This is a genomic window from Microbulbifer sp. NBRC 101763 (assembly GCF_040371615.1).
GTDB lineage: Bacteria > Pseudomonadota > Gammaproteobacteria > Pseudomonadales > Cellvibrionaceae > Microbulbifer > Microbulbifer variabilis.
This window is the reverse complement of record NZ_BAABQV010000004.1, coordinates 1-57671: the sequence shown is the minus strand read 5'-3', so window position 1 is coordinate 57671 and position 57671 is coordinate 1. Positions and strand designations below refer to the sequence as shown.

Genomic DNA, 57671 nt, shown 5'->3' with positions numbered 1-57671 from the left:
AATAACAGCACGCCGTGAACCGGCCGGCCCCATTTTGGTCTGCGGCCCATGGATCAATCTTCGTTAGAGTCGCTATCGTCGTCTTGGTGCTTGCGATCTTCTTTAACCGCCTTGTCGATCAGGGCAGACAGCGCCTGGCCACGCACCGAGGTTTCGTCGTAGCGGAAGTGCAAACGGGGAATAGTGCGAATCTGGATCGCGCGCGCGAGCTGCGTACGCAGAAAGCCTGCGGCTTTGTTCAGCACTTCCACGGAAGTATTAATTTTGCTGCGGTCGTCCTCACCCACAAAGGTGACAAATACTTTAGCAACGGTCAGATCGCGGCTGACTTCAACATCGTTGACGTTGACCATACCCAGGCGGGGGTCACGTATCTCGTGCTGAATCAACTGGGCCAGCTCGCGGCGCATGGCATCGGCAACGCGATCTGCGCGGTGGAATTCTCTTGCCATTGTTTACCTATTGAGAATGGCGGTTTAAAGACAGGAAAACCCGCACGGCCAAGCCGCGCGGGTTTCTCTTTCATCCGGTCCGGAACGCTTTACAGTTCGCGGGCTACCTTGACGATATCGTAAACTTCGATCTGGTCGCCAGGTTTCACATCGTTGTAGTCCTTCACCCCGATACCACACTCCATACCGTTGCGCACTTCTTGCACATCGTCCTTGAAACGACGCAGGGATTCCAACTCACCCTGATAGATTACAACGTTGTCACGCAGTACGCGGATCGGCTTGTTACGGTAGACGGTACCCTCGGTCACCATACAACCGGCAATCGCACCAAACTTCGGCGAGCGGAATACGTCGCGCACCTCGGCAATACCAACAATCTCTTCGCGAACTTCCGGGTCCAGCATGCCGGACAGGGCCTGCTTCACTTCATCGAGCAGGTTGTAGATTACGCTGTAGTAGCGAACCTCAACCCCTTCGGTTTCGGCAGTCTTGCGTGCGGCTGCATCGGCACGGGTATTGAAGCCCAATACAATAGCGCCGGAGGTCAGGGCCAGGTTGATATCATTTTCGGCAATACCACCTACACCGCTGGATACAACGTTTACGGAAACTTCTTCGTTGCCGATATCCGCCAGGGCACCCAGGATGGCTTCCAGGGAGCCGCGCACGTCAGCCTTGATAACAACCGGCAGAACCTTGCGCTCGCCAGCTTCCATATCTGCAAACATGTTTTCCAGCTTCGCAGCCTGCTGACGTTGCATACGCTCACTGCGCTCTTTTTCAGCGCGCTGCTCGGCAACTTCACGGGCCTTACGCTCATCCGCGACAACCATGAATTCATCACCGGCATTTGGAGTGGAGTCCAGACCCAGTAGCTCTACCGGGGTAGACGGGCCAGCTTCCTTAACCTGCTTGCCGTGTTCGTTAGTCATGGCGCGCACGCGGCCATAGCTCTGGCCGGCCAGAATAATATCGCCGCGCTTCAGCTCACCATTCTGTACTAACAGGGTGGCAACCACACCGCGACCTTTTTCCAGGCGGGATTCAATTACAACACCGGTGGCCGGCACATTTACCTTGGCCTTCAGCTCGAGCATTTCCGCCTGTAGGGAAACTGCCTCCAGCAAGTCATCAATACCCTGGCCAGTATGCGCGGATACGTTGATGAACTGGGTATCGCCGCCCCAGTCTTCCGGGATTACGTCTTTCGCAGCCAGCTCATTTTTCACACGATCGGGGTCGGCGGCTTCTTTATCGCACTTGTTCACGGCGACAACCAGCGGTACACCAGCAGCACGAGCGTGGTTTACAGCCTCTTCAGTCTGCGGCATTACACCATCATCGGCAGCGACCACCAGGATTACCACATCGGTAGCCTGGGCTCCACGAGCACGCATTGCAGTAAAGGCGGCATGTCCCGGGGTATCCAGGAAGGCGACCTCGCCCTGGCTGGTTTTCACTCGATAGGCACCAATATGCTGGGTAATACCGCCAGCCTCACCGGAAGCCACTTTGGTTTTGCGGATATAGTCGAGCAGAGAAGTTTTGCCGTGGTCAACGTGGCCCATAACAGTCACTACCGGCGCGCGGGTAACCTCTGTGCCCTCCTGAGCCTGGGCTTGCGCTACCAGGCTATCTTCCAGCTCAGTCTCGGAGCGGTATACCACCTTGTGCCCCATCTCTTCAGCGATCAACTGAGCAGTTTCACGGTCCAGGCTCTGGTTGATAGTGACCATCTCACCCATTTTCATCAGGCGCTTGATCAATTCACCGGCCTTCACATTCATCTGCTTGGCGAGTTCGCCAACAGTAATCGTTTCGCCCAACTGAACTTCGTACACCTGCTTCTCCGTAGGCCGTTTAAAGCCGTGAGTTGGCTTCATTTTCACGCTCGCACGGGACAGGGAGCGCGTACTGCGCTTACTGGCTTCGTCTTCTTCAAATACTTCCAAGGCCTGCTCGTACAGCGCTGTTTTGCTGGACTTCTTCGGCCCGGACTTGGAGCGACGCCCGCGGCGTTTACGCGGCTCATCCTCGGATCGATCGGCTTCAGCCGGAGCAGCAGCCTCGAGCTTGCGACGTAAAGAAGGCTTAACTTCTTCAGTTTTCTCAGCTGCTTTCGCGGGCTTCACCTTGGCGGCCTGTGCAGCTTTTTCCTTCTTCTCTTGGGCCGCACGTCGGTCGGCCTCTACCTTGGCTTTTTTCTCTTCGAGTTCGCGCTTCTCCTGCTCCGCCTGCTGCTTGCGACGTTCCATCGCGGCAATACGCATAGCCTCGATATCGTCTACATAGCTTGAACGGATTGGAGCTGCGGGCTCCGCTTTCTGCGCGGGCTTGCTCTCAGCTTTCTGGGTCACATCTGCCTCTTTTGCAGCCTTCTCTTCGGCTGCGGCCTTCGCTTCTGCCTCTGCGGCAGCCTTGGCTTCCGCTTCGGCTTTCAAGCGAGCTTCTTCTTCCTCAGCGGCGCGACGAGCGGCCTCTGCTGCTTCTGCTGCGGCCTTGGCTTCCGCCTCGGCAGCTGCTCTGGCTTCCGCCTCGGCTTGCAGTCGAGCCTCTTCGGCCTCTGCAGCTGAAACGCTTTCCACGGTTTCCGCGGTGTTTGCTCCCGCTTCAAGTTCAGCCTGCGGGCGCTTTACATAAGTACGCTTCTTGCGAACTTCCACGTTCACAGTCTTGCGGCCTGTGCCAGAGCCGGTTTTCAGTGTGGTCGTGGTCTTGCGCTTTAAGGTGATCTTGCGCGGGCTCGCGCCCTGCTCCCCGTGACTACTTTTCAGGAAACTGAGCAGGACCTGCTTCTCCTCATCTGACACCACCGCAGTCGCAGAGGTGTGAGGCAAACCCGCTTCTTTCATCTGCTTGAGCAGACGGTCTTCGGTGGCACCAACCGATTTGGCGAGTTCGCTAACTGTTACTTCGGCCATTCTCTCTCCTAAAAGTCACTTGGTCGGAGGGGGTTACTTATACGTATGTCTTGTGTCGTTATGTTTAAGCCTGTTCGCCGCTGTCATCAGCGAACCAGGGCTCACGCGCCTTCATAATCAGCGCTGCGGCACGTTCTTGGTCGAGACCTTCGATATCGAGTAGGTCATCAACCGCCTGCTCTGCCAGATCCTCCATGGTAGCGATACCACGACTGGCAAGCTGGAAGGCCAGGTGACGCTCCATACCTTCCATGTTGAGCAGATCTTCCTGCGGCTCCGAGGCATCCAGCTTCTCTTCAGAGGCCAGTGCCTGTGTCAGCAGGGAGTCTTTGGCCCGGGCACGCAGCTCTTCGGCGATATCTTCGTCGAAGCCCTCGATCGCGAGCATTTCCTCAATGGGGACATAGGCCACCTCCTCGAGAGAGGTGAAGCCTTCGTCAACCAATACAGCAGCCACATCTTCATCGATATCCAGGCGGTCAATAAACACCTGCATAATGGAGCTGGACTCTGCTTCCTGTTTATTTTGCCACTCGTCTGTGCTCATGACATTGATCTGCCACTGGGTAAGCTCAGAAGCGAGACGAACATTCTGTCCACTGCGACCAATAGCCATAGCGAGGTTTTCCTCGGCCACAGCCACATCCATGGACCCGGTATCTTCATCCACAACAATGGATTCAATTTCCGCAGGCGCCATAGCGTTGATTACGAACTGAGCGGGGTTCTCGTCCCACAGTACGATATCGACACGCTCACCAGACAGCTCGTTGGAAACCGCCTGCACACGCGCACCGCGCATGCCCACACAAGCTCCAACTGGATCGATACGGCCATCATTGGTGTTCACGGCGATCTTGGCGCGCAGGCCGGGATCGCGGGCGGCACCTTTAATTTCAATAACCTGTTCAGAGATTTCCGGTACCTCGATACGGAACAGCTCAATAATCATTTCCGGGCAGGAACGGCTCAACATCAATTGAGGGCCGCGGGCTTCCGGTTGGATCTCCAGCAGGATTGCGCGCACACGATCACCTAGGCGGAAAATCTCGCGTCCAACCAGCTGATCACGAGGCAGGCGCGCTTCAGCGTTATTACCCAAGTCCACAGCAATAAAATCGCGGGTCACTTTTTTAACTGTACCGCTGACCATTTCGCCAACCCGATCGCGGTATTCGTCTACGACCTTGGCACGCTCGGCTTCACGCACCTTCTGCACGATTACCTGCTTGGCAGTCTGCGCGGCGATGCGGCCGAATTCAACATTCTCTACTTGCTCGCGGTAGATATCACCTGCTTTCAGCTCAGTATCTTTCTCGTGAGCTTCTTCCAGGGTGAACTGGGTGCCCAGTTCCGCCAGAGTTTCATCATCAACCACTTCCCAACTGCGGAAAGTTTCATAGTCGCCACTACGGCGATCAATGATCACCTCAATGGTTGAATCCTCGTCGTAGCGTTTCTTCGTGGCCGTTGCCAATGCCGCTTCGATGGCCTGGAAAATAATCTCCTGGTCAACGCCCTTCTCGTTGGATACCGCCTCGGCTACCAGCAAGATCTCTTTGTTCATGCAACTGTGCCTCAAAATCGCCTGAGCTCAGGCTCCTACAGGTTATTTGGTAAATTGGGGAATAATGCTTGCCTTCTCGATGCTGTCGATTGGCAACAGGTATTCATTTTCGCTGTCCACGCGCAAAACTACTTCATCGCCCTCTACGCCGGCCAGCAGGCCTCGCCATTTACGCTGCCCATCCAGCGGCATGCGCAGGCGAACTTCAATCTGGGCACCGGTAAAGCGCTCGTACTGCTCCAGTTTATAAAGAGGACGATCGAGCCCCGGGGAAGAGACCTCTAGTGTGTACTTACCACTGATTGGGTCTTCCACATCCAGTACTGCACTGGACTGACGACTCACTTTCTCGCAATCCTCAACCGAAATACCGTTTTCAGAATCGATATAGATGCGCAGCAGCGCGTTACGACCGTGAGTTTGATATTCAATACCCCACAGTTCGCATCCCAGCGATGCCACCACCGGCGCCAGAAGCTCTTCCAGCAATTCGCGTTTGCTCGCCATTTACGTCACCACATACAAAAAATGGGCCTGCGGCCCACTTCGAAAAATATCCGCAACTTTTCTTGCAGATACGAAAAAGCCCCTGACGGGGCTTTGACCGCACATTTACGCAGCCAGTATGCGTAAATGCAAAATTTGGTAGCGGGGGCAGGATTTGAACCTACGACCTTCGGGTTATGAGCCCGACGAGCTACCAGGCTGCTCCACCCCGCAACAACGAAAGCGCATCAAAGCCTTTATATAAAGGCGAGATTGGTAGCGGGGGCAGGATTTGAACCTACGACCTTCGGGTTATGAGCCCGACGAGCTACCAGGCTGCTCCACCCCGCAACAACAAATGCGCAATCAAAAGTATTTGCTTAAAAGCAAATTTGGTAGCGGGGGCAGGATTTGAACCTACGACCTTCGGGTTATGAGCCCGACGAGCTACCAGGCTGCTCCACCCCGCAACAACTCCAAGAAACAAAGCCTGGTTGACCTTCGTTTCCCTGCGGCGGGACTAACCCAACCACTCAAGAGGCTGCGCATTCTATGTATACAGCCCTGGTGAGTCAAGCTGTAATTGGCATTTGTTTTCGCCTAACGCGTAAAACCCCCTACCTTTTTCTGGCCCAAGCGCCCCCCGAAGATACTTTTATGCTCCGGGTATGCTCCGGGCTTTACTGGCCGCATAGAGATCACTGTAAAACCCCCCTGCGTAGAATCACCTAAAGGGCCACTTAGGGCCATTCGTTGCATATGACAGACAACCCTAAAGGAGGGCGTAGTACGAACGACTATTGCGGCTTTGGGAACAAGTGCGAGTTGAACATCGAGCACTACTTCTTTATCCCTGCAATCTCCACTGTCGTCATTCCCACACCCAAAGCGACAGCTTCACAACAACTAGGTAAACACTCGGGCCAGCAGGTCGGTATCCAGGTACGCAGTGATCTCTACGATTTTCGCATCGCGCATCACCATCGCCCAACAGTAAACCTGCTTGTATTCTACGCCATTTAATGCGTGGCCGGTGCTTTCAAAGCGCAAAAATACCTTCTCTCCCTCTGCTGCAAGGTCGACAAAAGTTGTCTTGAGACCATCCTCCAGGTGATCTAATAGCGGGCCGAAAGCATCATCAATTAAAGCCTGCTTGGAGTGAAAGATCCCCGAAGCGCATGTAGTGCCTATCACTGTCCACAACACGTCCTCAGCGATCAGGTCAAAAAGGGGGCCACTGTCACCCGCCTCCCACGGGCGGAACGCTTCGCGAACCAAGTGCTTGTTGGCTTCAGCGATGTTCATGCTCACAGCCCACTCTTTACCAAACGCTAGCCGGAATATAGCTCACTTCGGAAGCTGCAAATCAGACAAAGCCCGGGAAATGGAAATATCTGCCGTGAGCATACGGCTGGGCCGACCATATAGGAGTAATTACCACTGACATTATTGTCTGGCGCACCTCTATGCCTTACCCCCATGCCAGTCGCTCTGTAATTGGTTGCCTTATCAGGCTTTTTGGCGATGAAAATACCGTTTTTTAACTAGCCGAAAGAGTACTAATCGCAAATGATACTTTTTACTCCCCACAACCACCTGCAAATACATTCGTCTCAACCAACAGGTTGTCGATATCACTTTCGATTACAGTCAACGCGGTGGTGTTCAGATAACCAAGTGCCTCCCAAAGTACCTCCACCGCAAGCTCTGCAGATTAAACCGCATAGAAATAGGCTACCTGCCTGGCCGAGAATCGGCTTCCATGCCCTATTTCTTTCTCGCTCGCAACCTACTCCCGTAGGCACGTATTTCACTATTTCGCACAGGCCTTCGGTCAGTGACGGGTAAGCTGGTGCACTATGGCTCGCCGCACCGGCGGAAAATGTTCGCTAACACGCAATACCGCCTTGCGCAGTAGTTTGGCCGGCAAGTGATCATTGGTGAACAGATCAACCACCCGATTTGTACCCGAGTAAATAGGCTGAGATTCAAGGCGATGTTGAATCTGGTAACGAGACAGCGCTCGAGCTAACTTCGCAGGCTGATACAAACGAGCCACAGTTTCTAATTGGCGACTCAGCGAGTCCGTGCCAGCAAGTCCCAGGTTAAAACCATGTGCTGTCACCGGATGCATCCCCACAGCTGCATCCCCGACCAAAGCAAAGCGCTCCGCATAAAATTGATGCGCATAAACCCCCACCAGCGGATACTTGTGGCGCTTACCACAAGGCTCCACTGAGCCAAGTATTGCAGTGCTCTCACGCTGCACATGAGCAGCAAACTCAGCATCACTTAGCTGCATAATTTCTTCGGCCCGGCTGGCCGAAATTGTCACAACTGCAGAGGAAGTCTTGGGCTCAGATAATGGCAGAAGCGCTAGCGTGGAACCGTAACGAAAACATTCCCGTGCAATCCCCTGATGAACGCGCTCCGTCCGCACCCGGCCTACAACTGCCACACGGCCAAAATCCCGCATGTCAGCCCCAATCCCAGCCATGCGCCGCACCTCAGAGAAACGACTATCAGCCGCTATTAATAACGCAACAGCGAGATCGTCAGCCCCCTCAATATTCAAGACTCGGCAGTTATCTTCCAAGTGCATACCGGTAACGGCACTGTTGCAACGCAACTGAATATTCGCTTCCTCGCCAGCAACCTCATACAGCGTGCGGCGTATTGCTGAATTGGGTACAATAAACCCTAAGGGACCTCGCCCACGGCTATCAAAATTCAGGCTGGAAGTCGAGTTGCCATCTACCACCGTTGCTGCTTGTAAGACACCGACTTCATCATCCCGCAGGCGTTGCCAGACCCCGAGGCTCTCTAAAATTCTGACCGATTTATGGGTTAGGGCTATTTCTCGTCCATCATCATCAGGATTCCCCAAGGTCTCCTCGCCCTGGCGCTCCAAAAGCGTTACTCTAATGTCGCGCCGGGCCAACATCACAGCCAGGGCGAGTCCTGCGGGACCAGCCCCTACGATAGCAATATCTGTTTGCAACATTCCAACCCCCTAGAGCAAGCCCTTTTCCACAACAATTTTGATATCCGGCAACACTGAAAAGAAGTACCGATTTTACTTCTGGCGAAATGCCCAGCACCGGCCAAAGTGACGCAGACTGTAAAGTGGAAATACCGTTGAAATACTGATACAGATCAGGATCAAGGGGCTATTTAGGGGGTGATTGAAAAATCATTAGTGGTATCGGGCATCCCGCCCATCTTTATCATAGCTGTTTCTTCAGCTGAGCATTTCAATTATTGAAGGGAACTCTAGAATGGAACTAGAAATTAATATAGTCGACGCCTTCACCGAAACTCAATTTGGCGGCAATGCTGCAGCAGTCATAATTACAAAAAGCTGGCTTAGCGAAATGCAAATGCAAGCTATTGCGACAGAAAATAACCTTTCTGAAACCGCATTCCTGCTCAAACAATCTGAAAGTGAATACCAGATTCGCTGGTTCTCCCCAATAACCGAAGTGGATTTCTGTGGTCATGCAACCCTGGCCTCCGCCTTTGTGGTCTTCTCAAAACACCCCCAACTGGATACCCTAAATTTTTCTGCGCAAGCAATAGGGAAAATGCAAATTACCCAAAACAGGGAGGGCGAAATCTTTATGGACTTCCCCAACAGAAATCCGGAACGTGTAGAGCATACCCCAGAAGATTTGATCGATGGATTATCCAGCCCTCCCAAACAAGTTCTGCGCAACCAGCAAGCCTACTTTGCCATCTATGACAGCGAAGATACTATTTATCAACTGGAACAAGATGCAGAAAAATTAAAAAAGCTTGCACCTTATGATGTAGTAGTTACGGCTCGATCGAAGGAATTTGATTTTATTTCAAGATACTTCTGGCCATCCAATGGCGGGGCTGAAGATCCGGTAACTGGCTCTATTCACGCGGGGCTTGCTCCCTACTGGGCCGCTAAGCTGGATAAATCGCGACTCACAGCCTTCCAAGCCTCAAAAAGAGGGGGGGTGCTCAACTGCCAAATCAAGGGAGACAGGGTTATTGTCTCCGGCAAGGCGATTCAGTACCTAAAGGGAGTTATTCAAATTTAATATATTTATTTCACTTCTAAATATTTTGAAAATATAGGTATACCCTCAATAGGACTAAAAGATAATAAACCCAATCTATCTACTTATAGAAATAACGGTTCACAATCAACTGTTAAGGAGCAGCTATGAATAAATCAGGATCCTGCCTCTGCGGAGATATCCATTTCGAAGTCGACGGTGACTTTGAAAATTTTTTTCTTTGCCACTGCAACCACTGTCGTAAGGACACGGGCTCTGCCCACGCAGCCAGCCTGTTTTCAACATCGGCTAAATTAAACTGGATCTCTGGGAAACAACAGGTAAAAGTATTCAAGCTGCCAGCCACACGCCATGTAAAAAGTTTCTGTAATAATTGTGGCTCGGCACTACCCTTTGAAGATAAAGAAGGTGGTTATCTGGCAGTGCCTGCTGGCAGCCTGGACTGTAAGGTTTCCATAGAACCCACCGCACATATTTTTATGGCCAGTAAAGCGGACTGGGACCAGAATCTGGACAAGGCGCTCAAGTTCGACGCCTTCCCCCAAATGGATAATATTGAGAATAATTAGTGACAGCTGCCTGACAGGAGCGGCGCTCGCTAGTCGCTAGCCAGCGTCGCTATACTGAATATCCAGGTGCTTACCCCGGATGCCCATCTACACGAGGCTGAAAAAGAACCGGGGTGTAATACAGTAAGAAGAGAGAATAGCCTACAATCCAAGCAATAATCGCTGCAAGAAAACCGCTGGGAGCTGGGGCCCAGAAGATACGAGCCAACGCGGACAATGCCAGTGCAGCAAATGCCAAGGGCATCAAGCGCGGTGCTTTCAACATACGCCCTGTGTGACCAAGGCTGACTCGACTGGTCATAGCCAGAATCAAACCGCCAATACCACCTACCGCAAATGCATGTAATGCGGGACTCTGCCAACCGGGCGCTAAACCGCTCCAGGAGAGCGCTGCAAGAAAGCACCCCAATACCACCAGCCAGTAACTCAAATGTAGTGACCAAACCATAGGCTCACTCCAAATCTTAGTCGGGTGCCAGCGCAGTACGCGCACCAGTTGTAACACACCAAGCACCAGTGCTAACAAGGCCCAAACCATACGGGGTAGATCAATCACTACGCTCAACAGAAGCAGCACAGCAGCTATGTGGGTACCCCACTCGATAACCGGTAGCTTATCGCGCTGACTTAGCTGAAAGCGCCTTGCAGTAAAGAAGGGAATCACCCGGCCACCAATCACCAGAATAATTGCTGTAACCAGTAACAGAGCCACGAGAGCTACCCTGCTCTGCGCGCTGGGAAGTAACCAATGACAGGCTGAAAGCCCGGCAAAAGCCAACATAGCAGGCAATACAAACAGATTGCGCCATTGCCGGGTGCGTAATACCCGTGCACCGAGTAAAAAGGCTGCCAATAGGAAAAATGTCACTTCAGCACAAACCGGCATCCACAGTGGTACTGCCGCTATGAGATAGCCCAAGCGAGCCAATAGCCACAGCCCCGCCAGGCCCATTAACTGCCCCCCTTTAGGTGAGGGAATTCCGGTCCATGTCTGCATGGCTGTGCCGAGGAAGCCAACTATCACCGCCGCAGCAAATCCAAATAACATCTCATGGGAATGCCAGGCTACGCCGGCACGTAAAGCTGGAAGCTGCCAGCCAGAAAGCTGCATTTGCCAGATTAGCAGGGCAATCATGCTCCAGAGTGCCCCACCCCAGAAAAATGGGCGGAACGGCATCCGCCAGAAGGGCGCTATGGATTCCGCGCTAACGCGGTCAACGATGGGTATCACAATCTGTTCTCCTTACCTAAAGGGAGGCTATTTCTCCCGAGACAATTAACCCAGCGATCGCAAGGGCTATCCAACCTAAAGGGCTCTCTCGGAGTGATTCACCTTGCTGTTGGCCAGGAACCAAATTCCTGATTTCGCTTTTTCCCATAAAAGCTATGGGGAATAAGCCACCGCAAGACAAATTAACACCTGAGATTCCATTCCGAGGATTAAATGAGAGGATTATTTTTACCTAATTAACAGGATTAGTTAATAGGAAAATGCCGGGGATTTTCAGCCTATAACCACACAAAAAAATAGGTTTTTCATCAAACCGAATAGTCACAAAAAAAATGAAGTGAGTAAAACCACATAAAATACAGCATTAAATAAAACTTAGCGCCTCAAATAAGTTGAAGTTGCACTTTAACCTATTTGGGGTTCTCCCGAAGCTAAAAAAAAGCAAGCCTCTTTCATTATTAGCGTTCAGCCAGAGAAAAACCTCAGTGAAGAAAGAGTCATCGAAGATATGCGGGACAAAGCCTGGTATCTGTCCAGCCTTGTGCCCACACAGACAGATCAGCCTGAGGCGACAGGCCCTCTTTTTGCAGGCTTGCCTTTTACGAACAAAATGCAGACAAGAAGTGCAGCCAAGGCAAGGTATGCATTGACACTGAAGGCCCGGTCAATACCTTCTGCAAGACTTGGAGCCAGGGCCACAATTGTTGTGTTCATCGCCAACCCGATAGCACCACCAATAATTTGGAACATAAATATGAGCGCTGCAGCAAGGCTGGAACGGCTAGACCCTACAGCGGTGACTGCCGCCGTGGTAATTGTGGGGAAAAATAAGCCTAACCCCATTCCGAGGAAAATCATACCGGGCACCAGATGCAAATATCGACTTTGCTCGAGTAAGCCGGACAATAGAAACATTCCCAAGCCCAGAAAAATAGCGGCTGCAGACAGAATTACTTTGGCTCCCATAATCTCAAATAATCTGCCAGCGATATAGGAAACAATTCCGTAAGTCACCATCACCGGTAACAGGCCAACCCCGGACCAGACTGCGGAGAAACCAAGCTCTTTAATTAAAAACTGGGGAATATACAACAACATAGAAACAAAAATTACGGAAAGCAGTAGAGTAGTCATTCCCACTGTAAAAAATCGCCAGTTAGTCGCTACATCCGCTGGTATTAGCGGATCGCTCCTGGTGTTTGATTCAATCCAGGCAAAAGTTGTAAAGAGCAAAACTGAGACCACAAATAGGCCAATTATCAACGGGTTTCTAATACCAGCATCAGTAACAAAATCTAGTGCCAATAACAAAGTCAATAAACATAGCGATAGGGAAACTATACCCCCATAATCCACCCTGCCTTCAATACCCTCTGGCCGGTCATCTTCTATTACCCGCCAACTGACAAGCATTGCAATCAGTGCAATCGGGAAGTTGATAAAGAAGATCCAACGCCAACTGAGAAAGTCAGTAAAGAACCCGCCAAGTAGAGGCCCAACTGAATTAGCAAACCCACATACGGTCATAATCAGGCCACCTGCCTGCCCCGCCCGATCCTCCGGCATCAATTGATAAGTCATACCCAGGATTGCCGGCCACATCAAAGCACCTCCCACCCCCATTAAGGCTCGGCTTCCCAGCAACATCCAGTCATCGACTGCCAGCCCACCCAAAACAGAGAAAAATATAAAAATGCTGGTACCGATAAAGAAGAGCCTGCGACGGCCAAACATATCCGCTAATCGTCCACCAGTGACAATTAGCACTCCAAAAACTAATGCATAGCCGTTTATCACCCACTGGACAGTAGAAATATCGGAATTGAAATGCTTCTCTATAGCGGGAATTGCCACAGAGAAGGCAGTAAAGTCATTGGCGATCAGGAAAATAGCAAAAGTTAGCGCCGTAAGGCCAATAATTTGTTGTCGGGATAACGGTGTTTTAGGGACAGACATCAGTTATTCATCTTACAGCGCACTTTTTGCATTGGATATTAACCCTTTTAGTCTGGACCAAAAAGAAAAGCACTGCTTAACATCACCTAAGCTTCTTCCCCCCTCTGTTTCAGCAAGTGTTTCTGTCATCTAATAGGTCAACTAAAATCCTACTATTAACAATGCACCCTAAAAATTAAACATATTAAAAACAATCTTTTTTCACCTACGATTATTGGAAGGGAACGCCAGTTCTCTTTAGTTAAGGAAGTAGTGGGCATGCTTAAACGTAAATTTGTATAAGAGGTATTTAATTATTTACGTACTGATCCAAAACCATTCCTGGAATACATTACCAATAATGTGCACTGGATTATTAGAGGCGCCCACGATATGGCCAGGAAGTACACATCCAAGAGACAACAGAGCATTTAAAGAGATTGGCGAGGTACTTCAGGAGGAAAGGCGACGATGAAGGTAAAACGGACACTAATTGATGGACGTTACGCTGCAACTGAAATGAAGAACACCTGCACCACTTTAAATGGCAGGCGCTACAATAATACCTACTGCTGAATTGTAAAAGTTAAAATAATCTTATTACCGAAGGTACTGTTTATGTTGACTCGGCACTATTATAGAAAATTTGAGTGAAAATTTATAACTGGCAGCATTTTTACTGCTGAACTTACTTCCCAGCGTATCCCAAATGAAGCCGATGACCCTTCCAAAAAACCCGGCAATAAAACTATTGCCGGGCTCGCTGATTGAGTAAAGCCGCTATTTAAACTGCCTCTTATTGTTAGTTCTGGTAGTCAATCGTCATATCAAAGTTGCCTTCCACACACTTTGCATAGTCGCCTTCATTGAGCGCAGAATAGGCTGTTTGATAGTTCACTAATTGACAGGAGAAGCTCTCATTACTGGGGTTATACGCTGACCATCCCCAATTTTTATCCCAGTAGATATTCAGGGATGCCGCACCACCAGTCTGGAACTGGCCCATATTGGCACATCCTAGCTCTTCATCCGCCGGAATATCCACTCCCAAGTACTCGGTAAAGCTCCGGTAATAATCCATACGGTATTGCGAGCGGTAGTCTTCACTGCCTTTACTACATTCGATAGCGCCATTAACGATATTAGTCGTAACTCCAAAACCTGGAGTTAGATTATTGGCCAGATCAATACTGTTTGGCTCCCAGGTGCCATCAACAACATGCAACATGCTCGGTTTGGGTGGCTGCGGGTATACAAAGAAGAATATGGCACTCGCCAAGTTCAGCCAGGTATCTGCTACCAGCTCTGGGTTCTCCAGCAAAGTGTAAATGTCGCCATACATTGCCTGAGAGAACGGGCCATAATTATAATTCCAGCTCAGCTGTTTGGCGCCTCGGCCAAAGTAACTCTTGTACCCACCATCGGCATTGATTGCACAGGGCCATACCTCTGCAGCCCAGCTACTACCAGAATCACAGGCACCGTACCCTCCGGAAGTTTCCTCTGTCCAACCAATTTCTCGAATCCAGTACAAGCCCTGACGCCATTCCGGTTCATCCCAGGCAGCCGCATGCGCACCGGTTTCCTGGCCAAAATGAGCAAACATAACCGACAGTACCTTGCGGCAAATGGCATCTGAATCGCGGCCATCGGTATATTCCCCACAAAACGCTGGAAACTTAGCCACCGCTCGCAGAAAGTTGGTATAGGTATACTCATCGGCCCGAACAGGGAATAGGTAATCCCAGGTATCCTCGGAAATAATACTCTCTACGCGCAGCACATTTTCCGGATTGGTATTACGACCTGGTTGAACCGCTTCTACAATCGCGTTATTACGGGTTTCAACTGTATCTTTCACTTCTTGCAGGAGTGAATTATTGGCAAGGGTATTTTCTGCCGCTTCCAATTCATTCTGGCCCATCACATGGCCCGCTGCAGGTGCACAACCCGCCTGGCTGATGGTAACCTCATCAACATCACTAGCAGCAGAGGTGTCGGTTGCGGTCAACTGGAAAGTATAGGTTGTATCACTGTAAACCTCAGATAGCACAGCCTGGGTAGAACTACCTACATAGCTGGACAGTTTTACAGGGGGGCCACTGGTCTGGCTCCAGATATAGCTCATACTGCCGCCGCCAGTGGATTGAGAACCATCCAGAGTGAGGGTTCCGCTACAACCAATGCTATTTTCAGAAGTAGAGATAATTGCTGTTACTGAACCATCGGAACCGTCATTCTCTTCGGGCCCACCAGTGTCATCCCCAGCCGCTAAATTCTGTATCGTTAGCTGCGCTTCTTCAGTGCTTTCTCCATCGCTGACAATCAGGCTAAAGACATAACTGATATCATAAGCCGCGGCCGGTAAAGTCACTGAAGTTACAGCGCCGGTGGCGGTAGAAATACTTGCCTCTGGCGAACTGGGGGAAAGCTGGGCCCAGCTATAGCTCAGTGTGTCGTCTCCTCCAGAAGCAGTTGCACTAAGCTGGACTGTGCCACCACCAATGATCTGGGACTGGGAGGATGAAACACTCAGGGAAATAGGAGTGGAGTCAGTGCCCTCACTATTATCGCTACCGGTATCACCACCATTGCCGTTGCTGCCAGTACAGCCATCAGTTTCTTTTAAAATCCAAGGGGAGTCCCAGGTGTTTTGCGCGATCAGAGCATCAGAGGGAAGCTGATCTCCATTTGCCCACCATTGGGCAACAAAAATATCACCGGCATAGCAAACCTCACTTCCCTTTCGGTAATTCTGTCCGGGCTGATAAGTCGCTATTGAGCTGGAGCCATCGCCGGAATCCGGGTTGCCACCATCTGTACCATCGTTATCCGAGGCATCGTCACTATTGGAATCATCACTTTCACCACCGGTATCATTATCATCGCTGTTACTGCCCGAGCTATTACAGGCTCCCGCCCCCTCCAGAATCCAGGGAGAATCCCAGGTATTTTGCGCTGTCAGGGCATCGGAGGGTTTCTGATCAGGTGTAGCCCACCACTGCGCTTTAAACAGGTCTCCGGCATAACAAACCTGGCTACCACCGCGATAATGCTCACCGGCAACATAGTCATCGGCTGGCTGAGAGGCCGCCGCACCCTGAGCGCCAATCATCAGTGCCGAAGCTATAGCTGTGCGAATAAAAAGAGGGGTCATAGAGTCTCCGGTTATCTTTTTTAGGGCTTTATTACAAACACCGCAGTACTCGATAGGGACACCCAGCAGAGATCATATGTTATTGCAGTAAAAAATCTTATAAGAGTTTTCGTGAATAATGTGTAACGGCAAATGGATTTGGATAGCTAAAAGTGTGAAACCGCCTTGTTCTTTCCTAGAGAGGCTAAATACAATGAAGCCACACCTAAATTACCAGTATTAGATTTTTATACATCACTGAGAGTGAGGACACCCTACCCCATTTTACTCTTACCCGTTCTACTCTTATTAGTTCAGAAAATTGAACTCTTAATATTTTCACAAAAACTTAAAATTTTTCTGCGCTCTGCCGATAACACCCCACACAAGCACAGCTGATTCGATAAGGAAGGCAAGAATTGGTTCCCGATTCGCAATACAGCTTTACCTGAAGCAACCACCAGCAAAAAACAATGTTCTACTATAAGCACTTTAAATAAAACATAAACCCAGAGAGGGCAGATCCAGCAGAGTCACATCAATCATCAAAAGACATTAAAATGAAATTACATTTTTTATTTATTTTTTCTTTTGAAAAAAGAGAACAGCAAAATCCAACCTGGAAAAGTCAAAAATAAAAACTTACACATTTCTTCCTTATTTATAAATCGTGATCAAAAAACCATAAGACATAACCCAAGCACGATATACTTTTTTCTATACAAGAAAATGCACCACTTTACAGATGAAAACCCGCTCTTCATATCCAAACACTATCGGCCCACATTAACACCTGTCTAAGTCAAGCTTTCTATCTAATAAACCCATACTTACATAAGAGAAGGAGAGCCTAGCACGGCCCTCATCATGTGATGCTTGTCCAATAAATAACTGCCACCAACTATAATTCTGCAAATTGTTGTAGCCTGCCTTGCCGCTTTTCCTCAGAGAAATCACAACTGGTTAAACGAAACATCAGGGAATAATCAGATAAGCAACGAGTATCATGAATATCGCCTGGGAGGAATGCACTACAATCACCTGGATGCATAGTATAAGAACCCCGACTTACAAGCTGCTCTTCGCCTTTTACAGTTCTCACCAGTCCATAAGTGGACATTTCAACCTCTCCATGCTGAAGTGCATAAAAAACCCAGCCATTGCCATGATTATGTGGATTACGATATAAACCTTGAGTCTCCACATGTGCCAATAATATAAAGCCAAGTTCTGAGTCCCTATATAGCTCAGTCGTTGCCTCTCGATTTTGGTGTAACTTTGCAAGCCATCCCTCGGAATTTGAGGAGCTTGCCAACTTAGCCAGTACTGCTCGACAGTGAACCACGGTATCCGAGTTCAAACCCGTCCAGTATTTACGTAATTCTGCAATATGGCGCTCCAAAGAATTACTTACCATAACTTATCTCCAGTCAAATTTAGGTTTAGCTGGTGAGATCTATCGGAAAATAGATTCCGGTAACGTAAATCTGCAATCGATATTTTGTATATTGCGTACTCTCACCAAACAGGGATAAGTTACAACTTCAAGCTCACTTTAGGTCAATAGGTAAATTACTCATAATTCTGCCAGAAGCCTTAACCCAAAAAACAACCCAACAGGTATCCTAGTAGCTGTTGAGAGGGCAAATATAAAGTAATGACTAATCCACAGATTCATAAATTACGACTGACCAGGATAGATACCGTCTGAGCAATAAAGGCTATGACAAGAAACAGTAAAGCCAGCAGGTACACTTGATTAAGGCCGGAAACTACCAGCCCTGAATCAAAAGAACTCAAATATGACAAGTGTGAGGTTTTTGCAAAAACCACACTCATCAACGACGCCCCTGTAAGTAGCCCTAGATTTCTCGATAGATTTAGGAGGCCTGAAATACTGCCTTTTACTTTTCTACTAGCACCGTTCATTGTAAAAGTATTGTTAGAAGACAAGTAGATCCCGTACCCTATGGCCATTGCTATTGAGCAGACTAAATAGCCAGCTACACCATAGACCTGTTGCAAATTAGCCATCCCCAGAGAACCCAGTACCAGGAAGAACAAACCAATAATCACTATGCTTCGCGATCTGAATCGGTCAACCAAACGTCCAGCAATATTTGAACAAACGGCAACGACGAAAGACCCCGTAGACATCACCAGGCCTGTCTGAGAGAAACTCAATCCTAATGCCAAAGTCAGGTAAAATGGCCCAACAACCAGAGAACTCATTACCGAAGCAGCTACCAAAAGATTAGTAGCTAGGTTCGTATACAAAACATAACCGCCCAGCGCGGGCCCAGGATCGCTGCCTCTGCTCAGGTATAAACCCAGTACACCGATGGCAGACAATAAAAAAGTCAATATGTTGATAATTCCATAATTATCATTCAGGGGCTTTATCGACAGGGTATAAAAAAGAATTGCTGAAAAGATACAGAATGCGGCAAGAATATTACGTGGATGACGAGCTTGTTCGAGAGCTATGTACCTGGCATCCTCGGGAAGATATTTCTGAGCCAGCCAGTATACGATGACACCCAGGGGCACTTTGACCAGAAAGATTGCTTGCCAGCTGGAAACTTCCAGTAGTAGTCCACCCAATACGGGCCCCGAGCCAGTGCCCACCGCCGAGATACTTCCCAGAAGACCCACTACCGTGCCCACCCGAGCTCTGGAATAGACGTCACTGGCAATTGCCATAGAAACAGCGGTAAACATTGCCGCTCCGATACCTTGCAATGCTCGGAAGAGAACCAATACCCAGATATTTGGCGATAGAGCACAGAGTAAAGTCGATACACTAAAAAGCAGCATGCCGTGAACAAAAATTTTCTTGCGCCCCACTTTGTCGCTGGCGCGTCCGGCAATTGCCAGAGCCGCAGTTAGAAAAATCATAAAAGCGACAATGATCCACTGCGTCCGCGCGTAGGTGGTTCCAAGGTCTGTAACTAACTCCGGAAGCGCAATATTAACACTGCTAACCGCCAATGCATTGAGCAGGGTTGCCAGGCATAAAGCGGTCAGGATTCCCCGACTGGAGAGGTTGCTGGTGGCACCTTTGCTGAATGGTTTCAGAAGTCTTTTAACTGCAAGCATAAAATCCCAAGTGTGGTTAGCCAGACACCGATAAAAAATTAGTGTGCTCAGAAAATATGGAGAATCATGAAAAAAATACTATTTGCTCACCTCGTTAACGGATATACCACTTTTTGCTCCGATATAACTGTGGATAAGCTAAGTGTATATAGCGAGTAACTGGTATACATTCCATCCTTCCCTGCACACTCCTTAGCCCCTAACTCCCTGAGTTATTTGTCTTTCTTTTTGATTTAAGACTTGCCAGGGACCACAGTGAAAACTAGGATACAACTTCAAGTCAGCTTGAGGTCAATAGAGATGGATGATCATCGGGAAATAGATATTCGGGAAGTCTCCAAACGTACGGGACTACCCTCCTCAACACTGCGATATTATGAGGAGAAAGGCCTAATTAAGTCTATCAGCAGGCGTGGTATCACCAGGGTGTTTCCCGGCAGCGTAGTGGAACAACTGTCATTGATATCCTTAGCGCGCTATGCCGGGTTTTCTCTCAATGAAATCGCCTCTTTGTTCACCTATGGCAGCAAACCCAATATCGACCGTGAACAATTACTTGATAAAGCTGATGAATTGGACAAAAACATTCGCCGGCTCAAGGCTATGCGCGATGGTTTGCGACATGTGGCTAATTGTCCAGAGGAGAACCAGCTGGAATGCCCCAATTTCCAGGGGCTGATCAAGAAGGCGATGAAACTGCAGCACAAGGAAGACCGTAAAGTAAAATCCACCAAACCTAGTAGACGAAATTAGCTACAGAGAATATCTAAAGGTATAGTGCTTGTACTCAAGAAACACTGAATTCCGTCATCATGCCTGAATCTTCATGTTCCAATACATGGCAGTGGACCATATAAGGCATATCTGGCATCGCTTCCCGTGGAAAACGTACATATATCTCTGCACTGCCGCCACCTGAGATAGGTACCGTATCCTTCCATCCACACATATATGCTGGCGGTAACGTCCCATTAAATTTAACGACTCGGAACTGACAGCCGTGAATATGTACTGGGTGCAGCATCAAATCACTGCCTTCTGAAATACGCCAGTGAAGATCTCTATTGATTGGCACCTTGAATCCTGGCTCGGTAAATGCAAAGGAGACCCCATTGACTGCATTGGCGGTGAGCTGTGCCTTTAACGGCATTGCCGGAGCCTGGGTAACTAATTGCAATACCTTGTCTACTACTGCTGGATCTGTCCGCCCTGTGGCGATCATCTGTGGCAAACCTGTAGCGTTAATCAGTTTATTGGCCTGAGCCTGCCGGTTCATTTGCATCACCAGACGCTGAGAGATAGGCGGCAATGTTTGTGGTATTTGAGGCAGCGGTACCAACTGTTCTGGTAAGGTGCCCCTTCCCTCTGCTCCTGTAGGTATCACTCTCAGAAATGCCACAGGGCCATCAAACGGGGGTAAACGCATTACCGGCTGCGGCACAGGCAGGGTGATCAAATCAAAAGGCTTACCATCGCGCGCATCGATCATCAGCTCATAACGTTCGCCCGCCGCAATAGGCAGAATATCCACCTGTACCGGTTCGTGTAGGAAGCCTCCATCACTGGCAATCACATACATTGGGCGTTTATCACTAGTACTCAAGCGATAATTGCGCCCATTTGATCCATCCAGAATACGAAAGCGCAGCCAACCCCGTGGAGTTTTCACCTCTGGATTAACGGCCCCGTTAGTCAATAGGCAATCACCACAATAACCTGCAGCTACGGTTATCTCATTGAAGCGATGAAAGAAACTACCATCTTTGTTAAAGCGGCGATCCTGAATAATCACTGGAATATCATCAACGCCCCATTCTTTTGGCAGAGGCAAAGTATCACTATTTTCATCATCAATAATAATCAGGCCGGCCAATCCCTTAAGCACCAGCTCGGCTGTAGTAGGGTAGAGGTGAGGATGAAACCAGAGCGTAGCTGCCGGCTGGATAATCGGCAGCCTTGCATGCCAGGTCTGCCCAGGCACGATCGGCATATAGGGGCCGCCATCCTCATAGCCTGGGACAATCAGGCCATGCCAGTGGGCTGTCACATTCTGCGTCAACTGATTATTGACACTCACTGTAACTGTCTGCCCTTTGCGTAAGCGTATGGCTGGGCCGAGGAAAGGCCCGTTAAATCCATAGGTAGGTGTGGTTAAACCCTGAATAAAACTCTGTTGATCCGGTTTTACCACTAGATGTATATTCCCCGCTGAATCAGCTCTCAACTCCTTTGGGATAGGCAGTGCCAAACGTTTGCCCCCATTAGGAAGAGAAGACTCCTGAGCCCTTACTTCTGTACCAGTGAATAGCGATGCCGCCATAGCACCAGTACCAAGACAAAACTCCCGACGCGTTAGACGAGACATCCTCCCTCCTTTGGAACCAAGCACATAGATAGCTCTATCCACAAATAGTAGAAAAGCAGGTGCTGTTGGGTATTGAATTGCCGGATAAACTGCCAAGCGTCATTTCAGATTAGAACAAGTAAAAGTATGCCAATTTAAGCGCCCCAGTAAGAACGTATACAAATACAGACAAGAGCAAATCAGTCTTAGAACTCCCATGATTCTGATTGTGGAACAATGACACCTGTCAGACAGCCGGCATACTTAGTCTTGGCTTAGCGAAGCCGCTCGTTTACCCTACCCCCCTTTTGTGCAGTTCCTGGCAAAAGCAGTAGCTGTGTAGTCCTCTAAGCCGGATAAATGTCTTCCCAATATGCCGTTTTTAGTTCTCTCCATCCTGATACAAGTCGCTTTTGTTATTCACGTACTGAAGACCGGGCGCAATACCACCTGGATATGGATCCTGGTCATGCTGCCTTTGGCGGGACTTATTGCCTATCTGATTTTGGAAATATTGCCAGAAATGAATAATTCCCGAAACGGACAAAAAGCTCGTAGAAAAGTCCAGAAACTGATGAATCCAAATCAAGATATCAATCAGGCAGCACAAAATCTGGCCAAATCCAGTAGCATAAAAAACTATATAAAAATGGCGGAGGAGTGCCTTGAGAAGGGGCTGAACCAGGAAGCCAAGGACTTATATCAAAAGAGCTTGCAAGGCCCCTTTAAGGATGACCCTCAGATTTTGTTCGGATTAGCTCGATGTCTATTTTTGCTCAAAGAATTTAACAACTGTAAGGAAACCCTGGATTTTTTGATAGACAAGAGTCCAGAGTTTAAAGATCAGGATGCCCATCTACTCTATGCTCGCACCCTGGATGCCTTACAGATGATTGCCGAGGCTGAACATGAATACGAGACACTGTACAGCTATTATAGTGGGCCCGCCGCAGGTCTTTACTATGCAATCTTTTTAAAAAGGCTTCAACAAGGAGATAAAGCTATGAATATACTGCAAAGAATCCTAAAAAATGCAGATGAAACAAACAGTTTTTACCGCAGCATCCATAAGGATATTCTTAAGCAGGCTAAAGCAGAACTGTCAGGATAAGGCATAAAGCAGGAAATATTCTTACTCCTAAACACTTTGTTCTAAAGAAAGTAATTCTTTTCTAATACTGGAGCTTGGTAAGTGATCCCGGCTGTTGATGTAAACTATCTGGAGCAGCTACCCCGTAAAGAACAGACACGAAAATAAAAAAACAACCAAGCACAAACGAGGACTACTTTGCATTTTAGCTCTAATCAAGGAAAACCAACTACAATCGCAATTTATTGTGATTGATAACTATGTCACACTGGGTTCAGAGCTGCAGCCCGACCTAAGGACCTATCTATACCAAGTGCTAACATATAAAGTCCCAATTATCGGATCCGCCAAAAAACGATATAAAGGGACTCCAGGCAAAGCTGACACTCTACGAGGTAATAGCATCAAGCCATTATATATAAGTAGTTTTGGTGTTGGCCTTACAACCTAAAAACCTCATATCCTACAAGGTATGGCCAATACAGAATACCCTCACTTTTGAAACTGGTAGATAGAGAATGCAAGCACTATCCGGTTAGCTGGTCCAAGGAAAGGATGCCCTAAAAAGTAGTGGCCAGCAGCCGAACATCGACTGCTGGCCATAGCACTCGTACAGCACAAACCCCATCCCCGGCAAACACTCTAGCAGATAACATCATTCCCCAGAGTTTGTTCAACCCTGCACAGGCAGGGAAACATCCACACTCCGACTAACGATTTCTCCATCGTCGGTTCATCCCCGTGGGCACAGGGAAAGTTCAAACTTTGAAGATTTAGTAATCAGCTAATTATTTACGTCGCCAGAAATAGGCGCGATAACTTACCACTAGAATTATGAAAGTGCATTACCCCTAAATAGGTAATTCAACACAAGGAGGGAAATTATTAAAGCCTTAGTCGAGTTTTATCAACTGCCTCCAGACCATTGAGAAGCTCACGCCTTAGGCTAAGCTATTGCTCCCACAGTAAACTGACCCCGCATAGCGGGGAACATATTGGCCTTCATCTGTATTTTAAAAATACTACCGGCTAAACCCCACCCATGTGGGGAACACACCTGGAGAAAATCAATCGGGATTGATTTTATCGGTAAAGCCCTGCCTGAGCTGGGAAATTGACAATACTTGTTTCATACTCGAGAACGTGTCTAATATATACGCCCTCATCAAAAAAACTCAGCCTGCAAATACTCCACTCTTCTAAAAGTCAAATGCGGCGTATCAGCATCAAACCACAACCAAATGCCTTGGCCGGACCAATACCCGTACAAATCTTCTGTAAGAATAACTCTGGATCAGTCACCAGCAGTTCTCCACGATAATCTACTGAGCAGAAACCAGCACCGCGTCCTTTTTTCGGCAGAAGGTTCCAGCGATAGCCATTACTGTGAAGTTTTGGAGGGTAAATATCAAAACCCATGCGCGAGCCCCTATCAATCAGCCAGTGACGAGAAGCTACCACGGATACCTCCTGGAGCCGGGATTCTATTTGCCCACCTGCATAGAAACCTGGTTTTGCATCCAGTAGGCGCTGTTTCAACTCTCCCTTTCTTCCGCTTTGCAAAAGTGAATGAGTTTTACATTGATCACGTAACCAATGATATTGGGCATCCATCAAAATATCATGACGCTTACCTCGGCCAGCCACAGCCGACTTTCGTGAAATAGTAGGGTTGGCTCGCAGGCGAAACGCCAGCCGATCCCCGGCCTGTAACCGAGGTATAAAAGCTTTACTCTCTACACTAAACAGCGACCCATCTCTAATCGGCTTCTTCCGAGAAAGCAGGTAAAATACTGGCAGACTTTGCTCACTCAGGAGCTGCTCACAGGCTGATTCCTCACGAAACAGAAAACGCTCGCTACCATTGAATAACTCCCATAACATCTGATGGATACCGTAGCTGTTATTTTTCAACAGGGTCGCCAATTGCGCTTGTATGGCTAAACTGGAGGACACTTGAATTCTGGATAAGTACATAGCCACTTCCTTATGAACGCCAGTGATATTCCATACGCGGCTGGAACTGCCAGCGCTTGCGAGATAGAGGTTCGTCCAGGCGACTCAATTGCTGCACAGCTCCCAAGGAAAACTGTTCATCTTCCTGTGAAAAATCCTCTATATCACCCTCCCAGTAGTATTGGCTAGGCAAATCATCAGGTCGCCAGCGCTCCTGCCTTGCCCATGTAAGTTGATACTGCAAGACGTCAGTCAATGGGTACAGATCAAGTGCATGCCGAAAATTCTCAGCCTCTATTAAATGAGCAGCAGTGGGTACCGACAAAGGAAAAGCCTTACGCCCCAGATACAGATGAAACTTGGGGCGAGCCAGTGCCCCAGCCAGATCTTTCAGCGACCAATGCGCGCTCTCTGTTGCTTTAAGAGCGACCAATACTTGAGCATCGGCTAAGTATTCGCGTTGAGACAAGATAGTGCCCAGCCGGCTGCAGCCCACTACCAATTCGTCCCTACGTGTGCGATAACGGAATTTACCGGCACTGTCTGGAGCTTGTATTGTATGAAAGTCTCTTTGCAGAACTCCCGAGTTAACTATTTTTATTGCCTGACAATACCCTCTCGCCAACTCCAACTGCTGTGTTTCCTCTGATCTCTTAATACCCAATGCTGCACCAAGCAAACCTGCAATAGCTGACTTGCTGGGATAACACGCACTGTGCCTGATTCCACCAACTGCAACCTCTCCCCAGGATGCCATGGCGCCATAAAGGCGAAATACCAAGTGTTCCATAAAGCCACCTATTCGCTAACGAATGCCAGCAACTCTCGCAGGCTACCCTGCCCATTTACGGCATTGAGAATATAGCGGCTGTCAGCACACTGGCCATATACCTTGTCGAAATTATGCAGTTGTCCTTGCAGCGCATCAATCGCCTCCTGAGCGTAATCCTCGCTATAGCGATCCACGGGTTTTAAATAGGCTACGGAAAGTGATCGCGGCTGCTGATCGCCGACTTCAGCGAGCACATAAGAGGCATATGCACGGCTGGCATAACTGTTTTGTTTTCCGGCAGGAGCAATTTTGAGAATTGTTTCAGTCAAGGCTGCAAGTGTACGATCGGCAAGTGATTTATCTTCACCAAGGTTATCAATCAGCTGCTCTTTGTTGATACAAATATAAGAGTAGAAAAGTCCTGCGGCAAAACCGGCTTCTCCGAGGTGAGCTGCACCATTATCCTTACCATGATTATTGAGGTCGTCCACTGCGGTAAAATAATCATCCTCAATGACTACAGAATGTACTGATAGTGCATGAGCCACTTGACAAGCGGCTTCGATATTATAAGCAGGCTTGGAGGCGAGCATTCTACCAAACAGGGCGATATCAACCGTCATATTTTCCCTACGCAGTAAGTCCAGCTCAGATTTTTCCGGCTCACGACCTTCTGTTGCAAGTTTGTATAACAGATCCTCAATACCCTTTTGCTCAGCCAAACTCAGGTGCACCAGCTGCTCAATTTCGAGATCCGCACTTGGATTATCTTTTTCCGACTTTTTTAGTTTACCAAATTGTTCAGCTATCCTCTGAGCCCATAGTTTTGCTTTCTTCTCTGCTACTCCCAGCCTAAGTAACTTTTCAAAAACCAAAACACCTTGTCGCTTACTACGCGTTCCAACTAAGCCATTTTCTGCCTCTCTCCCTAAGGCACGCTGGAATAAATCTGAAGTGCGCCAGTGACGTTTTAGACTCTGTGAGGATATGCGAAGTCGATCATACCCCCCCATTTTGGCAGTTTTTGGTCTCCCTAAATCATCCCGGTTCAGATTAGCTGGTGGATAGGCAGTCAAAACATGTAATTGGATAAACCGACTCACTACTCTCTCCTTGTTTTGAGACGATTGTTCGCTCAAAAGCACTCACGCCAGCTTTGATACCGATAAGAACTCTAAAGGAAGTTCATAATTTGAAAATCAACTCGCTGACTAAAAAATATTAAACTTGAGACTAACTAATAATCTAACAGCCTTGCGTAATAGTCCGTTGCCCAACGAACAGCCAATCGCTCCCTTACATTTCGCACCGGTGCCACTCGCCTTTCATGCTGCCAATGCAACAAATCATTAGCTAGGCTGGCGATATCTGCTTTTCCACTAAGTAATCTTAGAGCCCTGACCAGACGTCGATAAAATTCAGGAGTGCCCCTACTCCGTTGCAGTTGGGAAAAGCGCATCTCACTCATCACCGGCCGTCCATTTCCTTCATCAACAGTAGCTAGAGAATGAGCAATTGTTTTCGCCACATCTCTAGGAGTATCACTGCTAACGTGAGCAGCCAAAGTCGCTACAAGTGCAGCATCCTCAAGACGAATATCTTCGTTGTTTTGCCAACGGTCGGGCATTGCCTTCAAAAAACGAATGAATGCTGAAGTAACCAAAGCATCCATTGGTTCTACTGCACGCCGTAGCCGCGCACGGTCTGCGCGTCCCTCTAACGTATTGAGCCAGGTATGCCATGCACGCAGTTTCGAAACATCTTCACTTTTGAGAAATTGATAACTCGCCATCACGCTCTCTCCTTGCTCAAATTCAGCGTCTCTATCCAGTAAATTCACTCTGGCCATACGACTTAACTTGGCTTGTAGACCCTCCCTAGCTCCAAAAACTCTTTTCTGATTTAAATCTTCTATAAAGTTATCAAGTATCCACCGATCAAAACTTTCTTCTGCAACAGTTTTAAGAGTTCTGTACCAGCTTGCTATCATATTTTGTGACACAGATTTTAGTTCTTGAGAGCGTGTGGAGAGGATGCTCAGCATTTTGTAAAATTCCGGCTCAGTAATTCTCCAGAAATTTCGATCAATAAATGAAAGATCGCCTTTAGCTTCTTTATATTGAGGAAACCACACAGATTTGATATAAAAGCGCAGTGCCTTTAACACATCTCTTGCCATCTTTATTAGCAAACTTACTTGCTCAACAAAATGCACTTGTTCGTGCTGCTTTACTGAAATTACAGGCATTTGGTATTCGGACCAATAGCGGGCCTTCATGTTGTCCATGTCATATCCAAAGCACCACAAACTCAGATGATTACCACCAGTCTGTTCGTTAATTAATTCACCATACTCCTTATTAAAATAATGCACAGTTGCACTGGCACGATCACCTAGAGTATCGTCATGCCATAACAGGCCAAGCCAGCGTTGATAACCGATTGCATCCCACTGCCCCTTTAAACTGATTGGTGGGCTCTTTTTCTTTGGATCAAATCGATAGGGTGTTAACGGATGAAGCCAAGCACCATCGTAATTGACACCATAGTTCTTGGATATAAAATGACTAAGTAAAGAAGAAGAGTGCTCGCCGCATAAGTCGCATGAGCCAATATGTAATGTCGCCAGGTCCAGGCGAATCCTTCGAGGCATGGACCAGTACATTTGCAAAGGGTGTGTATCTTCGGGGTAAGTAGGCATCCCGTTGGTGTTGGAAAGTCGTGTAGGAGCCAGCCAAGGAAAAACACTGCTATCCTTATTACTCGGCCTAGTGGGTATTTCCTCCATTGGTAATACATTCAGCCAGAGCTTTTGCCAGAGACTACTTTCATCTGAAGACGACATTAGCAGCGTGGTTAAAGGGCCCCCGCCACGCAAGCTGGTTCTATGCCCCAGCCCACCTGAAGGGGCATTGATCTGCAAGGTTAAAAGAGCAGTGGCAACACAGCTAGGACACATACCTTGAACCTGGTTACACTTAATAAAGTGATCCAAATTTGCCTTACAGGTTTTATTACCGGGCGCTTCAATCAATAAGGAGACAACCGGCTTGGACTCACCAGTAACCAAACCCAGATCCTGCATAAAAGCTGGCTCGGTCCAAGCCATTAACTCAAACACATTTTCATAGTATGAAAAAACAGCTTTGAGTGACTCTGGTGAAGGGGATTCCTGATATAGCCTCCCCCAAGAATTCACATTTCTCGGTGCAAAAGTAGTCTGTAGCAGGCCAATCAGAAACTGATACAAAGCCCCGCGAAAATCTGCACGTACTGTCACAATATCAAGGATCGAATTATCCCGATCCGTAATCTGCCAAGGGGTGACTTTAACTCTTGCTCCATCCTGACGAATTACCGGTATCCATGAGTCACTAATAAGATTCACTTTGATCCTCCCTGATCAAATCCTATCCAGTTTTATTGCAGCAATATTACCAATCCTTTTCATAAGGACCAGAAATTACATTCACCTTGATACTTGGAGGTCTCGCTATAAATATTTGATGGCCTATCGGCTCTCACTAATAGATATTCTAAATTTAATTGATTCTTCTCCCAATAAAATGATCTATCTCAATTAATAGGTATTTTTTTCGTTTATTGACAAGGGCTCTTAATTAATTTAGCAGTAGAGTAACTGTCCAGTTCATTTATATTGCCTACCTATAGAGGTCGAAGTCATTGTGGTTATTAGATATTGAACTCACGCCTCTTAAATTGGTGCTATTATTTTCACTAGCTCATCGAAGATTTTGGCTTGTTGGATTTATAAGGCATATATTAAAAATCTTAAGCTTCTATCAACAGCCAATATAAACACTCCTTAAATCTTAACGAATTTCATTAATCATGGCTTCAACAAACAGGCTTAATAAAAATAAATAATTCCAAAACAGGACCAAGTGGCAACCTTAAGAGATTTTTGAAAATGCTCTTAACTTTTATAAACTACGATATACAGACGATCTATCTAAGACATGTGGTTAAGACATTGCCCCCAGCAAGCAATACCACAAAATTAAGAAAAATAAAATTTATTCTTATAATTGCATTATGCAACTATCAGGGAGTAGTGGCGCTCGAGCGCATAGAAAATAGCAGCTTTATTAAGCTCATACTCTTAATAAGTGCCTAGCTAATTTGAGATACAACTAAAACCCAAACTCTACAGCTCCATACCAAATATTAAGTAATTACTCAAAGATAGGGGGTCTCATACTTTTCTCAATACAAGGTAATTTTAGATCCCCAAAGGGTTTAACTTGGATCTTATAATAAGTCCACAATCAGTAACGGATATTACATTGAAACAGAGTCCGACTATAGGATAGCCGGTATTTCTACCGGCACTATCAATCTACGAACTAAAATACCTCGTAAATATAAACTTCTAAATCTACATCTTGGATCACGTCCATATCACCTTGAATATCGACTGTTAAATTTTCGCACTTGCCTCCTGTAATTAAGGTATTATCGATAGTTAAGATCACCTCTTTACGCAAATCTGAAATAGGTACGTTGGTGTAGATATTCTTGTTGTCCCTATCAGCTCCTATTGCAATTTTGCTACCATCTTCAGCAATACAGCTAGCTGTCATCCTGATGTCATAAACAAAATCATAGATCTTGGGGCGATCCATGGTATAGCAATTTTCTCTGGCGTATGAAGAGCGACAAATGACGTCTGGTTTAATTTCTCCTAGACCTGATACGACTGCGGTAATATCAAAGGTAATTTCCTGTCCACTATCACCGAAGATTTCAATATTTGCAATGCGCCGGGTATCTGAACTATGGGAAAAATCTGTAACACTATGCTTAACACCAGCAATTGCAACCACTTCCGCAAACAATGGGCTGGAGAGCAAAAAAGCCAACACCAATAACATAACTTTAAAACACTTCATTTTTTATCCTTAAAAAATTAACATACGCAGCGGCAGTATAAATACCCTTTTATTTACTAACAAGTAAATATCGAACTCAGTCAGCTCAATTACATTGACGCACTATAAATCAAAGGATTTCAGTTCAATTATCATTTATGGCGCTGGCAATTAAACGCTGAACTTCACCCCTACTTTACTCTTAATAGAATGTACCGCGGTGCCATTTAGAAATAATCAGACTGGGGAGCTAATTTTACTTAGCTAAACAGAAGAGTTCGGGTTGCTCTCACTCCGAAGAGCACATTAAAGTTTGATTCTATCTGCTGACTTGTAAGAAGCCCCAAGTGCGAACCCTGCAAGTCCCTGGCATAGCTACATAATGAATAACGGCCTCACTTCTTGCAGGGAAAATTTACCTATCTATCATTGGGTGCTAGATAGCCACATACTGTTCGCTGAAGCCTGCCATCAAACTAAATTATTGACTTACGGATTCTTGAAGTGAAAGTACAGTAACTAGTTTCCCAGCTATATTTAGCTCCGCCAAGACAATTGTGGAACTATGAGCAAGTTTGCCAAACTGAACGGCATAGCAACAAATTCAGCGAATATCCCGCAAAACCCGTAGAGCAACATGCATTACATCCCGCTCCTCAATATGACGGACAACAGAAATTTCATCTTGGGAATGCAGGTAGGTGTTAGGCCTTTGCCCAATTTGAAAGAAGGTATTATTTCTTAACCTGGCTCGTACATGATCGGCGATCCCTTCTGCCTAAATCCCTTTTTGATAATTTCATCACTCTTCCACAGCGGCAGAAAAATTTCAGTCTATTCAAATCTCACCTGGTGTTTTTCAATGTGCTTTCTACCAAAAGAGGCACGCCTCCTACGAATAGCAAATTTATTCCCGCAACTTTTACTACTTCTGCTATAGGCAATCCCGGAGCCAGCGTTCATTGCTTTGCCTGGAATCGGCATCCACGCGGCCAATACTTTACTCCAGTAGATTTGAGCACAAGCACAACCCCTGGCCATCTGTTAGCCACTGGTCCTTGTCGCTTGGTTTGACCTGCTTGGTTTGGGCATTCAGAGCCATAGTGGTGTTACCAGTTTCTAAATTGAACCAGGTAGCACCAAATATAGCACCGGATGACAACGAACAAGAGCGGGGGGCTGTACCCTCCAGATAGCAAAAAGCCCGGATTTACCGGGCTTTCTGGATGATTCCGAACTTCTTCGGATCTTGATGTGGTGCCCAGGGCGGGACTTGACTCCATCTTCAACCAATTGATTTATAAGCAAATTTTTAACTTTATTAAATCGGTACCCCTACAGGTACCCCCAGCCAAAGTCCGAACCATTGGTTCAAGTCCTCCAGCCTCGATTCGACTATATTTCAACCAATAAGATCAAAATATAGCCACAAAAAAAGGGGCCAACCAGACAAATTTTGGTATGTATTTAGTTTCTTGGAGAGCTCCCACGACCATTTACTCATAGGTTCTCCGCGGCCCCCCTCGGCTGATATAACTTTCTATTTCAACCGGTAGGCTCATGATTTGCCAAGTAATGGTACTTCGCTCTGGCAGTGCCTTAATCCGGCGGTCGGACTTTTTATATGAATCACGCTCGGTTGTTGACTCGACTGCAATACAGATTTATAAAAAATCATCAGGATAGATTCGCCTCCTAGAATTAATGGGCATCCTTACTCACTAGCATTAAGCCTCAATCTACACCCAGGGCTTTAAAAACTGCATCTACTGGATCTGCATAGAAGCTAGTTTGGAACTTGGTAAACAGTTCTGCGGGAATTGTGGGGATATCTGCGGCGCTGGTAATTGGCAGTGCAACACGCTTACCACCTCCATCAAAAGCGACTTGCAGACTCTCCGCGATACTTTCGGCAGGAGTAACGCTCCCCCCCAAACTCATACCCCCGAGCACAACTAATTGGGCCTGAGCGGGTTTGCCCATAATGCCGGATGCGAATGCCACCAAGCTCGGCAACGCCAGGGAAGCCAGTGGGCCGTTATTCTGGAGTTCAACGATATGTAGATGAAAGTCGTACTCCAGTACCTTAGCCGAGGCGGAAATCCGGGAGGCATTGGCCTTGAAGTAGTTGAAGGCGATTTTAACCTGCTCTTTCGCCGTATTGGAGTTCCACAGCCCTGAAGTCGCCAGCTTGCCAGTGCCCTTGGTAACCTGTAACTCCAAGCGATAGAGCCCCGGAACCCCCTTATTACTAATACCAATGGTATGGATAAAGCCCGGTTTCCCAGGGCCCTCGGCAATCAAAGCGCCGCCGCCCTGCTCTTTTACGGAGACAAAGTGCTCTTCCAGGGATTCAGCATCGATATAGCTAAAGTGCACATCATAGAACTCCATTCCACCGATTTTCTTTAGCTGCTCTTTCACTCGCCGACGCACCTGCAAAGCGTACTCCAGACACTGGCGAACGGCTTCTTTATCGAACTGGCCATGAGGATATAACAGCTTAAGCAGGCCCGAGACGGTTTTGCGCACAGCAATAGTGTCCCGCTGGTTTAGGTTACTGCCGAGTTTGAAGTACTTATCGATAGCGTCGGCAAAGCTGCGTTTACGCATTTCGCGAAAGAACTCCGCCAGGTAATCGACAATTAAACCGTAGCGGTTGGTGAAAAACTCCGGGCGCATTTTGGGAATTTCCCAACCTGGAATATAGGCGTGAAAACGATCGAAGAAGGCGGAGTCGATCATCGGCTCTGGAAAGGGCGCCAATAGATGGCTCGTTTTGACCAGGGACTCGACAGACTGGTTGATATTGCCCACGAAGACCATGGAAGCAGAGGCCTCCATCTGTTCACGACCACGGGCAAATGAACCCGAGGCCATGTAGTCTTTCATAATCTGGACACCATCTTTATCTTTGAAATTAATGCCGGCTACTTCGTCGAATGCGACTAAGTCCCATAAACCCACCAAGCCAATGCGGCGCGAGCTCATGTTGTAAAACAAATTGGCAACGGTTGTTTGCCCCCCTGACACCAAAATACTGTTTGGCGAGCACTCTTTATAAATATGGCTCTTACCGGTACCCCGGGGCCCGAGTTCACACACGTTGTAGTTGTTCTCTACAAACGGGATCATCCGCGCTAGCAGGTGCCACTGCACCGAATCATCCAGGTTAGAGGGCTCCATGCCGATAGAGCGAATTAATGTTTCTCGCCAATCCTGCACACTCAGAGCCTGCCGGCCCACGTACAACTCATCCATATGCATATGCGGCATCTGGATGGGTTTGAGCACCGTTACTCCAAATGGTGAACCTTTTTGCCCCTCCTCGTGGTAGTAGCTCAGGGTAGCAATCACCCAGATTCCACCAACGAGGAGTTTTTCGTTATCCTTAACGATGCCGGCAGAAATCTCTGCATCCTTGATCCCCAGATTACTAAAAGTCGCCTCATAGACATCTTTGCGCTCGTTTAAGCGCACACTGACACGGTCAATAACTTTGTAACTTCCGCGCTCACGTACCAGGGATTTCACCTTCTCGGCTTCATCCGGGCGTACATAGTTTTCAGCCAATACGGTTTTGACGTTATTTAGACCCTTTTCAATCACTTCCGGGTCATCCGAGGCGCAGTACATACCCAGTAGATATTCCAGCACGTATACGGGAACGTTGGCACCCTCTTTGATCAGCTTGGTTAAATCTTTGCGTACCACACGGCCGGCAAAGTGTTCGTTCAAAAGCTGGTCTAGATCCCTGTTAACTTCACTGTTCATTGCGTCTTCTATTTATTAATCGTTTTGCAAGCAGCCTGTTGATACGGCAGCTCAGAAAAAATCATCGGTGATCGCAAGGTCAATCACTACTCGGTAGCGCGCAATCTCTGTGCCTAAATCCTTATCTCGCAGCAGCAGGAAATACTCCTTTTTGCGGTCAAAATCAGTGCCTGAGAGAGATAGGCGAACTTTCTTTATAAGATGTGAAACCTCAGTGGAAGTACTGTCAAATGTCACGGTCTCTTCACTAGATACCAAAACCTCACCCTCATAAATACCCACGGCGATGGTGACTGGCAACACCTGCTCGCTGACCTGCTCTGTCTGCATCAGGTCAAACGATTGAATGTTGTTCACCATTTTCAAGCTGGGCTTGGGCGAGATCACAGATACTTTGCGTTTGGTGCGGCGCTCTGCTTTATCGCCGCGCAATTGCTGCACCGTGAGTACTGGCACCACAATTTCCTGGGGCATGGCACCGCCGTGTACAAAGCGGGCACCACCGACAAAGTGAAAACGGTTTGCGCCCTTTGGTATCCAGAAATGGGTATCCGACTGGGTACCCGCAGTATTTCGGCTGGAGCCACACCAGGCCGCGCCGGTGGTCGGCATATTGTGGCCAATAACGTAGCGTTTTTTGCTCTTTAGTGTGTTGCTCGGCTTATCAGCCAAGGATGTTCGATCAGCGGCTTCCAATTGACTGTGTTGGAACAAAAAACCATGGTCCGCCGTAATGAGTACCGTACTCGTATTGAGCGCCATCATGATCTTGCGGGTAAGCTCTGTCAGCTCCTCAATGGCCTGCTCCACCGCATTGAAAGTCTCCGACTCGGTAGAGGCGCTATCCCCCCGGGCATCGACCACATTGTGGTATACATAGACCAACTGTTGGTTCTTTAATGCCTCGCGGCCTTCGTCTCGGGTCCACCGTTGTACCGTCTCCGCCTGCACCGCCATACCGCTGTAAGCGCTGAGAATCTTGTTGCGGGCCTCGGTTCCCTTGCTGGATTTGCCATCCACAAAGACATCGTCACCGGTGTCCTCGCGGTATTCCAAAGTTTGATGGGGCAACAGGGAGGCCATTCCCAGCGTGGTATAGCTCGGCAATACGCCTAACTGGCTGGCAAGCGTCGCTTCGCTATAGCGTTTCTTATTGATGCGCTCCCGCAACTCCACAGCGGCCTCGTACCTAAAGGCATCGCTGATGATAACTACCAAACGGCGCTTGGGTGCTTTATCAAACTGGCTGCGCACCCAGTGCTGATAAAAGTTGTGTTGATTGGGCACGCCTGAAATCTGCCAGTGTGCCAACTTATCCTCAGCTTCTAGCAACCCTCCCCAGTTCCGCGCCAATTGGCCCATAAACCAGTTGGCATAGCACTGCTCTATTTCGGTATCCAACGGTTTGAGAAGCTCCACTTGCGCACTATGAGAGGCCGCCCAGTAGTGGCGGTAGGCGCTGTCGAAGCGGTATAGCTCAGATTCATAGGCCTTATAGAGCACCTCTGCCGAAGAGAAATGGAAACCGCTGTGATACTCGTAGCGCAACTCAAACAGCTCAATAGCCGCAGTCAAGGCTGTGTACACCCTGCGGAACTTGCGCCGCAAGGGGTCATCTTTATGGCGCGAAGCCCAGTAGCCATCGAGCCGCTCCGAGATCACCCGCTGGAAGTGCTTCAGATCCGCAGGCTGCGCCTCTGGAATATGCTCGGCCAGGTCGGCGATGATTCTCAACTCGGCTTGTCGAAAAGTGGCTACATTGACCAGCGTATCCATGGGTAGATTCTGGACACGCTGTTCGATATTGAGCGCGGTCGCAACCCAATCCGCAATAACATCGTAAGCCCCGTAGTAGCGGGAACTGTCTCTCCAGCGGGAAAGCAAAGTGCGCGCAGTGGCGCGGGCGTCGGCGCTGGAAATCACTAAAGAGCGCGCCCAGTCAGGCACCTCTGAGATACTTTCGCAGAAACCGGTGGCCAGTAACCGCAGCAGGCACTGGCCAAGTTTGAACGGCTCCTCACCCTTCAGTTCTTCTGGGGTGGCCGGGTACCCCACTTCCGCCTGCAATGCCTTTACCAGTGGCGGCACCAGGGCGTACTTCTCCAGCGCATCCATCGAAGCGGGATTCTCTTCCAAGCCGCGCTGTTTATTGGTGAGCTCAGCACCCAAGGTAAACAAAATAGAGGCGATATCGGCACTCTCGGCAGCAATCACCACCGCAATCATGGCAAGATCCAGTGCCGCTTCATCCATATCCGGCGATACAAATCGTTTTAGCCCCGCCAGACGCTCTTTGCTGCTAAGAAATTTTTCGCGCTCGGCCAGGTGTGCACGCAGGGATTGCTGATGCAGCCCCAGATCATTAAAGAGGATGGAGATTCGATCGGCATGGAAGCACCGGGCATAGAGCTTAATATCCAGCAACCAATCGTCTTGTGCGACGGGCTCCGCATAAGGGAAATACAGCAGATATTTCCCGGCACTATCCTCAAGCTCCAAGCGCAATTTAACCGCGAGTGAAGACTCGGCCGACATATTGAGTGTTGTTACCTCCGCTAGAGAGATATCGGCAAGCACCTCAGTAAAACTTTGCTCAGGATCGTACCAAAATACGATGCGGTGGTTTTCCTGAAAGAATGCCTGTTCCAATCCTTGGCGCAACTGTTCGGTATTCATCCCACCCCTATTCTTCCATAGTCTGTGATTTATGTGCTTCCTTCACTGCGTACTCAAGACATGCTTTGAAGGCAGTAAATGAGGGCATATCTATATTTTCGGCATCGATAGATTTATCGCGTATAAGTTGGTTCAGATCTTGAGTAGAGGTGCCACCATTAAGAGCTTCCTCAAGTTGAGATTTCAGGGGGTTTATTGAATTATCATTGCCTGATTCAGACTCAAGATTTGCGCAGTGTTGATAAGGGTTTTGCTTCACTGCACATAGAAGCCAGGCTTCCGATTTTGGCTTTGGGATCATTGCTACCCCAAGCTCGTAATTCTCAGCAGCGAAACCAGCCAGCATAGAGTCTCGCTTGTCTTTCCAATCTCCCCTTCCGGCGGATGCGGTTCCATCACTGTCCCGAAACAATACTGCCACAACAGAATCATTTACCTCAGCTTGCTTGGCTAATGCTACAGTGGCCAGCGCTCGCGCGTTCTCAAAGTAATATTTCGTTTCAGGTGGGCGTTTTTTACCTTTCAGAGACATCTGTTTTTTTCGTGGCGCCTGCTTTTTCTGCGCCAGATAGCTCTCAGACACATAACTGACCCGATCAGTGTCCAGGTAAGACATTTCATATTGCTGTATTACCCCAACCAGTTGATCCACAATAATGGTCATAGGTCCTTCTTTGAACTCGGTACGATCACAGCAATCACTTTCCGTACAGCAAGTCCCAATATCGCCAGGTCCCTCTCCACTTAACAATAAGTACACATCAACCTCCGTGTGTATCTATTGCTACAATCTCATTGTGAAGCTGCATTAAGTCAGTATCGATAAACGCTTCCCCTGGCCCCATAAATTCTAGCTTTTTGGCTAAGGAAGGTATTTCGAACAGGCGCTTGGCTTTAGTTCCTCCCTGTTTATTCTTGTACAAATAGATCACGCCCTTCTTTGCAACTTCATCGTCAAGGAAATTCAAGATGACCGGGCTGTGTGTAGTGACCAATACCTGGTCATCGGAGTCCACGAGGTGATCCATCAGATACTCTACAAGCTCCGGATTAATACCATTTTCAATTTCATCAAACAGTAAAAAAGCATTTCCAATTTCCAACTGTGTCAGAATTGCCATCAGCCGAAGCATACCGTCATTGACGTGCCTGGCTGTGGAAGTCAATTTCCCCTTGCTAAAATGCTCTATTACCTGGAGCTGCTTCCAGCCAGACGGCAAGGATTTGGTTTTAATCTCGTCTAATTGTGGATAAATTGTTTTCAGCTCTTTTCTGAGCGCAGCTTTTCCTTCAGCACCTGACTCATGAATCAGTGCAGATAACTTTTCACCTCCCAAGCCTAATTTTCCTTTGGCCGCACGACTCTGACTGCGAAGCAATTCTGGACTAATAAGGTCCAAGGAGCGAATATCCAGTACCGTCTGCTTAAGCTTTCGCAAAGTTTCATTTAGCTGACTTTCCTTAAGCACAGAAAGAATCGAGCCCTGGAACTCAAAAACAATCTCGTGGCGAGAACCATCGATAATGTATTCGCCATCTTCTACCTGCAATTGCCTAGAGCCTTTAATTACAACGCTTTCTTTCGTGCAGCTCAATGAACGACGGTTGAAACTTCCACCCCAAATTACCTCTCCGCCGTTCACATCAATGATGATCCGGAAATCGATATTGTTCTTCCTGGTTAGTTTTGAATTAAGATCTGCACTTTGCCAGTGTCGAGCTTTCAACCACTCTTCGACGTCGCCCTCCATCAATTGAGAAATAAAGTCAAGCGCTTGCAATACTGTCGACTTGCCAGAACCATTCAGGCCGACTAAGCAATTGAACTTTGCCAACGGCAAAGTGAAGTCGACCAATGATTTAAAATTATCTATCCATAAAGACTTGATCATGCCGCCTCCGGTTTTTTCCCGGTAATAGATTTAACCTCTGCCAATAAATCGCCGAACTTGCCGTAGTTCACTTTTACCCCATCATCCAAATCCAATGAAATACGCTGATCCGCGAAATGGCGAAGTTTTTCGTCGAACTGGGCTAGCTCCGCCTGTTGTTTGTGCAGCTTGGCGGTTTCCTTTTCCAGGCGCTTGGTTTCCGCCGCTGAGCTGCTGGCCGCCTTGTCTTGCTCCAGTTTTTGCTCGTAGGTACTCATTTTTGCGCTTAAAGGAATCACATATTCCGTGCGCATACGCGCCAGTGTGCCTTCGTTATAGCGATGTAGATAGACCAGGCATTCAAAGGCCTTTTGCTTGCCAGAGCTGAACAACCAATAAATGGGGCGCTTTTTATAGGTTTGCAGGTGATCTTTGAAAAACTTAGCGCTGATATAGCGGCGCAGGGTGTCGCGGCTGGACTCGTTCTTTTTGGGCGAGAGGTTGTCGGCCAAAAAGACCAGGTTTTGCTCCAGCTGTGCCGCATCCCACGCTTTGCCGATAAATTCGATCACGCGATTGCAGGCGTCGTCTGCAAACCACTCGATATCCGTCAGCGGGATAATGCCGTCTTCGTCGGCGGGAAAGCGGGTGTAGTAACCCTCTGCTAAGAGCGCATCGAAGCCCTCGTTACCGCTGTGGGCATAAATCAGACCGGGCCGATCTAATGAATAGCGCCCCATTATGCAGCCGATGGCGTAGGAGACCAGCTCCTCTATCGCTCTCTGTTGATCGAGAGCTTCAATTCCAAGAGCGACGTCACCATTTTCAGAACGGATTTCCGCGGGTACCCCATAAAGATCGCCCACTCGTTCGTTCAGAATGGAGCCGATGTGACTGAGTTCACTGAGCCGGGAAATTGAACGATCCACAGCATTTAGGACATCAGCCCTAAGGGTTTCATCGCTGGTAAAGGAGAAGGTTAACAACCTGTTCTTCTCGAAACACCACGAGATTTCCTGCTCGTCCCACTCCCCCTTGGCCAGAGAAACTGCACGGCGCGCGCTTGCACAAAGCTCTTCCGAAGACAGCCCCTCATGAATTGGTAGTGCCCGCAGCGTACCAACATTGAAATGCAGCGTTGGATTAAGTGCCCTGATTAGGTAAGCAGCCGTTGACGAGTTCAGAAAGGCCAAAAGGCCGAAACAATCCGGATCATCAGCAACAAGGAAATCTGACGTCTGGTCTGAAATCATTCCGGCGGGAAAATAACGCCCACAAAAATCAATCCCGATCTCTTTCCATGTTATCCCTTGCAGGAAATATGCGTCGACATTTTGCGGTCGCGACCGCAGGCGTCCAGTTTCAGAGCGCAGATTTCGGATCTCATTACCGTCCGCCTCCCAGTTCACGACAAAATTAAGATTTCCGTACCACTTCCGGAGTTGACCTCCCATGTTGTAAGGAAACCATTTCTTCGAACTATTGCGGGTCACCTCCGCCGACCGACCCTCAAGTTCAACATCGGAGATCGCTAGTTCAAACCAAGATCGGATAAACTGAGGGTTGTTACCTGTGGCAAGCCCTCGCATCGGAGGTGCTATCGAACCGAGGCAGGGACCCTTGCTAACACGTGCCCTCAGTTCAGGCGACAGCGTGTAGGCAATGATACTCTCCGGCATATCGACAAACTCCCGTTGAGCGACATCGTCGAAGCAATTGCCATTAGCCTGACGAACAAACACAGCGTTCTTATCTGCGGATTGCGGCGCATTATTCAAGTTCAGAAATCGAGTATCCCACCCTTGTACCTGCCGTGGAATAAACACCGAAATGGCTGCGATCGCGAATTTTGAGTTCATCGATGGAAAACTATTAAAGCCAACCTGAACAACAGACTTCATAGAAGTCGAAGACAAAACAAGCCTGCGCAGGTCTTTCATACCAGAGATGTAGAGCCAATTTTGTAGCGTGACCATTGCAACACTTCCAGAGGGAGTGCTCATTGCCAATGCACTTTCAATAAAAGCAGGATAAATATCTGCACCCGCGGTTAAGTACGTGTCCGACAAGAATCGTTTTAGGCTAGGCTCAAGATACTTACTACCCATATACGGCGGATTCGCCACCACCGCATCGTACTGCGTCGCCAGCAACTCGGCCTGCTTCACAAGCGGCCCCAAGCGCTTGAGCGCCTCCGCCACAAACAGGTCCTGAGTCGTAGCCTCGCTCAGCTGCTTTAGCGCCGGCAACTTTGCCGCCAGTTCCTCGGGTACCTGAATCAACGACCCAAATGTCGTCGCGTGCTCGAACAGGCGCTTTAGCTCGATCAGATCGTCAACCTTCAGCCCGCAGTCCGCGAGCGCCATTTGCACTTCTGGATTTTGCGCCAGCCCCTCTACATCGAAGCTTGCGCTGTCTTGCAGTGCCATCACATTGAGCTTTATACCGCGCTCAAACAGCCGCCGGTCATCGGCGCGGCCCTTCATCATCAGTGCAAAACCCGTCAGCTGCGCGGCGCGCTCGTCGATATCGAGGCCGAACAGGTTTTTCTCAAGAATCAGTTGCGGTAGATCCCGCTGCCGATAACCACGCTCTAAGTAGATGGCCTTAAACAACTCATAGGCCTCCACCAGAATATGCCCGGAGCCACTGGCCGGGTCGATCAGGGTCAGCGCTTCGGGGTTTAGGCTATCCGGTGTCATGGCGGCGAGTTGCGCGTTGACTTCATCGATCTGCTCGGCGGGTTCGATGTAGTACGCCATCTGCGCCTTGAGCGGTGACTCGGGATAGGTCGCCAGCCACTGCGCCCCGAGGGAATTCTGCACCATGTACTTCACGATCCAATTGGGTGTGAATAGCTGGGTGGCCGCCGGAATATCTTCTGACTTGACCACCTTGCCGATCACCTGATCTTTCTTATCGGAGATATAGAACTGGTACAGCCAGCCGATAATCTCGATATCCTGCCAGTCCTGTTCCGGAATCCCGGCAATTAAATCGCGAATGAGTGAGTCGGTTTTAGTGAGGTTTTGCGGCAGCAGCAGTTCGGTGGCATCGTCGAGCGCCTCAAACAAAAATGGCATGGCGCTGTGCAGGGCGTGACACTGGGCCAGTAACAGCTCGCGGTACAGCGCCTCATCTTTGCTGCCGTCCAGTTTCAGCTCGACTAGGGTTTCCCTATCCAGCCCTGGCAATTCGATATCCAGACAGTCATCCAAAATCTGGAAACCTTGCGGGTCGCTGGGGTGTGAGAGTACGCGGCGGCCATGGTCGAGATAGCCTTTGAGTTCCATAAAACGGATAGCACAGAGACGGTTAAACCAACTGTAAGCGGCCTGATCCATGGTGGCGTGGAAGCCTTGCGCTTCCACCTGCTGCTGAAGGGCATTGCGGGCACGGGCAATACTTTTCGGAAACGGGCGCTCGCCAATCAGTACAAGATCACCCTTTTGCACCATCGGCTCAATACACTCGGCCGTAATGCCATAACGGGCCGCCTGGCGGGTGACGGCATCGATAAAATCAATACGGGCTTTGGGCGCGTAGCGGGCGATGTTATTGGTATTCATTGCAATATCAATTCCTGGGCACTCAAGCGCAGCGAGCGCTTTACTATTTATATTCAGTGGGTTGCTGAGAGAACGCGAGCTGTTCCAGGCGCAGGAACAGGAGCTCTTCACGCTCGGCAGAGCCCTCGGCCTGGCTCTGAATGGCATAGGGGAGATTGCTATGCTCTAGCAGCTCGGCCACCTCGGTGGCGATGTAGTGCCTGACGTCTTTCTCCGCAGCCTCTACTTCTGCCTGAAGCTCCTCACGGCCGTCAATGAGATTGAGGATATCCTCAATATCTCGACTGGACATGGGGTCACTGTTGCCCCGCCCTTTATAGGCCTCCAGTTTGGTGGCGATAAAATAAACGGGATTGATGAGGTTAATGTCCAGCTCATCGCCGAGAGGATAAGTGGTGGCAGTTTCCACGGCATCGCGGTACCAGCGATTGCCGAAGCCGAGGATTTTTTCATCGTCGGGCATAAAATCAACGCGCAGATCACCCAGCCGCATTGCACATACCGGGAAGTCCTCGTTAGAGGCAGCGCTGTACTGCTTAAATCCCTGACCCCACAATTGTTCTTGTAAGTGATGAAAACCCACGTAGCCCATCACGTGGACGATAAGGTCCACGTCATCGGTATGGCGCACTTGTTCCTGCGTGTAAGCATCGGTGAGCAGCAGCCCGGTTGTGCAGCCGCCCACGAACGTCATTTGCCGGCGCAGCTCGGGACCCAGCGCCCGCGCGACCAATTTCAACATGTCGATATGCCGATTAAACGCGGTCATTCGGGAAGCTCCAGATGCTGCTTTAATAGTTTGGCGGCTAGATTGCGCTCACGGGGCTGGCCTATGCGTATGGCATCGACCAACGCCAGTAAGGCATACATCTCCGGGTCTCTCTTTACCGCTTGGGGAGCGCTTTTAAATAAGGGAGCGACTTCCATACCTTTGGTATTGCCGCGGGCATCCGCCCAAACCGGCTGAAATTCGCCCGCGCTCATCAGCTTTTCCTGCAAAACCGGAGCGGCAAAGGCCGTGGCAATACCGCGAGTGATTCGCCCGGGCCTTGCCGGAAAGACATAGCGAAGGCCGTACAGGATAAATTCGTACAGTGCTTTGGTATTCGCTCTGGGCACGCCGAGCTTGCGATCTTTAATGGCCAGGCCAATCTCGATACAGCGATTCAGGGACAGGCTGATCTGGCTTTTGCTAATACCGGTCTCCGCCGCCAAGCCCCGTGCCGAATATTCAAAAGCCGGCAGAGCACCGAGCTGTGCAAGTACATCGCCACCAGCCGGCGGATCTTCTGGCTCCCAGCCTTGCCAGTCGTCAGGCCAGGCCTTTCTCGCTCGGTCACTGCCCCGCTGCGCCTCGCGCTTCTGCAGAGAGACCAGTTTGAGCAGCAAACCAATATCTTGACTTTTCATATCTTCCCAATCTCGCTTGTCCCAAGTCCCGGGACAAAGGACAAGGTTGATCTTATACTTTTAAGAAAGCAAGCGCTATGGGGGGGAATTTGCAGTGGCGAGCGTCATTATTTGGCTTCTTAGCGCAATCGGATGCGCTTTTTGCCCTCAATCGCTGTTTCCAGCTCTTCTCTCAGGGCGGTGAGGAACCGATCGATATCCTCCCGGGACTCCAGATAGGCACCGCTGTGGACTTTGCTCAGCACACTACTCGTATTAATCACGACGGCGGGGTTAAGCCCGGCTGCTGCAGCAGATGCCGGAACAGGCTGAACGCCACCGGACGGGGGAGCCGGTTCTTTTGTCTTGCCGCCGGCGGCCGGGGCACTTTTCTTAGCCGCTTCCTTAGCACCTTCTTTAGCAGCTTCCTTGGCAATCGCGTCTTGTTCGAGGCGCACTTTAGCCGCTAGCTGCCGCTCTAGCTCGTAAAGACTGTCCTCCAAACGCTCTTCAGCGGTTTGCTGTTGCAACATATAGATCTGGGCAATGCCGGTCTCGGCCTCTATATCCTTTTTGACCTGTTGCAAGGGATGCAGCAACGAGTTACTGAGTTCCGGGGTTCCAATACCGCTTTTCGCGATTTCAGCCAGAAGCTGCTGGACTTTAAGCTCAACACGTTCACAGGCGTGTTCACGGCGCTCTTGTAACAGCGCTTTATTGACCTGATCCAACGTTTCTACCAGCTCGGCAACTTTGTTCAGTTGGCCGTAGGGAGACTTGGCCTTATTAATATGCTCCAGTTCGGCCAGTGCTTTGGCCGCAGCAGTATCCTTTTCCAGCTCTACACGGTTTTTACCGAAGTGCTGCAGGGCGTTTTGGAGCTGCTGCCAGGTGTGTAACTGCTTGGTAAAGAAGTCATGGATATCCCGGTAGTCTTCCTCCAAGTCCAAGTAATCATTTTTCTTGTCTACCAATACTTTAAAAAAGTCAAAGCTCTCCCGGTTGGCCAGTAATCGCTCGAGGGTAAGCAGGCAATCTTCTATCTGCGCGGCGCCTGGAAAATGACCGACATCGGTCTTGCTTTTGTAGCTCTTCAGATGAGCGAGCCACTCATTGAAGTGCGTGCGGTAAAAATCAAACAGCTCTTTTTCTGCGTCTGGGCCGAGGGCGTTGAACAAATCCCGGGTTAAGTCGCGCGCCTTTTTAAGCACGGTATTATCGGTCTGCCGCTTTTTCTGTACCGATATCTCACGGCGGCGACGGCTGTTGTTAAGATCTTCGAAGATCTCCTTAACCGGCAGCGATGGACCACCGGCGTGAAAGGAGATACGCCCTGCAACAGCGAGACGCCCAAGAATAAGAAGAATTTCACCATCGGGCCAACCGTAGGGCCGAGAGGAAAAACGCTGGATAATATCGCTGACAAGCAGCCGATCTCTCTCGGCGCGCAGAGCAATAAACTGCTCCACTTCCTTGACCGCCTGGGGATTGCCCTCTTCACCATCCAGGGCGAGCTTCATTTGACCCAGGTCATCGATGGTCAATACCGCCTTTAATTCCCGTAAAGGCTCCTTTTGCAGGACTTTAAGCTGCGAAAGCTTGTTATAAGTATTTTCCAGCAAGTACTTGCAGGCTTCATCATAACGGCTAGCAAGACTATTAGTGGGCAGTTTGAGACGCTGGCCCAGAGCATAGCTCTCTGCGCGCAAAAGTAGATCCTCTAATGCTATGCGCAAGCGCTTGCGACGGTCCTGATTTTCACGGCCCCGATCGGCGAGGATACGAGTAATATCGGCATTGCTGCCATCGTCATTCAGGCGAATGAATTTATCGGTTTTCAGCCAGGTGCGCAGTTCGGTAAAGAACTGCTTGTCATCGGCTAGCTTCCACAGGGCCAAGCCACTGCCTTCGGTAGATTTGTTGATGCAGCCTGCCTCGTTGTATTGAGCGTAATCGAGGTCCTGCGGAGAGACGATTTCAAGTCGTAGATCAGCTTCGTAGCGGCCATCCAGGGTGTGGCCGTCCAAGTAGCGGCCAATACTGTAATCGGTTTTATTTAATGGATAGCGATATTTATTTTTGTCTTTAAACAGGTCCTTAAAAATCAGCTCGGAGAGCGCTTTATTTTCATCGCTACTCGCAATTTCAACCGCTTTGATCTTACGGGTAATATCCCGCTCTTCATTGGTGAGGAACAGGAACTCATCACCGTTACGAGTAATGAGGCTTTCTTTTTCCAGCCGTTGAAGCGTTTCTTCAATGCGTTTGCGCAGTGCAAGCTTGTCTTCATCGATCTTTTCAATGGATAGCGTGACCAGATTATCCAAAGTGCCTTTGACCAACTCTACATAGCGGATCATGAACAAAGTGCGCAGTATCTGCACATCAAATATATCTAGAGAGGCGTTCTGGTTGGCTTGATCAATAGTTCGTTTTACGGCGGTATCGAGAAAGCCCTCTACAGCGCGATAAAAGCTGTGCATAGGTACCAGTGCACCAACCCCCTGGTCAGAGATACTCTGTGCGGCCATTTGAAATGCGTCGAGCATAGAGCGCTCGCCGTAGGCGAGGTGCGCACCCGTAGCGCCCACCTTGCGAATTTCTTCAAAGACCTTTTGGACCAGCTGGAAATGATAGGGGGCGAACGGATAGTTAACGACAAAACTTTCGGCACCATCGAAATTGCGCAGAGTGGGGCCAGTGCGATCGAAGGTGATTTGGTTGCGTAAAATATCGCCGCTCTTTTCCCAAGCACTGCGCAGTTCACTTTCCGCTTTGGGAGTCTTACGCAACAGTCGCTTTTGAATCACCTCGTCCGTATTTGAGCTGGACAGGGATAGGCGGGTTTTGAAACGGCCTGCAATCTTGGAGAAGTCGTTTGCCTTACTGGCGGTGAGTTCACCGATTACCGCCTCCATATCCGCCTGAGAGGTCACAATGATCCAGGCTCGACCACCACAGATGGTGCCCAGGTTCTCGGTAATGGTCTGCAAGGTGAGCATCAGCCTGGTATTGGAACCGATAAACTGGCCTACCTCATCCACCATAAAGACTATGCGCTGTTCTGGCCCCTTTCCGTCCAGGTACTCTTTGACCCAGCGGCAGAAGTTTTCCACAGAAACAGAGAATGTCTCCTCCGATGCTTCAAACCACTTATTGGCGGCCTCGGGGGAGAGGTTCAAGGCAGTTGCAATAGCCTTTTCTATATCGTCTTGATAAAACTGGTAGCCATCGCGCTCTCTTTCCCAAGTCGAGCCTGTGCTATCTGCAAATGCATCTTTAAAGCGTTGATAGGCGCCCTTCTGCGCCAGGTGGCGTTCCATATGCGCGATATGCGGGTGGTCGCCGCTGAACCCCTGATGCTCATTAAATACGCGCAGAAATACATTCAGAATCGGATTGCCGGCGTCATTGGAACTGGCCTTGCTGTCGATATTGAACAGGATGACATCTGCAGGGTGGGTAACGGCCTTATCCAAGTCTGCGCGGATCATGGCATCGCGCAGCTTTTGCTCATCAAAAAATTCCACCGCCTGACGTCTATTGCCGTTGGCACCCTGAGCTTCAATATTGGCCAGCAGGTAAGACAAGGTTTTCAAGAAATGCGATTTACCAGAGCCGAAAAAGCCGGAGATCCATACTCCCACTCGGTTTGCGATAGATGGGTCGTGCAGGTCTGTGCTATAGCTTTCAAAAAAAGCGCGGAAGTGACGTTCCAGCTCATTGGTGACGACGTACTCATCCAGCTCCTGCCAAATCGTGGCATCGTCGGCTTGATCAGCCTTAACCACGCCATTGATGGATCTATCCAGGGATTTGGAAAACAGGTCTTTAATGATCATCACAAGAATCCTTGTACCACCGATTATGTGCGAGGAACGAGCGGGAATGCCCGGTAGTAGTTATTGCTGGAAATCTGGTTAAAAAGGGTAAGGCTCTGGCCGCTATATTCACCCGGATAGAACAACACTACTGGTTTGTGTCCGAGCAGGGCGTGGAGCTTGTTGAGCAAATTGTGCGCCCGCAAAACAGGCCAGACTGAGCCGACACCATGAATCAGTATCACATCCTGCTCGCCCCCCACAATCTGATCCATTAGAAAGGGGCCAAAATTATCCATGTGCATAGGGCCCGCCAGGGCTTTTAACAGCGCCTGATCACCTTTTGCTAACTGCATCTGATAGGCTTTGTCGAGAAAGCGACGCTTGGATAGGTAGTCCCGCATAATCTGCAGCAGGTTAATAGTGGCTACCTTCAAATGAGGCTGTTTCTTTTCTAGAAAACTGGTAAGAAAACCAAGGTACTCTCGGACTTTCAGTTCCTCTTCCGGCGCGTAATCAAAAATCCAAAATCCAATTTCATTTCCGAGACCTTTCCCCTGGAGAAACTCATGAGAGAGGATTTTGTCTGGAATCTGGTTTAGCCGTTCTTCTAGCGGCTGAATCATATCGCGACCTTTACTTCATTATTTTTGATCTATGTCAGAGAGCACTGGAAATATTGAGACACTTTTTAATACGCTGGCAACAACTGCCATCCAGGAGTCCGTTTACCTCAGGCCGCACCAAAATATGCTGCAACTGAGGATTGCGGGTACTTTTCACAAACCCCACCTCTGCCAACATTCGAAGTACCACCTGCCCCATTTTCTTTTTGGATGACTCGGTCCAGTTCCCGATCTTACTATCGCGCTCTACCCTTTCCTCAAGAAAGCTGCCCCACAAATAGGGTTCTAACTTCTCAGCTTTAACGGCGAATGCATCGCTAACGACAGCTTCAACAAACTCCACTAATAACAGATTCCGCGCTAGGGCTGCAACAAATGCGACCTGGGTGGCCAGCTGCTCGTCACCGTCTCGCAACACTCGCCAGAATGGTCGATCAAGACGCTCCAACCGCTGGCGCAATGCGCGGGATTGGCGCTTGGCCGTTGCCGGACTGCGCTTCTGTAGTCGGTTATTCACCTGGATCTCGAGCTGCCACCTTTCCGCATCGACGCCCTGCAGTAGTAATTCTGCGACCACCCGGCACTCGCGCACTTGCAGAGAACCAGCAGTGAGATCACTATCGTAATGAAAGTTATACATATCGAATATCAGGCTTTAGATACAACCGGCCAGTGTACCGGGCAAAAGTACTTAGTCAGCAGAATTTGCCCGTTGCCTCCCACACGCCAGAGCAGACATGTAGACAGGAATTTCTTACGAGTTTATCCGAGAGCATGACCAAGTTCACGCCATCCAGCCAGTATTTCTAATGATTTTAGGGTTTCACCATGAGGGCCTGCGGGAGGTTTGAAACCATGTGAGGAGTCAGGATTATTTCAACTACACCAGCACAATTTAAAGCCAACAAAAACCAATTCTTCCCATTATATGGTTGCCGCTACAATGCGCTTGGGGAGGCGGTTTTAGTTGTAATTCAGAACCAGGATTAGTGATGTATAGATGGTCATCAGTACCTTATTCATAACAATAAGCGTACCTCAGCAGTTCCTGGCCAAAGTTGGTCTTTAGGCACTTATATAGTTTCCGAAAAAACAAAAAATCAAAGCAATATCAGGATTGAACTCCCACATACTCAACCCCAGCAACACGACCAGACAACAGTAAACCACCCGCTTCGCAGCTATCTACCTCCAAATACCATCAAGCAGGATACAGGTAGAAATAATGAATCGGGAGTATTCTGAGTTACCAAGTCCCGTAGATCAGCGGCGACCAGCAAGCTAAATAAAGGGGCTTATCTCGTAACCAAATCCATACACGACGGGCATGCCCCTTTACTAACAGCCATTTTGTTTCCGCTACTTTTTGCATCGCCTGCTTAAGACTTACAGAGGGGTAAACGCCCAAGGACAGAGTCTTTTGCTTTCCTTGGAATCGATAATTAAGCCGCCAATACTTAGAGCCAGTAGGTTTGATCAACAGGCACAGCCCTGTCCATCCCTAAGTCACTGATCCTTGTTACTTGGTTTGGCCTGTTTGATTTGTGTATCTGTAAGGGCCATTGGTGGTGCTACCTGTTTTTAAATTGAACCAGATAGCACCGGATGACAATGAACTAGAGCGGAGGGCTGCGTACCCTCCAGATAGCAAAAAGCCCCGATTTACGGGGCTTTCTGGATGATTCCGAACTTCTTCGGATCTTGATGTGGTGCCCAGGGCGGGACTTGAACCCGCACGAGCATAGCTCACTACCCCCTCAAGATAGCGTGTCTACCAATTCCACCACCTGGGCAAAAATCTTATTGTTGTTCGTCACTCTCCTGACCAGCTTCAGGCACTTCTGAGCCGCTGCCAGTAGGAGCCTGGGGAACATCACCGGCTTCCAAGTCTGCTTCAAGTTGCGGGATGTCACTCTCGATCTCGGGCAACTCTGTAGCAGGGGCGCCCTGCTCTATTACAGCAGGTATTTGCGGTAAGTCTGCATCGACATTAGTGCCGGCGCCCTGACTAGCCAAAAAGGCCAGTCCCAAACTGGTGACGAAGAATACCGTCGCAAAAATTGCTGTCAAGCGGGAAAAGAAATTTCCGCTACCCTGACTACCAAAAACTGTCTGTGATGCACCCGCACCAAAAGAGGCACCTGCTTCCGCGCCTTTACCTTGTTGCAGCAAAATCAAACCGATAATGCTCAACGCTGTCAGAACGTGTACGACTAATACCAATTTTTCCATTTTCTGGAAACTCTCTGCCGGGGTTGAACCAACCCGTTTTCAGTATTCCCTAACCTACCCGCTGTAATCTAGATTGCAGCGTGGCAAATTGCAGCGAACTCTTTCGCATCAAGCGAGGCTCCACCAACAAGGGCACCGTCAATATCAGCCTGCGCAAACAGCGCGCCGGCATTAGCGGATTTTACACTACCGCCATATAAAATCTGCACTTCAGCACCAATATTACCGAGCTGAGCACGGATAAACTGATGCACACTCTGTGCTTCCTCTGGAGTCGCAGTTTTTCCTGTGCCTATGGCCCAAATTGGCTCATAAGCAACAACAGCGTCTTTCCAGGCGTTTGTATCAATGAGATCACTTATCGCCGCAATTTGTGCAGTAACAACCTCTAGAGTACGCCCCTCTTCCCTCTCTTCAAGGGTTTCTCCCACACACAAAATGGGAATCAGACCAGCCAGCTGAGCAGCAACAAATTTCTTCGCTACCAGCTCATTGGTTTCTGCGTAGAGGCTACGGCGCTCAGAATGACCGACAATTACATATCGGGCATTCCAGTCGAGCAACATGCTTGCAGAAACTTCACCGGTAAAAGCCCCTACGGGCTCCTGGCTCATATTCTGCCCGCCGACCCAAATGCTGCCTTTATCCTTCGCTACCTGAGCAACCAAGGGGAGGTAAGGGAATGGCGGACATACAACAACGTCGGAAGTCACTCCCTCCAGATCGAGGTCTGCAAAAAAATGCTCGGCAAACTCTCGGCTGCCATTCATTTTCCAGTTAGCTGCTACCAGCGGTGTTCGCATGTGTGCTCCTTCAAGGGGCGCAAATCTTAGCGACATTGCCGCCAACATACAACCAAAAATATACGACTTTACCGTATACCCGGCTCAGTCCAGCTTACCAAGCTTTCTTCAATTCGGAATCAGCTATTCCCTATCCGCTCAACCACGGAGGAAATCTGTTTTGCCAATTGTTCAACCAGTGCACTGTCGCGTCCTTCTACCATTACCCGAATCAGTGGCTCAGTGCCTGATGGGCGCAAGAGTACACGTCCACTATCGGCAAGCTGGCCCTCTGCATCACTAACGGCTGCTCTCACGTCCCGGTGCTCAATTACACCATCTCTATGCCCCAGTCGCACATTAATCATGTGCTGGGGTAGCATTCTCATACGCGATTTGAGCTGATGCAAGGGCTCATTAAATTCACGCAAAGCACGAAGTACCTGAAGTGCAGCAACAATACCATCACCGGTGGTGGAGGCATCAGCACAGATAATATGGCCCGAAGATTCACCACCCAGCATCCAACCATTTGCAGACATTTTCTCCAGGACATAACGATCCCCGACTTTTGCCCGCTCAAATGGGATATTGCGCTCTCGCAAGGCCAGCTCGAACCCATAGTTACTCATTAGGGTGCCGACCACCCCTTTACACCCACCAAGGAACTCTTGCTGGTGCAAGCCGATAATAAAAAGCAACTGGTCGCCATCGACGAGTTCACCGTTACGATCCACAAATAGTACTCGGTCACCATCGCCATCGAATGCAATTCCCAAATCCGCTCCCTGTTCCAGCACTGCCTTCTGGAGCTGCTGGGGTTGGGTCGAGCCGCACTCAAGGTTGATATTCATTCCATCAGGACTGACACCCAAGGCTGTGACCTCGGCTCCAAGCTCACGGAATACTTTCGGGGCAATATGGTATGTCGCTCCATTGGCGCAATCCAATACGATCTTGAGCCCATCGAGGGAGAAGTTCCAGGGAGTAGATGCCTTGCTGAACTCGATATAGCGAGCAGCAGCATCATCAATTCGGTGGGCCTTGCCGAGATCCTTTGCGGTCTCCATAGGCAGGCTCAGCGCCGCCTCAATTTCCATCTCTATCTGATCTGGTAACTTGCTACCCTCAGCACTAAAGAACTTAATACCGTTATCATGGTAAGGGTTGTGAGAGGCACTGATCACAATACCTGCGCGCGCATGGAAAGTCCGGGTTAAGTAGGCGATTGCAGGCGTTGGCATTGGCCCAAGCAATCCCACATCCACGCCGGCATTTATCAAGCCAGCCTCCAGTGCGGCCTCAAACATATAACCGGAAACCCGTGTATCCTTGCCAATCAAAATACAGGGTCTGCCCGGACGCTTCTCGCCAGCCATTTTTCCCAGCACCTTACCGGCAGCATATCCCAATCGCAGCATAAAATCCGGGGTAATCGCGCCTTCACCCACTCGCCCACGGATACCATCAGTGCCAAAAAATTTTCTTTCCATAACTCTTCTCAGTAACGTCAAATACCGCTTTTTTATTTTGCGGAAAATACAGAAATTTCCCAGCGGCTCGGTTTAACTTTGTCAGTGGAACGGGTTAGCCTTCGCGGTCAACCATTTGTTGTAAGCGCAACACATCCACGGTCTCTGCGACGTCATGGACCCGCAGGATCTTAGCTCCTCGCTGCGCAGCCATCATGGCGAGAGCCAGACTTCCAGGCAGCCTTTCATCCACTTCACGTTTTAGCAGCCGCCCGATCATTGACTTGCGAGATAACCCGGCAAGGATAGGAATATTGGAGGGGGCCAGCTGAGATAAACCACGTAATAGTGCTAGGTTATGCGCATCAGTTTTTCCAAAGCCGAAACCCGGATCAATGATAAGCCGCTCGCGTACTATTCCCCGGCTTTCACATATCGCGATTCTCTGCTCCAGATAAGCGGCAACTTCCTCCACTACATTTCCATAGGAAGGCGCCGCCTGCATGCTACCTGGCTGTCCCTGCATATGCATCAGGCAAATTGGTAATCCAGTTTGCGCCGCAGCTTCTAAGGCCCCAGGCCGCTCCAAAGCACGAACATCATTAATTAAGCCTGCCCCAACTTCGGCAGCGGCCTGCATCACCGCAGGAGTACTGCTATCGACAGAAATTACAATTTCAAAGTTCGAGCTAATAGCCTCAACAACTGGAATAACCCGATCTAACTCCTCTTGTTCCGAAACCGGGCTTGCTCCTGGGCGGGTGGACTCACCACCCACATCCAGAATGGCAGCTCCTGCCATCAGCATCTGTTCAGCTCGACACAGAACCAGAGACAGGTCCAGGCTTCCGCCAGCATAGTAGCTGCCGCCGTCAGAGAAAGAGTCCGGTGTTGTATTCAGGACCCCCATAACAACAGGCTGGGATAAGTCCAGCGCATGTTTTCCACAAATAATTTTCATGTCAAAGATAAAAAAACGGAATGCCAGAGCGGAATAGGCATACGCCTTATCTCCGATCGGGCATTCCGTTAGTTATGTCCTTGTAATTCTGTTTGGAGCTCAATGCTCGTTCAGCGGGCCGCCCACGGTATTACTTTTATCGGCTTCGGTAGAAGCTTCATGAGTCTCAGTATCCGCTTCGCCGGTAGAGCTGTTACCGCCAGAACCAAAATTATTGTCCTGCCAGTCCCGCGGCTGGCGTACCTTACGGCGAGCCATCAAATCATCAACTTGCTCTGCATCCAGGGTTTCATATTCCATCAACGCATCTTTCATCGCTTCAAGAATATCCCTGTTTTCCTCGAGCAGTTTACTCGCTCGTTCGTAGCAGCTATCAATAATACGGCGTACTTCCTCATCAATTTCATTGGAGGTCTTACCGGAAACAGGGTTGCCCTGCCCTGGCTGTCCACTGTCATCCTCACCGTAGTGCAGCGGACCCAGTTTCTCGGAAAGCCCCCACTTGGTCACCATATTGCGCGCCAAATCAGTGGCTCGCTCGATATCGTTGGAGGCCCCAGTCGTTACGCCATCGATACCCAAAGTCATTTCCTCAGCGATACGCCCACCAAACAGAGAGCACAACTGCGATTCAATCGCACGCTTGGAAAGGCTGTACTTATCTTCTTCTGGTAGGAACTGGGTGACTCCAAGCGCGCGGCCACGAGGAATAATGGTTACCTTATGTACAGGGTCATGCTCCGGCACCAGGCGGCCAATAATAGCGTGACCAGCTTCATGGTAAGCAGTATTCACTTTTTCCTTTTCATTCATAACCATGGACTTACGCTCGGCACCCATCATGATCTTGTCACGGGCACGTTCGAACTCTTCCATAGTCACAGTGCGCTTGTTTGCACGAGCAGCAAACAAGGCTGCCTCATTTACCAGGTTGGCCAAATCAGCACCGGAAAAGCCGGGAGTCCCACGAGCAATAGTCTGGGCATTGACCTTGTCATCCAGAGGCACCTTGCGCATGTGCACTTTAAGGATCTGCTCACGTCCACGGATATCAGGCAGACCCACAAATACTTGACGATCAAAACGGCCGGGGCGCAAAAGGGCATGGTCAAGCACATCAGGGCGGTTAGTTGCGGCAATAACAATCACCCCTTCACTACCCTCAAAACCATCCATCTCCACTAGCAACTGGTTCAGTGTCTGCTCGCGCTCATCGTGGCCACCGCCCACACCGGCACCACGGTGGCGACCAACAGCATCAATCTCATCGATAAAGATGATACAGGGGGCCTGCTTCTTGGCCTGTTCAAACATATCGCGTACGCGGGAAGCACCCACACCGACAAACATCTCTACAAAGTCGGAACCTGAAATAGAGAAAAATGGTACTTTGGCCTCACCGGCAATAGCCTTAGCCAGTAGAGTCTTACCAGTACCAGGAGGACCGCACATCAAGACCCCACGTGGAATGTTGCCGCCCAAGCGCTGGAACTTGGTCGGGTCACGCAGGAACTCAACTAACTCCTGCACTTCCTCTTTTGCTTCATCCACACCCGCAACGTCGGCAAAGGTGGTTTTGATTTGATCTTCGCCCAACAAACGCGCCTTGCTCTTGCCAAAGGCCATTGGGCCAGAGCGCCCACCGGCACCGCCCTGCATCTGGCGCATAAAGAACATAAATACAGCGATGATGATTAGAATCGGGAAACTGGCAACCAACAGCTGCTGCCAGATACTGGGGGACTCCGGCTCACGACCGACGAACTGCACATTGCTGCGGACTAGCTCATTAGTGAGTTCATCATCAATGATTTGTGGCTGGATAGTCTTAAAGCGGTTGCCATCCGCCTTCTCCCCGGTGATCACCAGGCCATCTACAACCACACTTTTTATCTGGCCCGACTGCACATCCTGAACAAAGTCGGAATAGCTGAGAGCCTCATCCCGTGACTGCGGTTTAAAGTTCTGAAATACCATCAGCAGCACCGCCGCGATGATCAACCACAGTACAAGGTTCTTTGCCATATCATTCAAAGGGATAGCCCTCTCGCTTTCGCACTCAAAATCCGTTCATCCGGCAACGCCGGTCACATCGACACTGATTCAAACCAGTATAGGTGCGGGGGTCAACAGCCCTGCCCCCGATCTTGGTATCGCTTATACCATATCGGGCGCCCAGACCAGAAATACACCGCTCGCCTCAACCGCCCTTAAAACCACGCGCTACCAAGTAGACTTCGCGGGAGCGGGGCCTGGAAGCACCGGGCTTACGGGTCACAACACTGTTGTAGCTGCCGCGTAGATCGCGAATCAGCTCGTCAAAACCCTCGCCCTGGAACACCTTGGCAACGAAGGCCCCGCCGGGTTTCAGAACCTGGCGAGCCATATCCACAGCCAATTCCACCAAATACATGGAGGCGGGCTGATCCACGTCGCGTATCCCACTCATATTGGGGGCCATATCGGAAATCACAAGGTCTGCCAGATCATCACCTAAGTGTTGCAGCAGCTCATTGAGCACTGACTCCTCGGTAAAGTCGCCTTGTACAAAGTCCACGCCCGCCAGAGGGTCCATAGGCAATATGTCAGACGCCAAAACCCGGCCTTTGTGCCCCACCAGCTCCATTGCGACCTGGGACCAGCCACCCGGCGCCGCTCCCAGGTCGACAACCGTCATGCCCGGTTTGAACAAGCGGTCCTTATCGTGCAGCTCCTGCAGCTTGTAGCTGGCACGGGAGCGGTAGCCCTCTTTTTGGGACTGCTTGACGTACTGGTCATTAAAATGTTCACGCAACCAACGGTGGCTGCTCTTAGATCGGCCCATCAGGTACAATGCCTACAATCACTACAGCTTAATTATAAGAGCGGCCACAGACCGCGCATGTCCCAAACGTCTGCTGGTGACAATCAAGGTCTGTGGCTGCTTCCACATCGATATCCACAAAGTGGTAATGGAGTATTGTATGCCTTTAACCGCCGACCGCAAAAAAGCTCTTCGCTCTCTCGGTCACAACCTGAAACCCGTGGTGACTGTAGCCGGCAATGGGCTCAGCGATGGCGTGATGGAAGAACTGGAGCGTGCGCTTGAAGATCACGAGCTGATCAAGGTCAAATTAATGATTGCCGACCGTGAAGTTCGCCACCAGATCGTGGGCGACCTCTGTGCGAAATCCTCCTCGGAACTGGTGCAAGAGATTGGCAAGATTGCATTGATTTACCGTGCGGCGCAGAAGCCGGATGTTAAGAAATCCAACTTATTGCGTTAATTTTTTGGAGCGGCAAATGCCGCTCCAAAAAATCACCTCGAAGCTATCAATACCCTGCTAAACCAGCGAAATTATTGCCTTTCCCTTCCAGGCTCCAGAACTCAACTAATATCCTACTCTGCCGGTGAAGGATCTGTATTATCAGGGATATTATCCCCATCAGTGTCAGGATTAATGGGGTTTGTACCCAGCTCAAATTCCAGGGCATTCGTCAGGCCATCACCATCGGGGTCTTCACCACGATCCTCTGGGCGACTGACATCCAGGCCGTATTGGTTCTCCCAAAATGTAGGAAGGCCATCTCCATCAAAATCATGGCGATACTGCGGGTTGGTTGGGAAGCGATCTTCGCCATCCTCTACCCAGTCACCATCGCTATCACGCTCTTGCGGGTTAGTGCCCAGCTGGTATTCCTGCAGGTTGCTGAGATCATCGTAATCTTCATCAAAAATAGCATCAGTGGGATCATCGCTACGGAGGCCATGTTCCTGTTCCCATTCGTCCGCCATGCCATCGCCGTCTTCATCACGACTGTAGCGGGCATCGGTTGGCAATAAGTCCTGGCCATCTGCAACACCATCATGATCGCTGTCTGGATCACGCGGGTCGGTGCCGGCTTGGTACTCTTGTAAATTCGTCAGGCCGTCACTGTCGGTATCTTCCGCTGCATCACCGGCATCGCCATCATTAAAGTGATGCTCCTGTTCCCACAATTCCGGCAGGCCATCGC

Annotated in this window: 40 protein-coding genes, 4 tRNA genes and 1 pseudogene (1 of these 45 running past the window's edge); 5 read left to right on the top strand and 40 right to left on the bottom strand. The window is 49.2% G+C overall.

The window, feature by feature from the left end; translation table 11 throughout:
* The 10 genes from truB to ubiM all read right to left on the bottom strand — a co-directional run.
* Positions 1 to 50 carry the beginning of a tRNA pseudouridine(55) synthase TruB gene (truB, locus tag ABWV76_RS10825; RefSeq protein WP_353375953.1) on the bottom strand. Its footprint begins 892 nt before the window's first position, so the window shows 50 of its 942 coding nt (coding positions 1-50); it begins with the start codon at positions 48 to 50; its stop codon lies off the left edge, out of view.
* A 3-nt stretch (positions 51 to 53) separates the two neighbouring features.
* Entirely contained in the window at positions 54 to 452 is a 399-nt protein-coding gene (gene rbfA, locus ABWV76_RS10820; RefSeq protein WP_020412404.1) for a 30S ribosome-binding factor RbfA, read from the bottom strand.
* A gap of 89 nt (positions 453 to 541) precedes the next feature.
* A complete protein-coding gene (gene infB / locus ABWV76_RS10815) occupies positions 542 to 3376 on the bottom strand; it encodes a translation initiation factor IF-2 (RefSeq protein ID WP_282952522.1) in 2835 nt (944 codons plus the stop codon).
* A 64-nt stretch (positions 3377 to 3440) separates the two neighbouring features.
* On the bottom strand, positions 3441 to 4943 hold the full coding sequence (gene nusA / locus ABWV76_RS10810) for a transcription termination factor NusA (protein WP_020412402.1): 1503 nt from the start codon (positions 4941 to 4943) through the stop codon (positions 3441 to 3443).
* 42 nt (positions 4944 to 4985) lie between these two features.
* Positions 4986 to 5450 (bottom strand): ribosome maturation factor RimP, encoded by a 465-nt coding sequence (rimP, locus tag ABWV76_RS10805; protein WP_020412401.1) that lies wholly within the window; start codon positions 5448 to 5450, stop codon positions 4986 to 4988.
* 136 nt (positions 5451 to 5586) lie between these two features.
* A tRNA-Met gene (locus ABWV76_RS10800) sits at positions 5587 to 5663 on the bottom strand.
* Positions 5664 to 5703: 40 nt separating this feature from the next.
* Positions 5704 to 5780: transfer RNA gene (locus ABWV76_RS10795), tRNA-Met, on the bottom strand.
* Between the two features lie 42 nt (positions 5781 to 5822).
* Positions 5823 to 5899 (bottom strand) — tRNA-Met (locus ABWV76_RS10790).
* Between the two features lie 436 nt (positions 5900 to 6335).
* Positions 6336 to 6734: a nuclear transport factor 2 family protein gene (locus ABWV76_RS10785; protein WP_282953548.1), complete on the bottom strand. Its 399-nt coding sequence runs from the start codon at positions 6732 to 6734 to the stop codon at positions 6336 to 6338.
* 529 nt (positions 6735 to 7263) lie between these two features.
* On the bottom strand, positions 7264 to 8433 hold the full coding sequence (gene ubiM, locus ABWV76_RS10780) for a 5-demethoxyubiquinol-8 5-hydroxylase UbiM (RefSeq protein ID WP_020412397.1): 1170 nt from the start codon (positions 8431 to 8433) through the stop codon (positions 7264 to 7266).
* Between the two features lie 274 nt (positions 8434 to 8707).
* On the opposite strand from ubiM, the gene ABWV76_RS10775 reads away from it, so the two are divergent.
* Together ABWV76_RS10775 and ABWV76_RS10770 are read left to right on the top strand one after the other, a co-directional pair.
* Positions 8708 to 9499, top strand: a complete 792-nt coding sequence (locus ABWV76_RS10775) for a PhzF family phenazine biosynthesis protein (RefSeq protein WP_353375952.1) — start codon at positions 8708 to 8710, stop codon at positions 9497 to 9499.
* A gap of 125 nt (positions 9500 to 9624) precedes the next feature.
* Positions 9625 to 10047: a GFA family protein gene (locus tag ABWV76_RS10770; RefSeq protein ID WP_353375951.1), complete on the top strand. Its 423-nt coding sequence runs from the start codon at positions 9625 to 9627 to the stop codon at positions 10045 to 10047.
* 70 nt (positions 10048 to 10117) lie between these two features.
* Here ABWV76_RS10770 and ABWV76_RS10765 read toward each other — a convergent pair whose 3' ends face one another.
* The 5 genes from ABWV76_RS10765 to ABWV76_RS10745 all read right to left on the bottom strand — a co-directional run bounded on the left by ABWV76_RS10765 (position 10118) and on the right by ABWV76_RS10745 (position 19448).
* Positions 10118 to 11278 (bottom strand): NnrS family protein, encoded by a 1161-nt coding sequence (locus ABWV76_RS10765; RefSeq protein ID WP_282952518.1) that lies wholly within the window; start codon positions 11276 to 11278, stop codon positions 10118 to 10120.
* 558 nt (positions 11279 to 11836) lie between these two features.
* Positions 11837 to 13234, bottom strand: a complete 1398-nt coding sequence (locus tag ABWV76_RS10760; RefSeq protein ID WP_353375950.1) for an MFS transporter — start codon at positions 13232 to 13234, stop codon at positions 11837 to 11839.
* Positions 13235 to 14015: 781 nt separating this feature from the next.
* Positions 14016 to 16370, bottom strand: coding sequence for a chitinase (locus ABWV76_RS10755; protein WP_353375949.1), 2355 nt, complete (start codon positions 16368 to 16370; stop codon positions 14016 to 14018).
* Positions 16371 to 17250: 880 nt separating this feature from the next.
* The gene (locus tag ABWV76_RS10750; protein WP_353375948.1) at positions 17251 to 17766 is read right to left on the bottom strand and encodes a cupin domain-containing protein; all 516 of its coding nucleotides are present in this window, start codon (positions 17764 to 17766) and stop codon (positions 17251 to 17253) included.
* 257 nt (positions 17767 to 18023) lie between these two features.
* Positions 18024 to 19448: an MFS transporter gene (locus tag ABWV76_RS10745; protein WP_353375947.1), complete on the bottom strand. Its 1425-nt coding sequence runs from the start codon at positions 19446 to 19448 to the stop codon at positions 18024 to 18026.
* A gap of 255 nt (positions 19449 to 19703) precedes the next feature.
* Between ABWV76_RS10745 and ABWV76_RS10740 the strand changes: the two genes are divergently transcribed.
* Complete coding sequence (locus ABWV76_RS10740) at positions 19704 to 20201, top strand: helix-turn-helix domain-containing protein (RefSeq protein ID WP_245556666.1); 498 nt, start codon at positions 19704 to 19706, stop codon at positions 20199 to 20201.
* A 34-nt stretch (positions 20202 to 20235) separates the two neighbouring features.
* Here the strand turns inward: ABWV76_RS10740 and cueO are convergent, their stop codons facing one another.
* Positions 20236 to 21813, bottom strand: coding sequence for a multicopper oxidase CueO (cueO, locus tag ABWV76_RS10735; RefSeq protein WP_353375946.1), 1578 nt, complete (start codon positions 21811 to 21813; stop codon positions 20236 to 20238).
* 448 nt (positions 21814 to 22261) lie between these two features.
* On the opposite strand from cueO, the gene ABWV76_RS10730 reads away from it, so the two are divergent.
* Positions 22262 to 22903: a tetratricopeptide repeat protein gene (locus ABWV76_RS10730; protein ID WP_169337098.1), complete on the top strand. Its 642-nt coding sequence runs from the start codon at positions 22262 to 22264 to the stop codon at positions 22901 to 22903.
* Positions 22904 to 24088: 1185 nt separating this feature from the next.
* Here ABWV76_RS10730 and cas6e read toward each other — a convergent pair.
* From cas6e to rlmE, 23 genes are all read right to left on the bottom strand, one after another.
* The gene (gene cas6e / locus ABWV76_RS10725; RefSeq protein ID WP_353375945.1) at positions 24089 to 24859 is read right to left on the bottom strand and encodes a type I-E CRISPR-associated protein Cas6/Cse3/CasE; all 771 of its coding nucleotides are present in this window, start codon (positions 24857 to 24859) and stop codon (positions 24089 to 24091) included.
* A gap of 10 nt (positions 24860 to 24869) precedes the next feature.
* A complete protein-coding gene (gene cas5e, locus ABWV76_RS10720) occupies positions 24870 to 25628 on the bottom strand; it encodes a type I-E CRISPR-associated protein Cas5/CasD (protein ID WP_353375944.1) in 759 nt (252 codons plus the stop codon).
* A gap of 8 nt (positions 25629 to 25636) precedes the next feature.
* Positions 25637 to 26713 (bottom strand): type I-E CRISPR-associated protein Cas7/Cse4/CasC, encoded by a 1077-nt coding sequence (gene cas7e / locus ABWV76_RS10715; RefSeq protein WP_353375943.1) that lies wholly within the window; start codon positions 26711 to 26713, stop codon positions 25637 to 25639.
* Between the two features lie 134 nt (positions 26714 to 26847).
* Positions 26848 to 28998 (bottom strand): type I-E CRISPR-associated protein Cse1/CasA, encoded by a 2151-nt coding sequence (gene casA, locus ABWV76_RS10710; protein WP_353375942.1) that lies wholly within the window; start codon positions 28996 to 28998, stop codon positions 26848 to 26850.
* A 979-nt stretch (positions 28999 to 29977) separates the two neighbouring features.
* Complete coding sequence (locus ABWV76_RS10705) at positions 29978 to 30523, bottom strand: hypothetical protein (protein WP_353375941.1); 546 nt, start codon at positions 30521 to 30523, stop codon at positions 29978 to 29980.
* Between the two features lie 1713 nt (positions 30524 to 32236).
* Positions 32237 to 34276: a protease Lon-related BREX system protein BrxL gene (gene brxL, locus ABWV76_RS10700; protein WP_353375940.1), complete on the bottom strand. Its 2040-nt coding sequence runs from the start codon at positions 34274 to 34276 to the stop codon at positions 32237 to 32239.
* 51 nt (positions 34277 to 34327) lie between these two features.
* Positions 34328 to 36952 (bottom strand): BREX-1 system phosphatase PglZ type A, encoded by a 2625-nt coding sequence (gene pglZ / locus ABWV76_RS10695; protein WP_353375939.1) that lies wholly within the window; start codon positions 36950 to 36952, stop codon positions 34328 to 34330.
* A gap of 7 nt (positions 36953 to 36959) precedes the next feature.
* Positions 36960 to 37712 carry a hypothetical protein gene (locus tag ABWV76_RS10690; protein ID WP_353375938.1) on the bottom strand — a complete coding sequence of 251 codons (753 nt, stop codon included), beginning with the start codon at positions 37710 to 37712 and terminating at the stop codon, positions 36960 to 36962.
* Position 37713: 1 nt separating this feature from the next.
* Positions 37714 to 38844 carry an AAA family ATPase gene (locus ABWV76_RS10685; protein WP_353375937.1) on the bottom strand — a complete coding sequence of 377 codons (1131 nt, stop codon included), beginning with the start codon at positions 38842 to 38844 and terminating at the stop codon, positions 37714 to 37716.
* Positions 38841 to 42392, bottom strand: coding sequence for a BREX-1 system adenine-specific DNA-methyltransferase PglX (gene pglX / locus ABWV76_RS10680; protein ID WP_353375936.1), 3552 nt, complete (start codon positions 42390 to 42392; stop codon positions 38841 to 38843). Before pglX ends, ABWV76_RS10685 begins: the two co-directional genes overlap by 4 nt.
* A gap of 43 nt (positions 42393 to 42435) precedes the next feature.
* Positions 42436 to 43134: a hypothetical protein gene (locus ABWV76_RS10675; protein ID WP_353375935.1), complete on the bottom strand. Its 699-nt coding sequence runs from the start codon at positions 43132 to 43134 to the stop codon at positions 42436 to 42438.
* A 23-nt stretch (positions 43135 to 43157) separates the two neighbouring features.
* Positions 43158 to 43802 (bottom strand): hypothetical protein, encoded by a 645-nt coding sequence (locus ABWV76_RS10670; RefSeq protein ID WP_353375934.1) that lies wholly within the window; start codon positions 43800 to 43802, stop codon positions 43158 to 43160.
* 119 nt (positions 43803 to 43921) lie between these two features.
* Positions 43922 to 47623 carry a BREX system P-loop protein BrxC gene (gene brxC, locus ABWV76_RS10665; protein ID WP_353375933.1) on the bottom strand — a complete coding sequence of 1234 codons (3702 nt, stop codon included), beginning with the start codon at positions 47621 to 47623 and terminating at the stop codon, positions 43922 to 43924.
* A 23-nt stretch (positions 47624 to 47646) separates the two neighbouring features.
* On the bottom strand, positions 47647 to 48228 hold the full coding sequence (locus ABWV76_RS10660) for a DUF1788 domain-containing protein (protein ID WP_353375932.1): 582 nt from the start codon (positions 48226 to 48228) through the stop codon (positions 47647 to 47649).
* 34 nt (positions 48229 to 48262) lie between these two features.
* Positions 48263 to 48868 (bottom strand): DUF1819 family protein, encoded by a 606-nt coding sequence (locus ABWV76_RS10655; RefSeq protein ID WP_353375931.1) that lies wholly within the window; start codon positions 48866 to 48868, stop codon positions 48263 to 48265.
* 606 nt (positions 48869 to 49474) lie between these two features.
* Positions 49475 to 49711, bottom strand: a complete 237-nt coding sequence (locus ABWV76_RS10650; protein ID WP_353376150.1) for an Arm DNA-binding domain-containing protein — start codon at positions 49709 to 49711, stop codon at positions 49475 to 49477.
* A 224-nt stretch (positions 49712 to 49935) separates the two neighbouring features.
* A tRNA-Leu gene (locus tag ABWV76_RS10645) sits at positions 49936 to 50021 on the bottom strand.
* A gap of 7 nt (positions 50022 to 50028) precedes the next feature.
* Positions 50029 to 50460: a preprotein translocase subunit SecG gene (gene secG, locus ABWV76_RS10640; RefSeq protein WP_353375930.1), complete on the bottom strand. Its 432-nt coding sequence runs from the start codon at positions 50458 to 50460 to the stop codon at positions 50029 to 50031.
* Positions 50461 to 50528: 68 nt separating this feature from the next.
* On the bottom strand, positions 50529 to 51263 hold the full coding sequence (gene tpiA, locus ABWV76_RS10635) for a triose-phosphate isomerase (protein ID WP_353375929.1): 735 nt from the start codon (positions 51261 to 51263) through the stop codon (positions 50529 to 50531).
* 119 nt (positions 51264 to 51382) lie between these two features.
* Positions 51383 to 52735: a phosphoglucosamine mutase gene (gene glmM / locus ABWV76_RS10630; protein ID WP_020412378.1), complete on the bottom strand. Its 1353-nt coding sequence runs from the start codon at positions 52733 to 52735 to the stop codon at positions 51383 to 51385.
* 94 nt (positions 52736 to 52829) lie between these two features.
* Complete coding sequence (gene folP, locus ABWV76_RS10625; protein ID WP_020412377.1) at positions 52830 to 53675, bottom strand: dihydropteroate synthase; 846 nt, start codon at positions 53673 to 53675, stop codon at positions 52830 to 52832.
* Positions 53676 to 53774: 99 nt separating this feature from the next.
* On the bottom strand, positions 53775 to 55700 hold the full coding sequence (gene ftsH / locus ABWV76_RS10620; RefSeq protein ID WP_020412376.1) for an ATP-dependent zinc metalloprotease FtsH: 1926 nt from the start codon (positions 55698 to 55700) through the stop codon (positions 53775 to 53777).
* 175 nt (positions 55701 to 55875) lie between these two features.
* The gene (rlmE, locus tag ABWV76_RS10615) at positions 55876 to 56499 is read right to left on the bottom strand and encodes a 23S rRNA (uridine(2552)-2'-O)-methyltransferase RlmE (protein WP_353375928.1); all 624 of its coding nucleotides are present in this window, start codon (positions 56497 to 56499) and stop codon (positions 55876 to 55878) included.
* 139 nt (positions 56500 to 56638) lie between these two features.
* Here rlmE and yhbY point away from each other — a divergent pair, with 139 nt between their 5' ends.
* Entirely contained in the window at positions 56639 to 56941 is a 303-nt protein-coding gene (gene yhbY, locus ABWV76_RS10610; protein ID WP_020412374.1) for a ribosome assembly RNA-binding protein YhbY, read from the top strand.
* A gap of 113 nt (positions 56942 to 57054) precedes the next feature.
* Here yhbY and ABWV76_RS10605 read toward each other — a convergent pair.
* Positions 57055 to 57671 (bottom strand): annotated as a pseudogene (locus tag ABWV76_RS10605) (hypothetical protein); the annotation flags it as partial.

Excerpts from the sequence above, each read along its gene's own strand:
- rlmE (WP_353375928.1), bottom strand. The coding sequence starts at position 56,499 with ATGGGCCGATCTAAGAGCAGCCACCGTTGGTTGCGTGAACATTTTAAT.
- brxL (WP_353375940.1), bottom strand. The coding sequence starts at position 34,276 with ATGAACAGTGAAGTTAACAGGGATCTAGACCAGCTTTTGAACGAACAC.
- ABWV76_RS10760 (WP_353375950.1), bottom strand. The coding sequence starts at position 13,234 with ATGTCTGTCCCTAAAACACCGTTATCCCGACAACAAATTATTGGCCTT.
- ABWV76_RS10705 (WP_353375941.1), bottom strand. The coding sequence starts at position 30,523 with ATGAAGTGTTTTAAAGTTATGTTATTGGTGTTGGCTTTTTTGCTCTCC.
- ABWV76_RS10785 (WP_282953548.1), bottom strand. The coding sequence starts at position 6,734 with ATGAACATCGCTGAAGCCAACAAGCACTTGGTTCGCGAAGCGTTCCGC.
- rimP (WP_020412401.1), bottom strand. The coding sequence starts at position 5,450 with ATGGCGAGCAAACGCGAATTGCTGGAAGAGCTTCTGGCGCCGGTGGTG.
- ABWV76_RS10670 (WP_353375934.1), bottom strand. The coding sequence starts at position 43,802 with ATGAAAAGTCAAGATATTGGTTTGCTGCTCAAACTGGTCTCTCTGCAG.
- ftsH (WP_020412376.1), bottom strand. The coding sequence starts at position 55,700 with ATGGCAAAGAACCTTGTACTGTGGTTGATCATCGCGGCGGTGCTGCTG.
- brxC (WP_353375933.1), bottom strand. The coding sequence starts at position 47,623 with ATGATCATTAAAGACCTGTTTTCCAAATCCCTGGATAGATCCATCAAT.
- ABWV76_RS10660 (WP_353375932.1), bottom strand. The coding sequence starts at position 48,228 with ATGATTCAGCCGCTAGAAGAACGGCTAAACCAGATTCCAGACAAAATC.
- yhbY (WP_020412374.1), top strand. The coding sequence starts at position 56,639 with ATGCCTTTAACCGCCGACCGCAAAAAAGCTCTTCGCTCTCTCGGTCAC.
- rbfA (WP_020412404.1), bottom strand. The coding sequence starts at position 452 with ATGGCAAGAGAATTCCACCGCGCAGATCGCGTTGCCGATGCCATGCGC.
- nusA (WP_020412402.1), bottom strand. The coding sequence starts at position 4,943 with ATGAACAAAGAGATCTTGCTGGTAGCCGAGGCGGTATCCAACGAGAAG.
- ABWV76_RS10755 (WP_353375949.1), bottom strand. The coding sequence starts at position 16,370 with ATGACCCCTCTTTTTATTCGCACAGCTATAGCTTCGGCACTGATGATT.
- ABWV76_RS10730 (WP_169337098.1), top strand. The coding sequence starts at position 22,262 with ATGCTGCCTTTGGCGGGACTTATTGCCTATCTGATTTTGGAAATATTG.
- ABWV76_RS10685 (WP_353375937.1), bottom strand. The coding sequence starts at position 38,844 with ATGATCAAGTCTTTATGGATAGATAATTTTAAATCATTGGTCGACTTC.
- folP (WP_020412377.1), bottom strand. The coding sequence starts at position 53,675 with ATGAAAATTATTTGTGGAAAACATGCGCTGGACTTATCCCAGCCTGTT.
- cueO (WP_353375946.1), bottom strand. The coding sequence starts at position 21,813 with ATGTCTCGTCTAACGCGTCGGGAGTTTTGTCTTGGTACTGGTGCTATG.
- ABWV76_RS10745 (WP_353375947.1), bottom strand. The coding sequence starts at position 19,448 with ATGCTTGCAGTTAAAAGACTTCTGAAACCATTCAGCAAAGGTGCCACC.
- pglX (WP_353375936.1), bottom strand. The coding sequence starts at position 42,392 with ATGAATACCAATAACATCGCCCGCTACGCGCCCAAAGCCCGTATTGAT.
- ABWV76_RS10775 (WP_353375952.1), top strand. The coding sequence starts at position 8,708 with ATGGAACTAGAAATTAATATAGTCGACGCCTTCACCGAAACTCAATTT.
- tpiA (WP_353375929.1), bottom strand. The coding sequence starts at position 51,263 with ATGCGAACACCGCTGGTAGCAGCTAACTGGAAAATGAATGGCAGCCGA.
- ABWV76_RS10750 (WP_353375948.1), bottom strand. The coding sequence starts at position 17,766 with ATGGTAAGTAATTCTTTGGAGCGCCATATTGCAGAATTACGTAAATAC.
- ABWV76_RS10675 (WP_353375935.1), bottom strand. The coding sequence starts at position 43,134 with ATGTTGAAATTGGTCGCGCGGGCGCTGGGTCCCGAGCTGCGCCGGCAA.
- secG (WP_353375930.1), bottom strand. The coding sequence starts at position 50,460 with ATGGAAAAATTGGTATTAGTCGTACACGTTCTGACAGCGTTGAGCATT.
- infB (WP_282952522.1), bottom strand. The coding sequence starts at position 3,376 with ATGGCCGAAGTAACAGTTAGCGAACTCGCCAAATCGGTTGGTGCCACC.
- ABWV76_RS10770 (WP_353375951.1), top strand. The coding sequence starts at position 9,625 with ATGAATAAATCAGGATCCTGCCTCTGCGGAGATATCCATTTCGAAGTC.
- cas6e (WP_353375945.1), bottom strand. The coding sequence starts at position 24,859 with ATGTACTTATCCAGAATTCAAGTGTCCTCCAGTTTAGCCATACAAGCG.
- ubiM (WP_020412397.1), bottom strand. The coding sequence starts at position 8,433 with ATGTTGCAAACAGATATTGCTATCGTAGGGGCTGGTCCCGCAGGACTC.
- ABWV76_RS10655 (WP_353375931.1), bottom strand. The coding sequence starts at position 48,868 with ATGTATAACTTTCATTACGATAGTGATCTCACTGCTGGTTCTCTGCAA.
- glmM (WP_020412378.1), bottom strand. The coding sequence starts at position 52,735 with ATGGAAAGAAAATTTTTTGGCACTGATGGTATCCGTGGGCGAGTGGGT.
- cas5e (WP_353375944.1), bottom strand. The coding sequence starts at position 25,628 with ATGGAACACTTGGTATTTCGCCTTTATGGCGCCATGGCATCCTGGGGA.
- pglZ (WP_353375939.1), bottom strand. The coding sequence starts at position 36,952 with ATGAATACCGAACAGTTGCGCCAAGGATTGGAACAGGCATTCTTTCAG.